53 protein-coding genes, 2 tRNA genes and 1 pseudogene (1 of these 56 cut by a window edge) are annotated in these 57,671 nt (G+C 43.0%); 39 read left to right on the top strand and 17 right to left on the bottom strand.

Annotated elements, in window-relative coordinates; translation table 11 throughout:
- Nucleotides 1-144: 144 nt before the first annotated feature.
- The 8 genes from AC3E9V_RS14660 to AC3E9V_RS14625 form a co-directional block, all read right to left on the bottom strand.
- Nucleotides 145-939 carry a queuosine precursor transporter gene (locus tag AC3E9V_RS14660; RefSeq protein ID WP_488748878.1) on the bottom strand — a complete coding sequence of 265 codons (795 nt, stop codon included), beginning with the start codon at nucleotides 937-939 and terminating at the stop codon, nucleotides 145-147.
- 6 nt (nucleotides 940-945) lie between these two features.
- Entirely contained in the window at nucleotides 946-1,860 is a 915-nt protein-coding gene (locus tag AC3E9V_RS14655) for a ribonuclease Z (protein ID WP_488748877.1), read from the bottom strand.
- Nucleotides 1,861-1,870: 10 nt separating this feature from the next.
- Complete coding sequence (locus AC3E9V_RS14650; RefSeq protein WP_488748876.1) at nucleotides 1,871-2,248, bottom strand: STAS domain-containing protein; 378 nt, start codon at nucleotides 2,246-2,248, stop codon at nucleotides 1,871-1,873.
- Between the two features lie 44 nt (nucleotides 2,249-2,292).
- A complete protein-coding gene (locus AC3E9V_RS14645; protein WP_488748875.1) occupies nucleotides 2,293-3,237 on the bottom strand; it encodes a phosphoribosylaminoimidazolesuccinocarboxamide synthase in 945 nt (314 codons plus the stop codon).
- A gap of 139 nt (nucleotides 3,238-3,376) precedes the next feature.
- Entirely contained in the window at nucleotides 3,377-4,699 is a 1,323-nt protein-coding gene (locus AC3E9V_RS14640) for a toxin-antitoxin system YwqK family antitoxin (RefSeq protein WP_488748874.1), read from the bottom strand.
- A 128-nt stretch (nucleotides 4,700-4,827) separates the two neighbouring features.
- Nucleotides 4,828-6,006, bottom strand: coding sequence for an acetyl-CoA C-acyltransferase (locus AC3E9V_RS14635; protein ID WP_488748873.1), 1,179 nt, complete (start codon nucleotides 6,004-6,006; stop codon nucleotides 4,828-4,830).
- Between the two features lie 111 nt (nucleotides 6,007-6,117).
- Nucleotides 6,118-6,957: a hypothetical protein gene (locus AC3E9V_RS14630; RefSeq protein WP_488748872.1), complete on the bottom strand. Its 840-nt coding sequence runs from the start codon at nucleotides 6,955-6,957 to the stop codon at nucleotides 6,118-6,120.
- A gap of 151 nt (nucleotides 6,958-7,108) precedes the next feature.
- On the bottom strand, nucleotides 7,109-8,107 hold the full coding sequence (locus AC3E9V_RS14625) for a vWA domain-containing protein (protein WP_488748871.1): 999 nt from the start codon (nucleotides 8,105-8,107) through the stop codon (nucleotides 7,109-7,111).
- 175 nt (nucleotides 8,108-8,282) lie between these two features.
- Here AC3E9V_RS14625 and AC3E9V_RS14620 point away from each other — a divergent pair.
- Together AC3E9V_RS14620 and AC3E9V_RS14615 are read left to right on the top strand one after the other, a co-directional pair.
- Nucleotides 8,283-8,369 (top strand) — tRNA-Ser (locus AC3E9V_RS14620).
- Between the two features lie 379 nt (nucleotides 8,370-8,748).
- Nucleotides 8,749-8,822 (top strand) — tRNA-Arg (locus tag AC3E9V_RS14615).
- Nucleotides 8,823-9,522: 700 nt separating this feature from the next.
- Here the strand turns inward: AC3E9V_RS14615 and AC3E9V_RS14610 are convergent.
- The 4 genes from AC3E9V_RS14610 to AC3E9V_RS14595 form a co-directional block, all read right to left on the bottom strand.
- A complete protein-coding gene (locus AC3E9V_RS14610) occupies nucleotides 9,523-9,777 on the bottom strand; it encodes a hypothetical protein (RefSeq protein WP_488748870.1) in 255 nt (84 codons plus the stop codon).
- Between the two features lie 145 nt (nucleotides 9,778-9,922).
- On the bottom strand, nucleotides 9,923-10,069 hold the full coding sequence (locus AC3E9V_RS14605) for a lmo0937 family membrane protein (protein WP_488748869.1): 147 nt from the start codon (nucleotides 10,067-10,069) through the stop codon (nucleotides 9,923-9,925).
- A gap of 179 nt (nucleotides 10,070-10,248) precedes the next feature.
- Nucleotides 10,249-17,481 carry an Ig-like domain-containing protein gene (locus AC3E9V_RS14600; protein ID WP_488748868.1) on the bottom strand — a complete coding sequence of 2,411 codons (7,233 nt, stop codon included), beginning with the start codon at nucleotides 17,479-17,481 and terminating at the stop codon, nucleotides 10,249-10,251.
- A gap of 220 nt (nucleotides 17,482-17,701) precedes the next feature.
- The gene (locus AC3E9V_RS14595; RefSeq protein WP_488748867.1) at nucleotides 17,702-18,520 is read right to left on the bottom strand and encodes a ThuA domain-containing protein; all 819 of its coding nucleotides are present in this window, start codon (nucleotides 18,518-18,520) and stop codon (nucleotides 17,702-17,704) included.
- Between the two features lie 453 nt (nucleotides 18,521-18,973).
- Between AC3E9V_RS14595 and AC3E9V_RS14590 the strand changes: the two genes are divergently transcribed.
- The 14 genes from AC3E9V_RS14590 to AC3E9V_RS14525 all read left to right on the top strand — a co-directional run bounded on the left by AC3E9V_RS14590 (nucleotide 18,974) and on the right by AC3E9V_RS14525 (nucleotide 32,164).
- Nucleotides 18,974-19,636 (top strand): NUDIX hydrolase, encoded by a 663-nt coding sequence (locus tag AC3E9V_RS14590; RefSeq protein ID WP_488748866.1) that lies wholly within the window; start codon nucleotides 18,974-18,976, stop codon nucleotides 19,634-19,636.
- A gap of 90 nt (nucleotides 19,637-19,726) precedes the next feature.
- Nucleotides 19,727-20,950 carry a DUF4861 domain-containing protein gene (locus tag AC3E9V_RS14585; protein WP_488748865.1) on the top strand — a complete coding sequence of 408 codons (1,224 nt, stop codon included), beginning with the start codon at nucleotides 19,727-19,729 and terminating at the stop codon, nucleotides 20,948-20,950.
- A gap of 1 nt (nucleotide 20,951) precedes the next feature.
- Entirely contained in the window at nucleotides 20,952-21,788 is an 837-nt protein-coding gene (gene kduI / locus AC3E9V_RS14580; RefSeq protein ID WP_488748864.1) for a 5-dehydro-4-deoxy-D-glucuronate isomerase, read from the top strand.
- Entirely contained in the window at nucleotides 21,788-22,177 is a 390-nt protein-coding gene (locus tag AC3E9V_RS14575; protein WP_488748863.1) for a VOC family protein, read from the top strand. The genes kduI and AC3E9V_RS14575 overlap by 1 nt, the downstream gene beginning before the upstream one ends.
- A 10-nt stretch (nucleotides 22,178-22,187) precedes the next feature.
- Entirely contained in the window at nucleotides 22,188-22,952 is a 765-nt protein-coding gene (locus AC3E9V_RS14570; protein WP_488748862.1) for an SDR family NAD(P)-dependent oxidoreductase, read from the top strand.
- 117 nt (nucleotides 22,953-23,069) lie between these two features.
- Entirely contained in the window at nucleotides 23,070-23,915 is an 846-nt protein-coding gene (locus AC3E9V_RS14565; RefSeq protein ID WP_488748861.1) for an SDR family oxidoreductase, read from the top strand.
- A 21-nt stretch (nucleotides 23,916-23,936) separates the two neighbouring features.
- Nucleotides 23,937-25,121, top strand: coding sequence for a mannonate dehydratase (gene uxuA / locus AC3E9V_RS14560; RefSeq protein WP_488748860.1), 1,185 nt, complete (start codon nucleotides 23,937-23,939; stop codon nucleotides 25,119-25,121).
- A gap of 42 nt (nucleotides 25,122-25,163) precedes the next feature.
- Nucleotides 25,164-26,564, top strand: a complete 1,401-nt coding sequence (uxaC, locus tag AC3E9V_RS14555; RefSeq protein ID WP_488748859.1) for a glucuronate isomerase — start codon at nucleotides 25,164-25,166, stop codon at nucleotides 26,562-26,564.
- A gap of 25 nt (nucleotides 26,565-26,589) precedes the next feature.
- Nucleotides 26,590-27,630 carry a PfkB family carbohydrate kinase gene (locus tag AC3E9V_RS14550; RefSeq protein WP_488748858.1) on the top strand — a complete coding sequence of 347 codons (1,041 nt, stop codon included), beginning with the start codon at nucleotides 26,590-26,592 and terminating at the stop codon, nucleotides 27,628-27,630.
- A gap of 121 nt (nucleotides 27,631-27,751) precedes the next feature.
- A complete protein-coding gene (locus AC3E9V_RS14545; RefSeq protein ID WP_488748857.1) occupies nucleotides 27,752-28,762 on the top strand; it encodes a sugar kinase in 1,011 nt (336 codons plus the stop codon).
- Between the two features lie 4 nt (nucleotides 28,763-28,766).
- A complete protein-coding gene (locus AC3E9V_RS14540) occupies nucleotides 28,767-29,441 on the top strand; it encodes a bifunctional 4-hydroxy-2-oxoglutarate aldolase/2-dehydro-3-deoxy-phosphogluconate aldolase (RefSeq protein ID WP_488748856.1) in 675 nt (224 codons plus the stop codon).
- Nucleotides 29,438-30,424, top strand: coding sequence for a TRAP transporter substrate-binding protein (locus AC3E9V_RS14535; RefSeq protein WP_488748855.1), 987 nt, complete (start codon nucleotides 29,438-29,440; stop codon nucleotides 30,422-30,424). Before AC3E9V_RS14540 ends, AC3E9V_RS14535 begins: the two co-directional genes overlap by 4 nt.
- The gene (locus AC3E9V_RS14530) at nucleotides 30,414-30,869 is read left to right on the top strand and encodes a TRAP transporter small permease (RefSeq protein WP_488748854.1); all 456 of its coding nucleotides are present in this window, start codon (nucleotides 30,414-30,416) and stop codon (nucleotides 30,867-30,869) included. The genes AC3E9V_RS14535 and AC3E9V_RS14530 overlap by 11 nt, the downstream gene beginning before the upstream one ends.
- A complete protein-coding gene (locus AC3E9V_RS14525; protein WP_488748853.1) occupies nucleotides 30,869-32,164 on the top strand; it encodes a TRAP transporter large permease in 1,296 nt (431 codons plus the stop codon). Before AC3E9V_RS14530 ends, AC3E9V_RS14525 begins: the two co-directional genes overlap by 1 nt.
- A 297-nt stretch (nucleotides 32,165-32,461) precedes the next feature.
- Here AC3E9V_RS14525 and AC3E9V_RS14520 read toward each other — a convergent pair whose 3' ends face one another.
- Nucleotides 32,462-32,779: a hypothetical protein gene (locus AC3E9V_RS14520; RefSeq protein ID WP_488748852.1), complete on the bottom strand. Its 318-nt coding sequence runs from the start codon at nucleotides 32,777-32,779 to the stop codon at nucleotides 32,462-32,464.
- A 245-nt stretch (nucleotides 32,780-33,024) separates the two neighbouring features.
- Here AC3E9V_RS14520 and AC3E9V_RS14515 point away from each other — a divergent pair, with 245 nt between their 5' ends.
- The 6 genes and pseudogenes from AC3E9V_RS14515 to AC3E9V_RS14490 all read left to right on the top strand — a co-directional run bounded on the left by AC3E9V_RS14515 (nucleotide 33,025) and on the right by AC3E9V_RS14490 (nucleotide 37,214).
- On the top strand, nucleotides 33,025-33,915 hold the full coding sequence (locus AC3E9V_RS14515; protein ID WP_488748851.1) for a sterol desaturase family protein: 891 nt from the start codon (nucleotides 33,025-33,027) through the stop codon (nucleotides 33,913-33,915).
- 22 nt (nucleotides 33,916-33,937) lie between these two features.
- The gene (locus tag AC3E9V_RS14510; RefSeq protein WP_488748850.1) at nucleotides 33,938-34,336 is read left to right on the top strand and encodes a rhodanese-like domain-containing protein; all 399 of its coding nucleotides are present in this window, start codon (nucleotides 33,938-33,940) and stop codon (nucleotides 34,334-34,336) included.
- Nucleotides 34,337-34,487: 151 nt separating this feature from the next.
- The gene (locus tag AC3E9V_RS14505; protein WP_488748849.1) at nucleotides 34,488-34,736 is read left to right on the top strand and encodes a hypothetical protein; all 249 of its coding nucleotides are present in this window, start codon (nucleotides 34,488-34,490) and stop codon (nucleotides 34,734-34,736) included.
- Between the two features lie 134 nt (nucleotides 34,737-34,870).
- Entirely contained in the window at nucleotides 34,871-35,905 is a 1,035-nt protein-coding gene (locus AC3E9V_RS14500; RefSeq protein ID WP_488748848.1) for a GntR family transcriptional regulator, read from the top strand.
- Between the two features lie 122 nt (nucleotides 35,906-36,027).
- A pseudogene (locus AC3E9V_RS14495) lies at nucleotides 36,028-36,180 on the top strand (SDR family oxidoreductase); the annotation flags it as partial.
- A gap of 11 nt (nucleotides 36,181-36,191) precedes the next feature.
- The gene (locus tag AC3E9V_RS14490) at nucleotides 36,192-37,214 is read left to right on the top strand and encodes a zinc-binding alcohol dehydrogenase family protein (RefSeq protein WP_488748847.1); all 1,023 of its coding nucleotides are present in this window, start codon (nucleotides 36,192-36,194) and stop codon (nucleotides 37,212-37,214) included.
- 35 nt (nucleotides 37,215-37,249) lie between these two features.
- On the opposite strand, the gene AC3E9V_RS14485 is transcribed toward AC3E9V_RS14490, so the two are convergent.
- Nucleotides 37,250-37,672 carry a hypothetical protein gene (locus AC3E9V_RS14485; RefSeq protein WP_488748846.1) on the bottom strand — a complete coding sequence of 141 codons (423 nt, stop codon included), beginning with the start codon at nucleotides 37,670-37,672 and terminating at the stop codon, nucleotides 37,250-37,252.
- A 90-nt stretch (nucleotides 37,673-37,762) separates the two neighbouring features.
- Between AC3E9V_RS14485 and xerA the strand changes: the two genes are divergently transcribed.
- The 9 genes from xerA (at nucleotide 37,763) to AC3E9V_RS14440 (ending at nucleotide 47,392) form a co-directional block, all read left to right on the top strand.
- Nucleotides 37,763-38,626, top strand: coding sequence for a site-specific tyrosine recombinase/integron integrase (xerA, locus tag AC3E9V_RS14480; RefSeq protein WP_488748845.1), 864 nt, complete (start codon nucleotides 37,763-37,765; stop codon nucleotides 38,624-38,626).
- A 731-nt stretch (nucleotides 38,627-39,357) separates the two neighbouring features.
- On the top strand, nucleotides 39,358-39,888 hold the full coding sequence (locus AC3E9V_RS14475; protein ID WP_488748844.1) for a L,D-transpeptidase family protein: 531 nt from the start codon (nucleotides 39,358-39,360) through the stop codon (nucleotides 39,886-39,888).
- A 270-nt stretch (nucleotides 39,889-40,158) separates the two neighbouring features.
- Complete coding sequence (locus AC3E9V_RS14470; protein ID WP_488748843.1) at nucleotides 40,159-40,794, top strand: hypothetical protein; 636 nt, start codon at nucleotides 40,159-40,161, stop codon at nucleotides 40,792-40,794.
- A 945-nt stretch (nucleotides 40,795-41,739) separates the two neighbouring features.
- Nucleotides 41,740-42,474 (top strand): HNH endonuclease, encoded by a 735-nt coding sequence (locus AC3E9V_RS14465; protein WP_488748842.1) that lies wholly within the window; start codon nucleotides 41,740-41,742, stop codon nucleotides 42,472-42,474.
- Between the two features lie 173 nt (nucleotides 42,475-42,647).
- A complete protein-coding gene (locus AC3E9V_RS14460; protein WP_488748841.1) occupies nucleotides 42,648-43,862 on the top strand; it encodes an alpha/beta hydrolase-fold protein in 1,215 nt (404 codons plus the stop codon).
- Between the two features lie 259 nt (nucleotides 43,863-44,121).
- Complete coding sequence (locus AC3E9V_RS14455; protein ID WP_488748840.1) at nucleotides 44,122-44,892, top strand: hypothetical protein; 771 nt, start codon at nucleotides 44,122-44,124, stop codon at nucleotides 44,890-44,892.
- A 147-nt stretch (nucleotides 44,893-45,039) separates the two neighbouring features.
- The gene (locus tag AC3E9V_RS14450) at nucleotides 45,040-45,552 is read left to right on the top strand and encodes a hypothetical protein (protein WP_488748839.1); all 513 of its coding nucleotides are present in this window, start codon (nucleotides 45,040-45,042) and stop codon (nucleotides 45,550-45,552) included.
- A gap of 265 nt (nucleotides 45,553-45,817) precedes the next feature.
- Nucleotides 45,818-46,579: a DUF2971 domain-containing protein gene (locus AC3E9V_RS14445; RefSeq protein ID WP_488748838.1), complete on the top strand. Its 762-nt coding sequence runs from the start codon at nucleotides 45,818-45,820 to the stop codon at nucleotides 46,577-46,579.
- A 12-nt stretch (nucleotides 46,580-46,591) separates the two neighbouring features.
- The gene (locus AC3E9V_RS14440) at nucleotides 46,592-47,392 is read left to right on the top strand and encodes a tetratricopeptide repeat protein (protein WP_488748837.1); all 801 of its coding nucleotides are present in this window, start codon (nucleotides 46,592-46,594) and stop codon (nucleotides 47,390-47,392) included.
- Between the two features lie 126 nt (nucleotides 47,393-47,518).
- Here the strand turns inward: AC3E9V_RS14440 and ltrA are convergent, their stop codons facing one another.
- Both ltrA and AC3E9V_RS14430 read right to left on the bottom strand, forming a co-directional pair.
- Nucleotides 47,519-48,799 carry a group II intron reverse transcriptase/maturase gene (gene ltrA / locus AC3E9V_RS14435; RefSeq protein WP_488748836.1) on the bottom strand — a complete coding sequence of 427 codons (1,281 nt, stop codon included), beginning with the start codon at nucleotides 48,797-48,799 and terminating at the stop codon, nucleotides 47,519-47,521.
- A gap of 93 nt (nucleotides 48,800-48,892) precedes the next feature.
- The gene (locus AC3E9V_RS14430; protein WP_488748835.1) at nucleotides 48,893-49,045 is read right to left on the bottom strand and encodes a hypothetical protein; all 153 of its coding nucleotides are present in this window, start codon (nucleotides 49,043-49,045) and stop codon (nucleotides 48,893-48,895) included.
- A 416-nt stretch (nucleotides 49,046-49,461) separates the two neighbouring features.
- Here AC3E9V_RS14430 and AC3E9V_RS14425 point away from each other — a divergent pair, with 416 nt between their 5' ends.
- From AC3E9V_RS14425 to AC3E9V_RS14390, 8 genes are all read left to right on the top strand, one after another.
- Entirely contained in the window at nucleotides 49,462-49,971 is a 510-nt protein-coding gene (locus tag AC3E9V_RS14425; RefSeq protein WP_488748834.1) for a hypothetical protein, read from the top strand.
- Nucleotides 49,972-50,445: 474 nt separating this feature from the next.
- Nucleotides 50,446-51,114, top strand: a complete 669-nt coding sequence (locus AC3E9V_RS14420; protein ID WP_488748833.1) for a hypothetical protein — start codon at nucleotides 50,446-50,448, stop codon at nucleotides 51,112-51,114.
- A 142-nt stretch (nucleotides 51,115-51,256) separates the two neighbouring features.
- The gene (locus AC3E9V_RS14415; RefSeq protein ID WP_488748832.1) at nucleotides 51,257-51,757 is read left to right on the top strand and encodes a hypothetical protein; all 501 of its coding nucleotides are present in this window, start codon (nucleotides 51,257-51,259) and stop codon (nucleotides 51,755-51,757) included.
- Nucleotides 51,758-52,019: 262 nt separating this feature from the next.
- Nucleotides 52,020-52,826: a hypothetical protein gene (locus AC3E9V_RS14410; protein WP_488748831.1), complete on the top strand. Its 807-nt coding sequence runs from the start codon at nucleotides 52,020-52,022 to the stop codon at nucleotides 52,824-52,826.
- 366 nt (nucleotides 52,827-53,192) lie between these two features.
- On the top strand, nucleotides 53,193-53,795 hold the full coding sequence (locus tag AC3E9V_RS14405; RefSeq protein WP_488748830.1) for a hypothetical protein: 603 nt from the start codon (nucleotides 53,193-53,195) through the stop codon (nucleotides 53,793-53,795).
- Nucleotides 53,796-54,058: 263 nt separating this feature from the next.
- A complete protein-coding gene (locus AC3E9V_RS14400) occupies nucleotides 54,059-54,529 on the top strand; it encodes a hypothetical protein (RefSeq protein ID WP_488748829.1) in 471 nt (156 codons plus the stop codon).
- A 379-nt stretch (nucleotides 54,530-54,908) separates the two neighbouring features.
- Nucleotides 54,909-55,247, top strand: a complete 339-nt coding sequence (locus AC3E9V_RS14395; RefSeq protein ID WP_488748828.1) for a hypothetical protein — start codon at nucleotides 54,909-54,911, stop codon at nucleotides 55,245-55,247.
- 290 nt (nucleotides 55,248-55,537) lie between these two features.
- Nucleotides 55,538-56,269, top strand: coding sequence for a hypothetical protein (locus AC3E9V_RS14390; RefSeq protein ID WP_488748827.1), 732 nt, complete (start codon nucleotides 55,538-55,540; stop codon nucleotides 56,267-56,269).
- Between the two features lie 114 nt (nucleotides 56,270-56,383).
- Here AC3E9V_RS14390 and AC3E9V_RS14385 read toward each other — a convergent pair whose 3' ends face one another.
- Nucleotides 56,384-57,671: the 3' portion of a PKD domain-containing protein gene (locus AC3E9V_RS14385; RefSeq protein WP_488748826.1), read on the bottom strand. Its footprint extends 1,031 nt past the window's final position; 1,288 of the gene's 2,319 nt are visible here — the last part of the coding sequence; its start codon lies off the right edge, out of view; the stop codon is at nucleotides 56,384-56,386.

Below are 57,671 nucleotides of genomic sequence, written 5' to 3'. Positions count from 1 at the left end.
ATCCCGAAGGGATGAAATAACTATAGCTCTTGACATAAGAGGTAAAACAACCCCGAAGGGGTGAAACAAGCTGGAACAACAGGCAGTGGCAGTAAACAGACAGACAGTAAGGAGTAAGGCAGTAAGCAGTAGTAGTGGTCAAAGTTAAAAGAAGCCTTTGCTGCTGGCTGCAGCTTCCTCTTGCATTTCTTCAGATAGTTCTTGGCCTAAGTATCGGTCAATCAGGTAATGAGCTAAATAAATGAGTGGGGTGAGGACAATAGCTATTACAAATTTATAGGTGTAGTTGATCACCCCAACCGAGAGTACCTGCGGAATACTCCAGCGAGATCCTGACGGAGCAAGGACATAAAAAGCGATCACCAGGACTACAAAACTGTCGATGAACTGCGAGATCAGCGTAGATCCTGTTGCTCTCAACCAGATCATTTTGCTGCCGGTAAGCTTCCTCAGCTTTTGGAAAACAAAAACGTCGAGCAGCTGGCCAATTAAAAATGCTATGAGCGAACCTACGATGATACCCAGGCCCTGTGTGAATATTTTTTTAAATGCGTAGTTGATGTTAAACGGGTTACCCTCAGGATCTGTGTTGTTTACATTGAGCCAAAAATCAGCAGGAGGGAGCAAAGTTACCAGGTAAATCACCAGGAATGCATAAGCGATACAAACCACGGCGAGGTAGCTGATCCTGCGAACACCTTTCTTACCAAAATACTCATTGATGACATCCGTAGTAACAAACACAATGGGCCATATTACCACCCCTGCAGTCAGGTTGAAATCCAGAACATGTCCACCAAATAGTGGGATATTGGCAGGCGACAGGCCAAGGGTTGCCTCCCCTGAAAAGATCTTGACCCCAATCATCTCTGCGAGGATTGCATTGGTAAGAAAAATGCTGGCCAGAATGATGAATAGGGTCTGTCTTTTATTCTTCAAGGCAATTTATTTTACGATAAACTTTTTTCCTTCTTCAGCCAGATCAGTGTTTGGGAAAACAGCTCTTGCTTCTTTAAGCATCGGACGCAGGTCTCTATACCGTGTAGAAAAGTGACCGAGCAACAGCCTGCCCGCTTCGGCGTTTTTTGCCAGCTCTCCAGCCTGTGCCGCTGTAGTATGGTAGGTATTGGCTGCCCGCTCTTTCATATCTTCCATAAAGGTAGACTCATGGTAGATCATATCTACATTCATGACCTTTTTATAAAGCTCAGGAATATATTTGGTGTCGGAGCAATACGCGTAGCTAAATGGTTTTTTTGGCGGAAACGTCACAGCTTCATTTTTGTAGCGGATGCTTCCATCTTCATGAAATAAGTCCTCACCGTCTCTCAGTTTGTTTATCAGGTTTGGGGGTAACTGCTCTTTCAACTCATTTTTATTAATGCCGCGTTTTTTAGGTTTCTCTCTAAACAGGAACCCGGAGCAATCTATGCGGTGATCGAGGGGTAAGGTTTTTACTGAAAGGAGCTCATCCTCATAGATCACCTCTTCGGTATTTGGGGTCCATTCAGTAAACTTTATGTCATAGGACAGGCGGGTGGTGGAATATTTTAACTGAATGGTTATTATCTCGGAAAGACCGGGCGGCCCGTAAATATGGAGATCGCTTTTCCTTCCGTAAAGGTGTAATGTGGAAATCAGGCCCATAAGTCCGTAATAATGATCTCCGTGCAGGTGTGAGATCAAAATATAGTTAATCCGGGAGAGCTTGATCTTATATTTCTTGATAAGAAGCTGCGTACCTTCCCCACAATCAATCAGAAAATACTTGTTTTGTACCCGTAATAACTGGGATGTGTGATGTCGATTGTGGGCGAAGGCTGCTGAGTTTGAACCTAATATTTGTACCTCTAATGCCAAGTGTCAGATATTACTCCTCGTCACCTTCTCTTAATCCCTTCTCAATTTCATTGAGCAGGGCGGCATCTACTGCTTCTTCTACAGTAGGCAGGATATCTATGACTTTATCCAGCTGACTGATATTTATAAGTTTCATTACGTGCTCTTGCACTTTGCACATGATAAATGATCCGGATTCACTGAATAATCTGTTTCCTACCAGAAGTGAGCTTAGTCCTGAAGAGTCTGAGTATTTGACTTCTTCCATATTGAGGATGACATTTTGTACTCCTTCGGCCTGAAGCGTTACAAATTCTGATTTCACTTCAGGTGCAATAGAAGAATCCAGCTTCTCTTCGTCTATCTTTAAGATGGTGTATTGGTCTTGTCTGTCTATTGAAAATTTCATAGTTCTGTTTATTTGAATTGGGGTGATCCAGGGAGCTGGATCTGTCATAATCTACTTAGCGTCTTCTCTATATTCTTCTTGATCCTGTTCAGAATGTTTTCATCTGAATCTCTGATAAATCGCTGGCCTGTGATCTTCTCAAAGAGTTCAATGTATCGTTCAGAAACGGAATTTACAAACTCCTGAGGCATTTCGGGCATTTGTTGGCCTTCTTTCCCCTGGAAACCATTACTGATTAGCCACTGCCGGACAAATTCCTTTGATAGCTGCTTTTGTGATTCACCCTTTTGCTGACGATCTTCATAACCTTCAGCGTAGAAATACCGGCTGGAGTCGGGTGTATGAACCTCGTCTATCAGCAGGATCTGTCCGTCACTTTTTCCAAATTCATATTTCGTATCCACCAGGATAAGGCCCTGCTCTTTGGCGAGCTTAGTACCTCGTTCAAAGAGCTTGTAAGTATACTCTTCCAGCTTCTCGTATTCCTCTTTAGGCACAATGCCCTGAGATAAGATCTCTTCTTTGGAAATATCCTCATCATGGCCTTCGTGGGCTTTTGTTGTAGGAGTGATGATCGGCTCAGGTAAGGGGTCATTTTCATTTAACCCTTCAGGCAATGAAATACCACACAGGGTTCTTTTGCCATCCCGATACTCTCTCCATGCATGACCCGCCAGGTAACCTCTGATGACCATTTCCACTCCAAAAGCTTCACACTTTTTACCCACAGTTACATTAGGGTCAGGGACGGAAATCACCCAGTTGGGGACAATGTCCCTGGTTTTTTTTAAAAAGGTAGCTGCAATCTGATTTAGTACCTGACCTTTAAAAGGAATAGGCTTGGGAAGTATCACATCAAAGGCTGAGATGCGATCAGTTGCAACCATGACAAGCTTATTGCCAAAGGAATAAACATCCCTGACCTTGCCAGTGTACTTATCAGTTTGGCCTGGAAACTGGAAGTCGGTGAATTTGATGCCTTGTGACATGGTGGGCAAAGATAATGATCTATGCGGAATAATTACCCCACCAAATATTACAGTGTTGTATCAGGTTTATTTCAGTTATGGGATGGGATGGCACTAGTTAAAACCTGCTTATCTACCAACCCTGATTATCAGCTTGTTACTATTGATTTTCTGTGAGGTTTTGTTCCTCTGCTATTTCTCCAAACTGATAAAGAATTCGCCTTTGCGGATTTCCCTTTTTATCATAGTAGAACCACTCTCCGTTTCTTTTATTCCTCACATAATTGCCTTCGTATTCCTTTTCTCCGTTTTTGTAATATTTGGTGAAGAGGCCATGCAGCCGGTCTATTTTCCAGTTTTCCAGGGTGAGGAGCGAACCATCATTGTAGTAGGTTTTTGCTTCACCCTGTTTATTTCCGTAAGCGTAATTGGTTTCGCTGGCAACCCGACCATTTTCATAAACAGTCCTGAGTCCATGGAGTTTGCCATTTTGATAGGTTTCGACTAGCTCTGGTTTGCCTTTTTCATTGTTAAAAGTCCATATCCCGTGAGGCAGTTCATTGAGTAATTGTTTTTTAGCCAGTACTTTTCCCTTTTCGGAATAATCTGTGATCCGGGCGTCCATTCCTTTATTGGAATACATGGCCTCCATTTTAACCGAACCATCCGGATAGTATTCCATGTTTTTACCGTTGCGATAGCCATTGGCATATTTGAATGACTTATGCAAAGAACCATCCTCATAGTAGGCAATGTACTCTCCTTCCAACCCTCCATTCTCATAAAAACCTTTAGATTTCAGCTGGCCGCTTTCATAGTAGTATTTGATAAACCCTGTTCGCTGGCCTCTTTCATTCAGCGCTTCCATTTCCAGCTTCCCTGATGGGAAATAGGTCTTGTAAAAACCGTCTAGCAAGCCTGATTTGTATTGAGCTTCCAGCTTCAGGTTCTCGTTTTCATAATACTGCTTAGTGATTCCATTAGGCTTCCCATTCAGATAGATGGTCTCATCTTTTTTGTTTCCGTTCTCATAGTACTCAATCACCAAACCGTCCGGCTTGCCTTTTTTGAAATGCGAAATCCCCTTGACCCGTCCGTTTTCATCGTACAGTTTTAGTTCTCCGGTCAGGGTGTCATTAACGAAAGTTGCCTGCTGAACCAGCTGACCGGAGGGAGTGTAAACCCTGGTTGTTCCTTGCTTTAGGTTGTTTTCGTAGTAGGTTTCCCGTTGCACAGATCCATCCTCATAGTAGTTGATAAACTTCCCTTCCTTTTCTCCATCGTCAAAGGTTCCTTTGACAATAATGTTCCCGTGGAAGCTATAACGAGTATAGGGCCCATCAACACGGGCGCTATCATCTCCAAGGATGATGTATTCTTCTTTTACTCTGGAAGGATCCTCTTCATAGTAAGTTTTAATCTGGGTTTGAGCTATGGAGTAGAAATGCCATAGCAGGCACAATGCAGTAATGGAAAGTCTCATAGCAACACAAATTTGTACACCCTTATATAAATTTCTATTTAATTCCCTGACAATCAAAACCTAAAACCATTAAAATTGGAAAGGCCCTCAATTTTGAGAGCCTTTTGACCGTTTGATTTTCGTCAATTTCAGACTTTTTCTATTACGATGGCAGAAGCTCCGCCACCGCCATTGCAAATGCCTGCTACCCCAATAGTGCCATTGTTTTGTGTTAAAACGGAATTGAGTGTAGCGATGATCCTGGCTCCTGAAGTGCCCAGTGGATGACCCAGTGCTACAGCACCACCATTGACATTAACCTTGTCCGGGTCCAGTTCCAGCTGTTTGTTGTTGGCGATAGCTACAACAGAGAAAGCTTCATTAATCTCATAAAAATCCACATCGGATTTTTCCACGCCCGCATGCTTTAACGCCCGTGGGATCGCAAGGGCAGGGGCTGTGGTAAACCAAATGGGGTCTTGTGCCGCATCCGCAAAACCTCTGATCTTAGCCAGTGGTTTCAGCCCGAGCTCTTCCATTTTCTTTTTGCTCACTACCAGCAAAGCAGAAGCTCCGTCATTGATTGTTGAAGCATTGGCGGCAGTTACCGTACCGTCTTTGTTAAATACAGGTCTGAGACCGGGGATCTTTTCAAAATTTACGTTCTTATACTCCTCATCTTCATCCATGACGATGGGATCTCCCTTTCTTTGAGGGATCTCTACAGGTATGATCTCATCCTTAAATTTCCCTTTTTCGGTAGCCGCGGCTGTTCGCTGATAAGAGTTGATTGCATATTGGTCCTGTTCGGCTCGGGAAATGTTCATTTCTTTCGCGGTGTTGTCTGCACAGCTGCCCATGGGGAATCCATTGTACACCTCCCAAAGGCCATCATGCATGAGTCCATCCAGCATCTGACCATGACCGTATTTGTATCCGAATCGTGCTTTAGGAATGTAGTAAGGAACATTAGACATGCTTTCCATTCCACCGGCTACTACCACATCATTGATGCCCAGCATGATGGACTGTGCTGCGAACATGACCGATTTCATGCCGGAGGCGCAAACTTTATTTACTGTGGTACAAGGGACGTTATGGCCTATGCCAGCTCCGATGGCTGCCTGTCTTGTAGGGGCCTGACCCAGTCCTGCTGAGATTACATTCCCCATAAAGACCTCGTTGACCCGATCAGCCGGCACACCGGATTTTTCGAGAGCTCCTTTTATTGCTTTACTTCCAAGTTCAACAGCCGTAAATCCGGAAAGACTTCCTCCGAAGCTTCCGATAGGGGTGCGGACTGCTGATACAATGTATGCTTCTTCCATGTTTGGTTTGGGTTTTATGATTTGGGTTTAGTGTTTAATATTTAACTACATCTGACATCAAATCGCGACTTTGATATTGGTGTTTAAGTTCTAACCTCCACCTTCCATTAATCACCAATCCGGCTTGCCACTTTCAGGACTTTTAGTCGCTTTTCTTTTCTGTTGCTGGATGTATTGAACTTCATTATTTCGCATAGCCTCCAGGATCATCCTGGCTTTTTCTTCACTGATATTCATTTCTTCCAGCTTTTTCTTGGTACTCATTTGCTGATTTTTCTGCTGTTCTTCATCACTTTGCTCGCCTTCTTTTTGTTGTTCATTTTGTTGCTGATCCTGCTCTTCCTGCTCTCCTTTTTCGCCATCTTGTTTTTCAGAATCTTTTTGCTCCTGATTCTGTTGATCTTTTTGTTGCTGATCCTGATTTTGTTGATCCTGCTTCTGCTGGTCCTGCTTGTCCTGGTCCTGTTTATTTTGATCCTGCTTTTGGTCTTTATTTTGGTCTTTGTTCTGTTGCTGCTGTTTTTGTTGCTCCTCAAGAAGTTTTTTCACGACTTCATAGTCATAGCGGGCATCTTCATTGGTTGGGTCTGCCTTCAGGGATGATTTGAGGTAAGCAAGAGATTGCTTTAATGTCTGCGGGCTTTTAGCCATTACTCCAAGCTGTTGATAGGCTATGGATTTTAATTTATTGTTTCCGGAGGTAGTTAATTCCTGGTATTTACTTTTTGCATTGGAGGAGTCTTTTAATGCGTAATAGCTATGTGCCAGATTGAGGGCAATTTCATCTTCCGTGACGTTAAGCGAATCATACAGCATGCTGTATTTCTGTGCCGCCAGCTCATAATTGCCACTGTTGTAAGCTTTCTCAGCTTCATTTTTCAGCCTGTTTGTTTTGGCAATTTCAGCGGGATCATTGCTAAAAAGAACCAGTAAAATCAAAAGCTTTTTCATGCGTTCAAAGTTTTTTCAAAATGTTGAAAGCAAAGCTTTTGCAAAAACCTGTAAACCCATGGAACCGCTTCGCTTTCACATAAACTTATTTTAATCATAAAGTGGATGGTATGTTTAAAAAAGTTTATGCTCATTTCATGACAATATCTATTTATAACCGGATCACTTTTATACTTACTAAAAGGTCTACTAACATCAATGCCAATGCGGCCATTAAGAAGTAAAAGTACTTGTTGGCCTTGGCATCTACCTGCTTGGCATCTCTCAGCTCTCCTTCAATTTCATTTATAGAATTTATAAGTCGCTCTACATCATTTCTGCTCTCATTGATTTCGAAGTATTTGCCTCCGGTATCAGAGGCCAGTTTTTTAAGCTGGCTTGGATTAATCTTGCTTACCACCTCTTCACCCTGGTTGTTTTTCTTAAAACCACGTCGGGTCATGATTTTGCTCCCTTCTTCGGTACCAACACCTAAAGTGAAGAGTTTGATCCCGGAGTTTTCTATTTCCTCCGCTACCTGGTCGGTTTCTTCTCCAAAATCCTCACCATCGCTGATCAGAATGATGATTTTAGACTTTTGTCGGGTCACTGAAGTTTCTTCAGCCTGCAGCTTTTTTAATGCCATTTTTAGCGGAGGACCGAAATCCGTACCTGTATTGGGAACCAACTCTGTATTCAACGCCTGGATGAACAGACTTAGTGCATTTTTATCATAGGTGAGTGGACATTGCATGAATGCTTCATTGGAAAACATGATCAGTCCGATCCGGTCTGAGTGAAATGCTTCTACAATATTTTTCAGTTCAAACTTGACTTTTTCCAGGCGTGTAGGCTGAATGTCAAATGCATTCATGGACTGGGACAGGTCCACGCAAATAAACATATCCTTACCTACGGATTTGATTTCACGTGTGGTATCTCCAAATGAAGGGCCAAGTAAAGAAATAATGAGAAGGATAAAATAGGTTGTCCGGATGAGAAATTTGATCAACCACTTGTTGACAGGGACGTTCAACTGGTTTTTGATCCTGTATAACCTGAGGATATAAAGGATATAAAAAAGCGCAAAAACAGCAATCAGCGCAAATTCAAACGTACCTAAACTATGTGCCCATTTCATAAACGGCCCAAAAATACATAAGGGTGTCATACCACCCAATTCATTGTTAGATCATTTAACGTTTTTTTACATAAGAGGGTGAGTATGAGGGTGGAGTGAACTTGTGGATATTTTTCACTGTTTGAGATTAGAATTTTTATATAGGAATACTATATTTGCAGTCCTTTTCGGGGATGCCCGGGAAGGTTTGTTCAGAAACACACACGGAGAGGTGGGTGAGTGGCTGAAACCACATGTTTGCTAAACATGCGTGCGCGAAAGCGTACCGGGGGTTCGAATCCCCCTCTCTCCGCAAAGCAAAAACCGCGAGAGCGGTAAGGTCGGGGAAAATCGCAATTCAAATTTATTTGAAATTGTGATTGGGGAGACCTTGCCGATACGAAGTATCGGTTTTTTTGATTTGCAGGCTTCCCGCTAAGGGATCAATGCAATTAATCCCCCTCTCTCCGCTCTTACAAACCGTAGCTTTAGCGAAGGTTTGAAACTGCGCCAAGGCTTATTTTGGCAAAGCTCTGGTGCTTTTTTTATTAATAAGTGATGGTCCGCTAGCTCAGCCTACGCGGCCCGACTGGATAGAGCAACTGCCCGGGGCGCGCAGCCCGGGGCGCGTAGCCTTCTAAGCAGTAGGTTCTATTAATATTAAATAAAATGCAAGGATAACCTTGTATGATGGTCCGCTAGCTCAACTGGATAGAGCAACTGCCTTCTAAGCAGTAGGTTCCGTGTTCGAATCCCGGGCGGATCACTAAGAGAGTAAAGCCTGCAACGTTAAGTTGCGGGCTTTCACATTTTTGGCGGAGCCAAACCGCAGGTTTGAGTGAACAGTCAAAAATGTGAAAGAAGCAAATCTTTGATTTGTTGGCTTTGCTTGCAGACGGCTAGTCTCGGAATTAGGATTCATCTAGGATCATGAAATAATCCCGGGCGGATCACGAGGAAAGTAAAGGCCTGCAGTGCAAACTGCGGGCTTTTTTATTAATCATGTTCTGAAAGTTATTTGGTCCGCTAGCTCAGCCTACGCGGCCCGACTGGATAGAGCAACTGCCCGGGGCGCGCAGCCCGGGGCGAGTAGCCTTCTAAGCAGTAGATTCCGTGGCGGTTCGGCGCTGTGATGTGATCGACCAGATCGAATCCCGCGGATCACTTTAATAATCAGGAACTTACGTTTTTCGTGAGTGCCTTTTTTATGTGAAGGTATAGTGAGAGGGTATAGTTGATCAATAAATATTTACAAATTCCCACTGGACAGCTGGCGGAGAGGCCTCCTAAATTCAACCTCAAAATAATCTTTAACCGGAAGGTCTGGAGGTGATGCTGCAAAAATATATGCGGTCGAAATTTCGTGAGTTGATACAGGAATTCTGATTTTCTCATACTCTCAATCATGGAATATTAGTAGCTCAGCTTGCCGGGTTACCCAAGGGTCTGTACATGATGGAAAGGGATTAGGGTAAGGTTTGATTATTCCTGTCTTCACATTCCTCACACGTTAAAGTCTGTTCATACCCAACTATCATGTCAGCTTTTCCTGCTACTAATTGATCACAGGTATAGGTATCGTTAGCATACATAAACAAAGTGTCATTCCTCATTTCATGCGTGTATGTTCTTATTTTGTAGCAGTCCGCAAGTTCTACCTCTAACCCACATGATGTAGACATGACTAATATTAAGGCAATCTGAAATTTTAGGCGTCTCATTTTAAATGGCGTTGATCAATAATTTGAACGGGTTTACTCTCTGGTAAGTTTTTGGTGAGGGTATAGTAGTTTTGGCGGGTTTTGGCAAGAGGTATAGTTGGAATCCGCTAATACAGGGCAGAAAAGGGGTTTATTCGGTAGCCTTCTAAGCCCGCTTGATCACATTGAGTAAAAGGGCAATAATAGCGATAACCAGCAGTATATGAATCAGCTGTCCTGCGCTATAAACAAAGAATCCAAATAACCACCCCAGGACCATAATAATGGCAATTATATAAAGTATGGTTCTCATAATTTTTTTTCACTGATCAATGCAAAAGTCCTTCCATAGCCTAAAGAAAGCTTTATGAGTGGTTAAAAGGGGATTTTGGTTCTCATTACGAGAATGAGTTTTCAATATGAAAAACGGTTGGTTAGGTATAAAAAAGGGCTCCCGGCGGAAGCCCTTTTTCTGTTTAAAAAATTTCAGCATTACATTTTCAGGATTTTCATCTGCGTCAGGATTGCTCCGTTCGCTTTAGTGATCCTGAGGTAATATAATCCTTTGGTCAAGCCCCTCATATCGATCTGACCGGTTTTAGTGCCTTGCTCAATCGATACATTTTGCTGGAAGACTGCTTCGCCTTTAAGGTTATACAATGTGGTTTCAAGGTTATCTCCATATCCATTGAGTGAGAATTTCGCGAAATCCTCTACCGGGTTGGGATAAGCCAACACTTCCACATCTGCTTCATTAGCCACATTGTTGAGCTCGTCAGTCATACCTGCTACCATAGCAGCTTGAGTAGAGTCCCCAATGTTGTTGATCACTACGATCCCATCCAGGTCATACCCATCGGCGTTTCCACCTCGGAAGTCCGCTGGGTTGCTGGTGTCAGTGATCCTGATGAAGTTGGCTGTTGTTAATCCACCAGCTGCCAGGTCTACTTCTCCATCACGGCAGATCTCACTGGCTATTACCGACCAGCTTACACCGTCAGCCGAAGCTTCTACCATGGCTTTTTCCGGATAGGTAAAGCACCCCTGGTCAGCGTCTCTGAACGAAGTTTCTACGATCAGCAGATCACTTCCCTCATGATCCATCACTTCGCATTCCAGCTGGATCTCAATAGATCCTCCGAAACCGAGGGCTACAAAGTTGTATGAATCGTTTTCCTGAGGCTCGCCCAGAGCTTTTTGCGGGTTAGACCTGCTGGCAGGTAGTGAGCGTCCGTTCTTACGGTTTCCTGGTTGGTAATCTGCCACAGATCCACCGTAGCATAGGTCCGGACTATTATCGATGACCTCAAAGTTCACCGTGAGTCCGATACCTGCTTCACCATTTCCACCTGATGAAGAGTAAGGAGTGGCTGTTACCGTATTTATCCCTTTCGGCAATTCAACACCATTGTAGGATGTACCTCCATTTTGATCACCTGCCAGGGCATACGGAAGAATGTTCTCGGTTTGATATCCGGAAACTTCATTGAAATCAAAGACCACACTTCCTACATCCACAGCCGTATCAACATTTGCGACAATGCTGAAGCTGTTTGTTGCGTAGTTGTCAATGTTGATGAAATCGCCTTCTTCCAAAGGTCCGATCTCCTCATTGAGCTCGGCATTTATTAATGTAAAGCTCAGCACTTCGGGCAGACTGATCACTTCCAGCTCTACCGGAATAGATAGTTCCGGATTAACCGGATCGTTACTACCTACTGTAATATCTCCGGTGTAAGTATTTCCTCCCTCAAGTCCTTCTGAGAAGAATGTAACCGGAACCTCATCTGTTTCTCCTGGCGCCACAGAGCCGCTTACCGGAGGTGTAAATGAGATCGCTAATTCTTCAGTCAGGTATTCCGTATTGAAAATGACCTGCAATCCGGATAAGCCCAACGGCCCTTCCAGACCCACAGTAGAGCTTGTGCGAATACTTGAGTCTACATTCTCGTACTGCATTTTTATACCTCCATCAGGGTATAAAATTACCTGGAAGCTTACCGGATCAGGGATCGGCAAGAAAGGAGGGAAGCCAAAACCCGGCACACTGTCATACTGAACGATGAAGTACTCGGATGTTCCGTAATAGTATACTCCACCACCGTTTTGTGGTTCCAGATCATCCCAAAGCGGAGCAATGAAAAGGTTTGGGTTGTCCGGACTAGGTATCTGATCATTTACATAGTTGATACCTGCCAGGGGAGCGAATGTCAGGAATCCATTTGCACCGATGGTTACACTATCTTCAGTGTTTCCAAAGAATGGGAAATCAAATGGTAAGGCAACTGTCTCATCTCCATCTCCACCTACATTGGCCAACTGACCCATGGAAGTGATATCTATGTAATCATAGGCCGGACCTCCACTGTTATTATCCACCCAGGTATATCCGAACGTGCCCGGTCCGCCACTGGCGTTGAGAAATTCAGGGCCCTCACGACTATCCAGCTCTTCTTTGCTGCGGATCCTGGCAAACTCCAATCGCTCATACTGGTCAGTAGTTTGGTTGGCTTCACCGGCTTTAGCAAAGTACGGAGGGGATAGTGAGTACGTAAGTGGAGAACCACCAGTATTGGTGATACTTACCGTCTCAGTAGTTGAGTCACCTTCATAAACAGCTGTCATGATAGAATCCGGTGAAAGATTAATAACCGGAGGATCTACCCCAACACCTGACAGGTAAACTGATTTGATCTCATTACCAAAAGCGTCATTGCTGGTGATCACCACCTCATCCGAAATAAAACCAACAGAAGTAGGGGTAAATTCTACTCCTACGATAAGTGTTTGGTCTGGCTGCAGTGAAACAGGAGCGATGGTGTCCAGGTCAAAGTCAGCATTTGTGTTACTCAAACCTGAGATTTCCAGCGTTTTTGTTCCCACATTAGCCAGCTGAAATGAAGCTTCACTGCTCAACCCAACAAATAGTGAATCAAACATTACCGTATCTGGGGTCACCTCAAGCTCAGGGTAACCAATTACGGTCAGCTCAAATAACGCTGTGCTGGAAGAATCCACCGGAGCATTACTCGATACGGTCAGTTCATCATAATAAACACCATCATTAAGCTCCGTTGCATCCAGAGTAACATCCAGTGTTCTGGATTCGCCTGCCGGTACTACACCGGATAACGGACTTGCATCACTGATAAATGGTGTAAGCGAAATGGATGGTTTAATGAAACGAACAGCAAGCCCATCTTTTATGTAAGAAGTGTTGAATGCAACCTGGGCTCCATCAGTACCATCTCCATTTTCGATACCAACTGTTGCGGTATTGATGAAAGGTGCCGTTTCCACATCTTCATAGAACACGTCCACATTTCCATCATCATAAAGTACGATCTGGAAAGTAACTGTCTCAGTATCTGATCCAAAAAAAAGAGAAGCATCCGTCCACTGAATGATGAACCGATCACCAAAATCCTGATAATGGACCGAACCACTGAAGTTTTGCGGCTCCAGGTCTTCCCATAGCCCGGCTATGAGGTTATTTACATCATCTTCTGTAGGAATTTGAGTGTTTACCCAGGGACTGAATGTCTGCGGTTCCTCAAAGGCCACAAATCCATTGGCATTCACAAAAAGGCTGGTGTATGTCTCCCCATAGAACTCAAATGGGAAAGTCATAGGAAGCTCAATAGTACCATCTCCACCTAGTGTAGTGGTGATCTGTGATCCGGATGCAGTGATATCCGTAAAGTTATAAATAGGTCCACCCGCTTCATCACTGTCTATCCAGGTATATCCAAACCCATTATCCGTACCCACACTGTATAAAACAGGCGATCCTACACGGGTATCAGAGTAGCCTTTTTCCTGTGACACACTAAAATCCGTAAACTCGATCCTTTCCGTATCATTAAGCTGCACATTTGGATCAGCCAAAATGCTGGCAGCGGTCAGGTCAGGGAAAGAAAAGATCAAAGGAGAGTTTCCTGCATTCTCCAGAGATATTTCTGCCACAGTTGTGGTTCCCGCATCGGTTGAATCAGAAATTTCACTTGGATTAAATGCCGCCAAGGGGGGCTCCGTTCCCACTCCGTTTACCACCACGATCAGCTCACTTGCATTGGAAGCGTCACTTTCTATGGTGATGATGCCATTGATGCTTCCAAGTGAAGACGGAGCAAATGTAACGTTGATCTTCTGACTTTCTCCAGCTTCCAGGATAGTGGATGAAATATCCACTGAGAAATCAGGATTATCGGATGCGATGCTGGACACATTCAAGATAGCCAGGCCATCATTCGTAATGGTGAATGACCGCTCTTTTTCAGCACCTAAAAAGACGGAGTTAAACAGCAGGTATTCGTCAGATAACACGATTTCAGAAAGCTGTCCGCTGACATCAAACTGTGTGTTAACAATGGTAGATGGATTTACAGGGTCATTACTGGAAATCACGATATCCGTATCATATAGGCCATTAGCCAGTGATCCCCCATCAAAGGTCACAGCTACGTCTATAGATTCTCCCGGATTTACCGAGCCTGTTGATGGTTCCAAAGCAATGTAAGGATCTTCAACTCCGCCTGTCAGGGCTCTTGTGTAAAACACAAAACCTGAAGCACTGTAAGTGGCTCCACCATCACTGCTAAAGAAATACGTGTCAGGTCGCTGAGTAGCGTCCGTATCCACACCTTGCGGGAATTCAATTCCATCAGGGTACTTATGAACGACCCAGAAAGATTCACCTGCTGTGAAAGATAACGACTCGCTTAACACTTCAGCGATAACTATTCCTTCCTCACTGGCCTGCTCGATCGTTTGTGTGAGGAGTAGATCCCCATCATTAGGTGTTGTTCCTCCTTTGTAGATCTCAAGAATGACCACCGGATCCGTTAAAGCTTCCGTACGGAATCCATTTCTAACGGCAGTGAGTGTAAAATCACTCTCAACATCAAAATTCATTGCTGTCGTGTAAGCTGCTGTTTGTAGCCCTGAGAAATCGTTAGGGAATGCTATGCCAGAATCGTAGTAAATACTGTCAGAGAAAGTGGAGCTGCTCACCTGACCTGATTCTGCCTTTTTAAGTCCCAGACGTTTTGGTGCTCCAGCAAGCTTTTCTGTCACGTCCTCATTATTGCCTACGCCATACAGAGCCATATCCAGTGATTCATAGGCAATAGATGATGTTACTGATGAAGGCGTAAAGTCTATTGCATCCAATGCAGCACTGAACTCCAATACACTTTCACCTGAATTCGAAATGGTAAAGGTGTCCGATTTAACCGGAGGGTCATCTACCTGCACATTTACCGAAGCAAACAATGAATCCGGATCCACACTGATAGTAGGAGGCTGAACCACAGTAAGCTCAGCAGGAACCTCCACAGGACTATTTACTGTGTCGTTGCTGAAAATACTCAATGCAGATTCGTAGAAACCAGGATCAAGTGTTCTGGCATCAAATTTCACGTCTACAGTCGTTGAAGATCCAAATGGAACAGTCCCTGAGTTCGGTGTAACTGAAAGAAAAAATGCATCAGGATCTCCGTCAGTGATCTCAAAGTTGTCTATATCCATAGTAGAACCTGTTGTTTCCATAAGCGATAAGAATACCACCTGTTCGATTTCAGGTGCATATCCTGTTCCTGAGAAAACGAGCTCATCATCGAAATAGATGTAGAAAAATGAGTCGTCCTTATCCACGACGATTTTCAGATCAAAATATCCCGAAGGAATGCTGGCATCTACCGGCACAAATCCCTCCGGATTTACCAGCGCATCTATCGTACCATCAGGATTGAATCGCAATCGGGTGTTTACGGACTCAGCGGTAGGAGACTGGGGTATCACTTCCCATGTTACTCCTGATCCCTGAATGTTTATCCGGGCTGACATGACCATAAATACTTCATCCCCGGGTGTTACCGAAGGAGAGATCGCCAGTATATTGCCCGATCTCGTGCTACCCAGACCGTCTGAAATTCCACGAAAGTGTTGCGAACCATCATCAGGATTATCAGCGGAGATGACCCAGTTGTCTTCGTATTGGGATATCCAACCAAGCTGGCCATCAATATCCCCGGTTGTGAAACTCTCAAAATCAGTAGCATAAAGACTCGTTACCACACGGTTATAGGTTCCGGAAGCTGGCTTTACCAAAGCTGAACCTTTTAACGCTTCAGAAGAAGCCGGGTAGCTTTCCTTGACGACCGACCTGGCTGCCAGCACCTCATCCGTTTGTGTAACCAGACTGCTAAAGCTTCCCAGACTGTCATTTACAGAAATGTTGAAGTTAAGGTCAGCATCTCCGGTATTACTGATGGTAAGGCTTTGGGTAGATACCTGAAGTTGTTCCAGCGTTTCTACCAAAGAGTCAGGAGATACCTCGATGGTCGGAGCTTCCGTGCCATCGAGAACTCTTACTTCCACAGGAATGGCAATTAAACTCTCAATTTCCTCGGTTTCAATAAAAACCGTGTCAACATAAATACCCTTAGCTATTCCGGTGGCATTGATTTCCAGGGTCAGACTGTCTGTTTCTCCTGAAGGAATGCTTAGCGAATCAGGGATTATAGCGCTCAGGGTGGTAGCTCCACTACTGATAGAAGCATAACCGGTGATGAGCGTGTCGGAGATATTTGATAAACTAATGATCCTGAAAAGAGTATCATTCACAAATAGCTCTTCACTCAGGGATGACGGACTTGCCACCAGAGGTGGAGCTTCTGCATCATTGATCACCCAGCCCATGTCCTTGAACAAGCCCCGGGTAATATCTCCAATGTCAAAATTGGCTTCTGCAGATCCTACCTGTGGAGTCATGAGTGAGTTAGGATCTCCGGCGGGAAAAGCTACTTCATCCCAGTGAGCTAAACTGGATCCACCAGCCCACGTGCTGGGAGCATACAATTCCGGGCGATCTCCACCCAGAGCAGCTTTGGCAAAAGTACCATCCATGAAAATATCACCTCCGGTAAAAGCATCTCCGAGCTCCGTAGATGGATCCGGGAATTCAATAAGGTAGTCCCCATCCCCATCAACAATAAATAGACCGTAAACGGAGGGGTTTCCATTGGACCTCAAGGTACCTGTTCCACCGCTGTATCCTCGAACGGTTGTGAAACCAAGTCCATGACCTGCTTCGTGTAGTGCCACTGTAACGAAATCATAAAGCCCGGCAGGAGTATTCCCATCCAGTCCGAAGTACCATGGAATACCGGTACCCAGGTTTACTACCAGATCATAGTCTTCTTCCGGAAAGAGTACTTCTCCTGCAAGTGCATTTGCCAATGCAGCAGGGTAGAGGACATCCTCTTCCGGAGCTCCGGGGAAGTTGATCACGTTATAAGTAGGTCCCGCGGAAGCCAGAACTCCCGGTCCCAGATCAGCAAAATCTACGTAGACCTTGATCGGTACGGGAGATACGATCTGGTTAGCCCATATGTCCAGGGCATATTGAAATGCTGCCTGTGCATCAGGCTCGGCCAGAGCTCCTGGCCCGAAGGTGATGTCAAATTCAGCAGTGGCTGTACTCTGAACACGTAGTTTGTGTGCTTCAAAGTCTTCTTCCGGGATGTTAACCCTGGTAAACATGTCCTCATTTTTCGCAGGACAAATAATCGGTGCTGCCGGTACCTTTTCGGTTTGAGCCTGCAGGGACTGCAGGTTGGTGAACAAAAAGGCGGCAATCAACATGAATAAAATAGCTGGAGAATTCCAATGCTTCTTCTTAAAAGCATAGGAACCCCGCTTACTCAGTGATTGGTTTTCCATAATATTGGTTTTTAATATGACAAATAACTATTAATCTTAATGTAAATATTTGTCGATAAAAATGCAATATTCATGGGGTAAAATACGTTATTGGTCGAAGGGTAGATAACGGTGTTTTAAAAGTAAAAACCCTCTGAAATCAGCTTAATGGCCAATTTCAGAGGGTTCGTTCCGGAGCTTAAAAAAATTACGAAAAAATAGCGCTACCTAATGATGCAAGTCAGGCACGGCGGTATACGGGACTTAGCCATTTTTCTGCTGGCTCATACTTGCTGGCGCTTGCCCATCTTATGCCTCGCTTTATAATGCTGATCGCTTCAGGTACTTCGGTTACGTGGTTTAGGTTGTGACCTAATGAAGTGTAAAAGATCCTTCCCTTTCCATACATTTTTTTCCAGGCAATCGGCATGACACAACCGTCGATCCAGGAGTCGTGATCTCCTTTAAAAGTGGTGGTGGCAAGTACTTTTACATTGGGATCGATATGCATAAAGTATTGTTCGCTGGTCATGTTAAAGTCATCCAGTCCGGCCGTGACTTCATCTTCATGATCTGTGATCTGAACAGAATAATCGATGACACCGCCCGGATGTGCTACCCATTGGCCACCGGTCATATATTGATATTCCACATTTGATCTAAAGGCATCACACATGCCTCCGTGCCATCCGGCCATACCTGCTCCATTTTTTACAGCTTTGAGGAGGCCTGCTTCCTGCTCCTTGCTGATAGAGGACATGGTGTATATCTGTATGATCAGGTCAACTGAACTCATCAAGGTCTCATCAGTATAGGGATTAAGGTTGTCAAAAACCTTCACACTAGCTCCTTCGGATTCCATCCAGGGCACCATATAGTCTCTGAACTTCAAGGGCTCATGGCCTTCCCAGCCACCATGGGTGAAGAGGACCTGTTTTCCTTTAAGGTCAGGTAATGGAGCCAGCCTGGCATTAGAGGTTTTGGCTAGCAAAGATTTAGAAAGTAGTCCTCCTGCAGTGGCTAAAAGTGCTTTGTTTAAAAATGATCTTCTGGTACTCATGCGCTCTTACATTTTTATAATTAATTCCCACCAAAATAATAAGAACCTGTTAAATACACTATTCCATTGAATCCGAAGATCTGATGGCTTTGTTTTACAGTCTTGTATTTACACGTACTGAAAATCCTTTGAAGACCCTGACAGAGGCACTGTTCCGGATGGTGATTCTGTTTTTTGAGAAGTCATTCAGGAAATTTGATGCGCTGGCGCCGGAGAATATATTTCCCCAACTCTTTCTAAACCGGATATTAAGGGAAAGTGACTGGCTTGCAAAACTGACTTTCAAGTTCTTAAAAAACAAGTGATACCCATGGAGCTGTTAAGTAAACAGGGATATTGTTTGATTGATTAGGGAAAAAAGCCGATTTATTTTTTAGATTAGCCGGAAAAAACCGGGTTGGTCGATGAATTTCTATCTTTAGTCAATCAACAATAATTCAACTACAATGCATTTTGGATAGTATAAATACAACTGTAAAACCATCGTCTTACGAGTGTACCATTACGGTGGATTGTTCCATTTTTGGTTTTCAGGACAATGAACTGAAGCTACTGCTGGTGAAGCGATCCATTGAGCCCTTTAAAGATTACTGGATGTTACCAGGAGGTATCATGGGAGAGGGGCTCACACTTGATGAGTCTGTAAATAATGTCCTATTTAATTTGACGGGTATTCATGGCATCCATCAGGAGCAGGTACGGTGTTATAGTGGCGTAGACCGGCATCCGGTAAAACGTGTGGTTACCGTGTGCTTTTATGCATTGATAAAGCCGGAAAACCATCCGGTCATTGCGAAAAACTATGTGTCAGAGGTTAAATGGTTTTCATTGAATGAGTTACCGCAAAAGCTTGGTTTTGACCATGACAGGCTGGTCAAAGATTCTTTAGCCAAGCTCAGACATAACCTCAGCCAAAACCTCATCTTTGGGGAACTCCTTCCTGAGAAGTTTACTTTGAAGGAGCTGCAGGACCTATATGAAAGTATTCTGAACGAATCTCTGGACCGTCGAAATTTCCGCAAAAAAATACTCCAGATGGACCTTCTTATCAATACCGGAGAAAAAAAGGTAGGAGTAAAGGGTGGTCCTGAGCTTTACAGGATAAAAAACATCTAGACTTTGATAATTCTGAAATATTAAAAATTCAACATGCTTTTTACTAAGAATATTTGCGTTTCTTTTAATCTGTGTATAAATTACACAGAAATGAAAACAACACTATCTAAATACCTGACCACAGCCACCCTACCTGTGCTGATTTTTAGCTGTTCAACAGAAAAAAGCTGTATAACATTGGTTAACCCAACTGATGAATTGCTGGTGAAATCTTTAACCATCTCAAGGGATGAATTGCCTCTGGGAGAAGCTCCGTACCTTATGCTTAGCAATGATAACGGAGAGGTGCCGGTGCAGTTTGATGATTTGGATGGGGATGGATCATGGGATGAACTGGCTTTTCAGTATGCACTTAAAGGAAATGAAGAAGTCAGTATTTCGTTAACACCATCTGATGAGCTGCCAGCTTTTGAGCAAAAAGCAAATGCCTACCTGGGATACAGTCCTGAAAGAAATAATGATTTTCAGTCAGTGACCAGCAATGAAAGACCAGCTGACCACGTAGCGCAAAGTACACCTTATCTATATCAATACGAGGGACCGGGCTGGGAAAACAAACTGGTAGCCTTCAGGAGCTATTTTGATAGCCGAAACGGAAAAGACATTTTCGGGAAAACCAAACCAGCCCTGAAGCTGGAAACGATTGGTTTAGGTAATAATTATCACGAGTTGCAAGACTGGGGTCTCGACGTACTAAAGGTAGGGAGCTCTTTAGGAGCAGGGGCTCTTGGCCTGCTTAAAAATGACTCGGTCTATCGATTAGGAGAAACTGAGTCAGCCTTATTTGAGATTGTGTCAGATGGACCGGTACGGGCTGTAGCCAGGCTTACCTACACCGGATGGGCTGTAGCAGGAACTTCATACAAACTACAGGAAACCATCACAATATGGGCATCTACCCGGTACTATGAAAGTGAAGTGGTATTGAGCGGAGGGGATGTAGCAGCGAAAGATACACTGGTTACCGGTATTGTTAACCTTAAGGAAATGGAAAAGTATGAAGTCAGCCAGGATGATTTTCAGGCTATTTATACCCATGGTAAGCAGAGTGAAAACAACGACGTTCTGGGCATGGCATTGCTTATCCCTAACGCAAACACGGCTGGTTTTGCTGAAGCTCCCAAAGAGGGGCCGGGAGTTACAAATACCTATTTGGCTTACCTGATTCCTGAAGATGGAGTTTACCGCTTCAACTTTTTGGCGGGATGGGAAGGAGAAAACCCTGCTTTTGCGGATCAGGGAGCATTTGAAAATGAGATTAAGGAAACCATTAAAAACATAAATCAAGTAGTAGAACTTAAGATCGAGAAGTGATATGTCAGAAATACGATTTGCAACAAGTCCGAATGAACTAAAAACCTTTGATACGGAGAAGCTGAGAGATCAGTACATGCTGGAAAATGTATTGAAGGAAGGTGAGATTACGGCTGTTTATTCCATGCATGACCGCATGATGACCCTGGGAGCTGTGCCGACCAAGAGTACTTTAGAGCTACCGGTGTATGAGGATTTGACTAAAGCCACATTTTTCCTGGAGCGCAGAGAACTCGGAATTATCAATATCGGAGGAGCGGGTAAAGTTACCGTAGATGGAGAAGCTTTTGAGCTGGCCAACAAAGAATGCCTCTACGTTGGCAGGGGAAAAAAGAAAGTGACTTTTGAAAGCAGTAATGCGCAGGATCCGGCTGAGTTTTATATGAATTCATGCCCTGCCCACAGGGAGTACCCCACAGTAAAGGCGGGACTTTCTGATGCCAATGAGGTCAATCTGGGTTCTAAAGAAAACTGTAATGAGCGAACCATCTACCAGTTTATTCATGAAGATGGAATCAAAAGCTGTCAGCTTGTGATGGGTTTTACCACCCTTGCTCCCGGAAGCATCTGGAATACTTTTCCACCACATACCCACCTGAGGAGGATGGAAGTTTACTTCTACTTTGACCTTCCGGAAAATCAGTTGGTGATGCACTTCATGGGGCAACCTCAGGAAACACGCCATCTGGCCATGCAAAATAAGCAGGGAGTCATTTCACCTGAGTGGTCCATCCATTCAGGAGCCGGTACTTCCAATTACTCATTTATCTGGGCCATGGCTGGTGAAAATCAGTCTTTCACGGATATGGATGGAGAAGAATTAAAAGATATTCGTTGATGAGGTTCGAGCATTTTGCATTGAATGTAGAAGCGCCTGTGAAAATGGCAGAATGGTATTGTGAGCATTTGGGGCTCCACCTGGTTTATGAGAATAATGAGCCTCCATTTATGCGTTTTTTGGCTGACTCCAATGATCAGGTGGTTATGGAGTTTTACCAAAATCCTGTTGCTCCGATCATGGATCATTCCAAAAATCATCATTTGGTATTTCACGTGGCATTTGAATCAGCCGATGCAGAATCCGATAAGCAGCGACTTTTGGCCGCAGGAGCCTCATTCGTGGAGGAAAAAGGGCCTAAGGATGGGACACACTTGGTTATGCTGCGAGATCCCTGGGGCCTGGCATTGCAGATTTGTCAAAGAAAACTTAAACTGAATAAGAAATAACTCATTGTATATGGTATTAGATACATTTCAACTCAATGGTAAAGTAGCACTTGTAACTGGCTGTAAACGAGGAATTGGTAAAGCCATAGCTGAAGGTCTGGCGGAAGCTGGAGCGGATATAATTGGTGTATCGGCCTCTTTGGAAGAAGGAAGCGATGTGGAAAAAGCTGTGAATGAAAGAGGACGGTCGTTCAAAGCCTATCAATGTGACTTTTCCGATCGAAAATCACTTTACGGTTTTATTGAAAAAGTAAAGTCAGAAAATCCGGTCATTGATATCCTGGTCAATAATGCAGGAACCATTTTGCGAAAGCCGGCAGCTGAGCATCCGGATGAGTACTGGGACAAAGTCATTGAGGTGAATCTCAATGCACAGTTTATCCTGTCCCGTGAGTTGGGTAAGGAAATGATCAGGCGTAAAAGTGGGAAGATCATCTTCACAGCATCGTTGCTGACTTTTCAGGGTGGTATTACTGTTCCGGGCTATGCAGCCAGCAAAGGAGCCATAGGCCAGCTGACGATGGCACTTTCCAATGAATGGGCCTCGCAGGGTGTCAATGTAAACGCTATAGCACCGGGATACATTGCCACTGACAATACTAAAGCCCTTCAGGAAGATGAAGAAAGAAGCTCAGCGATCCTGAGCCGGATACCCCAGAGCAGATGGGGTGAGCCCGAAGATTTCAAAGGGCCTGCAGTCTTTTTGGCCAGCAGCGCTTCCAATTATATGAATGGATCCATCGTCACGGTAGATGGCGGATGGATGGGAAGATAATTTCTGACAAAAAAGAAAAACCGAAGGAAAGCCCGAGTAATGTGCGTAAATACTTCTTCATACTATTACTAAAAAGTACAGCATCAGGCTCCTTCGGTTATTTCAAACAAGATATTTATGATACCAAAATTTCAAGAACTGGCAGGCAAGACCGTAGTAATAACAGGAGGCGGAGGTGTTTTATGCTCCACCATGGCTGAAGCACTTGCTGAGCAGGGCGCCAGTGTAGCTATTCTGGACCTTAGAAAGGAAAATGCTGAAAAGGTAGCCCAATCTATCCAGGCCAGGGGAAATCGGGCCCTTGGGGTTGAGGCAAATGTTCTGGATAAAAAAAGCCTTCAGGCAGCCCATAAGTTGGTTAATGAAACGTATGGGCCTTGTGATATTCTGATAAATGGCGCAGGTGGAAATCACCCAAAAGGTACCACCGGGAAACCGCATCTTGAGGAAGCTGATATTGATAAAGATGGCCTTATCACATTTTTTGATCTTGATCCGGAGGGTATCCAGTTTGTCTTCAATCTTAACTTTATAGGTACGCTATTGCCTACCCAGGTTTTTTCTAAAGATATGATCGGACGGGAAGGTACATCAGTGATCAATGTATCTTCCATGAATGCTTTCAGGCCACTGACTAAAATACCTGCTTACAGCGGGGCGAAAGCTGCGGTGAGTAATTTCACTCAATGGTTAGCAGTCCATTTTTCAAAGGTCAATGTTCGGGTAAATGCTTTAGCTCCCGGATTTTTTCTTACCGACCAAAACCGGGCATTGCTTACATCCGAGGATGGAAACCTGACAGATAGGGGGAAAACGATTATTGATCATACGCCAATGGGACGCTTTGGTGAGCCGAATGATCTTCTGGGCACGCTTATGTGGCTTTGCAGTGACAGTTCCAGGTTTGTCACAGGTGTGGTAGTTCCCATTGACGGAGGATTTAGTGCATTTAGCGGTGTGTAAAAATTTAAAACCATTATTTCTATGAAACTGGAAGAAACCTGGCGGTGGTACGGTCCCAATGATCCTGTGAAACTCTCACATATAAAGATGGCCGGAGCAACCGGAGTAGTTACCGCATTGCACCATGTCCCAAATGGTACGGTATGGACGGAGGAAGAAATTTTAAAACGAAAAGCTGAAGTGGAAACGGTCGGTTTAACGTGGTCTGTGGTAGAAAGTATTCCGGTTCATGAAGACATCAAAAAGCGTACTGGCAGGTATCAGGAATATATCGAAAATTACAAGAAAAGTATTTTAAACCTGGGCAAGTGCGGTATCGATACGGTCTGTTATAATTTTATGCCAGTGCTGGATTGGACCCGAACGGATCTGGCTTATGAAATGCCGGACGGTAGCAGGGCTCTCAGGTTTGATGCTGCCCAGTTTGCTGCGTTTGAGCTGTTTTTATTGAAAAGACCCGGTTCGGAGGAGCATTATACCGAAGCACAAAAGGACCGGGCAAAGGAGGCCTTTGACCAAATGTCAGAAGCGGAAAAAGATCAGCTTGTAAATAATATTATCGCCGGATTGCCAGGCGCTGAAGAAGGTTATACTTTAGAGAAGTTTCAGTCAGTATTGGATACCTACGAAAAAATATCCGATATTGAGCTTCGAAATAATTTATATGCATTTCTGGAAGCCATCATACCAGCAGCAGAAGAAGCAGGAGTAAATATGGCTATTCATCCGGACGATCCTCCATATCCGATTTTAGGACTACCCCGGGTAGTAAGTACAGAGGCAGATGCGAAGCAGCTTTTAGATGCTGTAGATAGTTTACGCAATGGGTTGTGTTACTGCACTGGATCGTATGGAGTACGGGCGGATAACGATCTGCCAGGGATAATTGATCGATTGGGTTCCAGGATACATTTTATCCATTTGAGAAGCACAAGGCGTGACGAAGTGGGGAATTTTCATGAAGCGGATCATCTGGATGGGGATGTAGATATGTATGCTGTGATGAAGGCGTTGGTGCTGGAGCAAAACCGAAGAATAAGTGAAGGACGAAAAGATGTGCGTATGCCAATGAGACCGGATCACGGACATCAGATGCTGGATGATCTGGAAAAAAAGACCAATCCTGGTTATTCGGGAATTGGCCGGTTAAGAGGACTTGCTGAATTGCGGGGGTTGGAATTAGGGATCAGAAGGTCTCTTAAGTGATTTTTTGAAACTTAGGTAAGGTAATAACATAGACGTAAAAAAATGAAAAAGTTCTTAGAGGAAGATTTTCTATTGAGCAATAAAACCGCATCCGTGCTTTATCACGAGTATGCGGCAAAAATGCCCATCATAGACTACCACTGTCATTTGTCTCCGAAAGACATAGCCGAGGATCGGGTATTTAAAACAATCACAGAAGCCTGGCTGGAAGGAGATCACTATAAGTGGAGGGCTATGAGGACGAATGGAGTAGATGAAGTATATGTGACCGGTGGAAAATCTGATCAGGAAAAATTTGAAAAGTGGGCTGAGACGGTTCCACATACAGCCAGAAATCCATTATATCACTGGACTCACCTGGAGCTTAAACGGTATTTTGGTATTGAAACCATTCTCAATAAGAATACTGCAGATAAGGTCTATAAGGAGTCTACTGACAAACTGAATAGCTCCGGTTATTCTTGTCGTGGGTTACTGAAGCAAATGAATGTAAGGGTAGTTTGCTCTACCGATGACCCTGCAGATGACCTTCGGTATCACAAGCAGCTTGCGGATGAAGGTTTTGAGATCAAAGTATTGCCCACCTTTCGCCCGGACAAACTTTATGCAATAGAGGATGTGCAGGGGTATCAGGATTATTTACAAAAGTTGGGAGAGGTCGTAGGCTTCACGGTTGAAACATTTGATCAATTGCTGGAGGCTGCTCAAAAGCGTGTAGACTTCTTTGAAGAAATGGGGTGCAGGCTTTCGGATCACGGTCTTGAGCAGCTTTACGCAGTGGAATATTCAAGAGAAGAGGCTGAAAACACTTTTAAATTATTAATGCAGGGGAAACCTGCGGATGAGCAGCAGACACAGGTGTTTAAAATGACTGTGCTTGTGGAGCTCTGCAAAATGTACCATGCAAAAGGGTGGACCCAGCAGTTTCATCTGGGGGCTATCCGGAATAACAACTCGCGGATGATGCGTCAGCTGGGACCTGATACGGGTTTTGATTCTATAGGGGATTTCTCACAGGTCAGGGCCTTAAGCCAGTTTTTCAATGCTCTGGACAATTCAGATCAGTTGGCTAAGTCAATTCTTTATAACCTGAACCCTGCTGACAATGAGGCCTTTGCTACCATGATCGGAAATTTCAATGATGGCTCCATAGCCGGTAAGATCCAGTATGGATCAGCCTGGTGGTTTTTGGATCAGAAAGATGGCATGGAGAGGCAGATCAATGCCCTTTCTAATATGGGATTGCTCAGCCGGTTTGTAGGAATGCTCACGGACAGCCGAAGCTTCCTCTCATACCCGAGACATGAGTATTTCAGACGTATACTTTGCAACCTGATCGGGACAGACGTTGAGAATGGAGAGCTGCCTGACGATATTGAATGGTTAGGAGGCATGGTAGAAGGCATTTGCTATAAGAATGCAGAACAGTTTTTTAAGTTTTAATACAAGCGATAATTGAAATAGAAAGATGAAAAAAGTAGTAACATTTGGAGAGATCATGCTGAGGTTGGCGCCTCCGGGATTTTTACGCTTTTCCCAGGCTTCATCCTTTGATGTGGTTTATGGCGGAGGAGAGTCCAACGTAGCTGTTTCTTTAGCCAACTATGGCATACCGGTAGATTTTGTCACACGACTTCCGAAAAATGATATTGGTGAGTGTGCGCTGATGGAAATGCGAAAAAGGGGAGTAAATACGCAAAACATCATCTTTGGTGGCGACCGGTTAGGTATTTATTTCCTGGAAACAGGCGCAGTGAGTCGTGGAAGTAAAGTGGTTTATGATCGGGCTCATTCTGCTATGGCCGAGATCAAAGCTGGCATGGTGGACTGGAAAGAAGTTTTTAAAGATGCGCAATGGTTTCATTGGACCGGAATTACACCTGCCATCTCACAAGGCGCTGCAGATGCTTGTCTGGAAGCAGTAAAAGTGGCTAGTGAAATGGGATTGACCATTTCCACGGATCTGAATTACCGGGCCAAGCTCTGGAAATATGATGGAGATCGTGAAGCGATCATGACCGAGCTTACTTCTCAGTGCGACATCATCCTAGGTAATGAAGAAGATGCTGAAATGCACTTTGGCATTAAGCCGGAAGGACTGGATGTGACCAAGCATGGCCATGAAGTAAAGGCGGAAGCTTTCCTGTCTGTGTGTCAGCAGATGATGGAGAAATTCCCTAAAGCAAAAAAAGTAATTACGACACTTCGCGGTTCTATATCAGCTTCTCACAATACGTGGGCCGGAGTATTGTACGATGGAAAGAAAATGTACGATACCCGTCAATATCAGATCACCGATATTGTAGACCGTGTAGGAGGAGGGGACTCATTTATGGGAGGACTGATCTATGGATTGCTTACTTATCCGGGAGATGATCAGAATGCCCTTGATTTTGCTGTGGCAGCATCTTGCCTGAAGCATACCATCAAAGGAGACGCCAACCTTGTCACTGTAAGTGAAGTAGAAAAATTAATGGGCGGTGATGCATCTGGCCGGGTTGCCAGATAGCAGATAAGATTACAAGTCGGCCCGGTTTGAAGTGTATTAGGAAATAATTCATTTTAAGTATTGGTTTAAAAAGAGAAGGGCCGACTTGTTTTAATTTTAATGGATTAGCTGTAAAAAAAGAATGAAGAACGTAATCACCTTTGGAGAAGTCATGATGCGGCTGTCCCCGCCCGGGGTAGCTAAATTCTCCCAGGCCACCACACTGGATCTGGCCTATGGAGGTGGTGAAGCCAATGTAGCCATTTCATTGGCTTATTTGGGAATGAATGCTGCCCATGTCACACGCTTTCCTGACAATCTCGTTGGTCGGTCAGCTACACAATTTTTAAGACATCATTGGCTGGATACTTCCCGGGTGCTCTATGGAGGAGACCTGATGGGAAAATACTTTCTAGAAAAAGGAGCTGTCCATCGGTCCAGTCAGGTAGTATATGAGCGAGAGGGGTCTGCTTTTGCTAAGATCCAGCCGGAAATGGTAGATTGGAAAGCCATCTTTAAAGATGCGGACTGGTTTCACTGGACCGGGATTACTCCCGCCGTTTCTGCCGGAGCTGCTGCATGTTGTGCTGAAGCAATCAAAGTGGCTAATGAAATGGGAGTTATGGTTTCGGCAGATGTCCATTCCCGGAAGAACCTTTGGAACTACGGCAAAACACAGCAGGAAATCATGCCTGATCTTGTAGCAGGCTGTGATATTGTGATTGCCAGTGTCAGGGATATGGATGAGATTTTCGGTATCAGGGCAGAAGGAGAGAAGCATGAGCAGTTCATTTCGGCTGCCAGAGGGTTGATGAAGAAAAATCCACGCATCAAAAAGGTATTTGATAAAGACCGGGAGATGGTCAGCGCTTCGCATAACCGGATCCAGGGTAAAATGTGGAACGGTCAGGAGTTTTTCAAAACCTCCAAACTCAATGTGACACACATTGTAGATCGTGTGGGTACCGGTGACGCTTATGCAGCTGGTATCATCTACGGACTCATGAATTATGATGACGATTACCAGGCGCTGAAATTTGCTACGGCAACTTGTGCACTCAAGCATACTGTAGAGGGAGATGCCAATATGGTATCAGTCGAAAATGTAAAAGAATTAATGGAAGGAAATACATCAGGAAAGATTATACGATAAGATTATGGCAAGATTTTCAAGAATAGAGGTGGCAATTAAAATGAAAGAGACGGGCATAGTGCCTGTTTTTTACCACAAAGATCTGGAGGTATGTAAAAAGGTATTGAAAGCATGCTACAGTGGGGGAGTCAGGGTTTTTGAGTTTACAAACCGTGGGGACTATGCGCATGAAGTGTTTACAGAGCTCAATAAGTTTGCAGAGAAGGAAACCCCGGACATGATCCTGGGGGTTGGCTCCATTGTAGACGCAGGTACCACTTCACTCTACCTCCAATTGGGAGCAAATTTTATCGTTTCTCCTATATTAAACCCCGACATGGCCAAAGTCTGTAACCGCCGAAAAGTAGGCTGGTCACCAGGCTGTGGTTCTGTAACCGAAATATCTTATGCTGAAGAGCTCGGGTCAGAAGTGGTCAAGATCTTTCCAGGTTCCCAGGTAGGAGGGCCGGCGTTTGTCAAAGGTGTCAAAGGACCTTTCCCATGGACCAGCATCATGCCGACCGGCGGAGTGGAGCCTACTGAAGAAAACCTGACTAAATGGTTTGAGGCAGGCGTGCACTGCGTAGGTATGGGGTCACAGTTGATCACGAAAGATATTCTTAAGAATAATGATTTTGCTACCTTGGAAGAGAAAGTAAAAAAAGCAATTGCTTTAGTACAAGAAATCCGATCAAATTGATACGATATACACCCTACATATTACTGATTTTAGCAGGACTCGTTTTTGGTTGTGTGACCAAAAGTGAGGTGAAAGAGTTAAAACTGGCTCATGGGCTGGATGTGAATCATCCTGTCCATGCCGGAATGGTATACATGGCTGAGAGGCTGGAAGAAAAGTCCGGTGGAAAGATGACTATGAAGATCTATCCTTCCGGACAGCTGGGAAGTGAGCGAGAGCTATTGGAGCTGTTGCAGATCGGCAGTCTTACCATGACCAAGGTCTCTAGCGGAGTGCTTGAAAATTTCGTTCCTGACTTTAAAGTATTGGGGTTGCCTTATTTATTCAGGGATAAGGACCATTTGTTTGATGTGCTTGGCGGGCAGATTGGTGAGGAGCTTCTCTCTAAAGGTGAGGAATATCGCTTCAGAGGGCTTTGCTTTTATGATGCTGGCTACCGGAGTTTTTATACTAAGGACCGTCCCATTAATAAACCGGCTGACCTCAAAGGACTGAAGATCCGTGTGATGAAAAGTGTGACCGCTGTAAATATGGTCAGCCAGCTTGGTGGTTCGCCGACACCTGTCTCCTGGGGTGAGCTTTATACGGCGCTCCAGCAGGGTGTGGTGGATGGTGCGGAAAATAACCCGCCCAGTTTTTATTCCAGTAGGCATTATGAAGTATGTAAATATTATACACTTGATGAGCATACAGCTTTGCCTGATGTCCTGTTAGTAAGCCTGGAGTGGTGGAACAATATGACTGAGCAGGAGCAAAACTGGCTGAAAGAAGCAGCTAAGGAGTCGGTTCCCTATCAAAAAAAGGTGTGGGAGGAGTCAGAAAAAGAATCTCTGGAGGCAGTAAAAGCAGCCGGAGTAGAGATTATCCGGCCGGATAAAAGTTTGTTTTCCAGCCAGGTAGCTTCACTGTATGAATCTTATAAAGACGATCCTGAAAAATACAATTTGATCCAACGCATAAAAGAAGAAGGAAGTGAAAAATAGTATTGATCGAATATTATCAAGCGCCCTTGTTATCCTGATGGCTGTAATGGTAGTCAACGTCCTGTGGCAGGTAGCCTCCAGGTATTTACTGGGCGCTCCCAGTCTGTTTACAGATGAGCTTGCCAATTTTCTACTCATTTGGGTAGGATTGCTGGGCGCCGCCTATGCAGCCGGGCAAAAAAGTCACCTCGCCATTGATATTTTGCCTAATAAACTGACGGGTACCAAAAAGCGAATGCTCAACATAGTGATCAGTATTCTGACAATCGTTTTTGCGCTGACAATCATGGTAATAGGCGGTAGTCGCCTGGTCTATATTACCCTTAGTCTGAATCAGCTTTCGGCCACTCTGCAGGTTCCTCTGGGCTATGTATACCTCGCACTTCCGATCAGTGGCTTTCTGATCATTTTTTATGCATTTCACGACCTGAAAACTCAAGAATAATGGCATTAACAGAAATATTGATACTGGTACTGAGCTTTGTATGTTTATTGGCAATTGGTGTTCCTATTGCCTACAGTATTGGTTTGTCATCCTTATTTACCCTGATTGTTTCCATGCCATCCCTTACGGCGTTTACCACGCTTGCTCAGCGAATGGCCACTGGTTTGGATAGTTTTGCCTTGCTTGCTATTCCGTTTTTTATTTTATCCGGTCAGCTGATGAACAGTGGGGGCATTGCCCGGCGACTGGTGGATTTTGCCAAATCACTTGTTGGGGGGCTGCCTGGCGGTTTGGCTTTTGTCAACATTGTAGCCTGTATGCTTTTTGGCGCCATTTCCGGGTCTGCAGCTGCAGCTGCATCAGCTATTGGTGGTTTCATGGGACCGAGGATGGAAAAAGAAGGTTATGACAGGTCATATAGTGCAGCGGTAAACATTACCAGTTCAACGACCGGACTGATCATACCACCCAGCAATATTCTTATTGTTTATTCACTTGCCAGTGGAGGAGTATCCATTGCAGCCCTTTTCATAGCCGGTTATGTTCCTGGAATTTTGCTTGGTTTGGGCTTGATGATAGTCTCAGGAGTGATTGCTTACCGCAGAAAATATAAGAAAGGCGGATGGGAGTCTATTGGTCAGGTATTTAAAAAGTTTTGGGCTGCCTTTCCAAGTTTACTATTGCTGATCATTGTGATCGGAGGGATTGTAGCCGGGATATTTACTGCCACAGAAGCTTCTGCTATTGCGGTGCTGTATACACTGATCCTTGCCTTTGTCTATAAGGAGGTCACGGTAAAAGAGCTTCCCTCCATTCTGCTGAAAACAGTCTTAACCACAGCTATTGTGATGCTGCTGATCGGTACCTCTATGGGTATGTCCTGGGTGATGTCTTATGAAAATATACCTCAGGAGGTCAGCCGGAGCCTGATCACCCTAACGGATAACCCCATCATTATTTTGCTCATCATCAACCTTATCCTGCTTTTTGTAGGGGTGTTTATGGACATGACACCAGCGGTTTTGATCTTTACACCGATCTTCCTTCCTGTGGTGACAAACCTGGGCATGGATCCGGTTCATTTTGGGATTGTGATGGTGCTTAACCTTTGTATTGGCTTGTGTACTCCGCCGGTAGGGTCGGTGCTCTTTATAGGATGCAGTGTAGCCAATATTACGATTCAGAAAGTACTTAGACCACTCATCCCTATGTTTTTGGTGATGATCGCGGTATTGCTGATCGTCACTTACGTGCCTGAGCTCAGCCTTTGGTTGCCGAGGGTATTTGGTTTTTAACCCGGATTATTCACTAGAAAATGAATAAACTGACGCTGCGGTCAGCTGAACATTGATGAAAAATGCTCCAAAAAGCATTTTTGTCAGGCGATGAGCTAAAGGTCACGCCCTGACTGAAACGTCATGGGGTTAACCGCTGCGGACTCTTACGCTAAAGCTCCTTGCTTCGCCGAAGCTTCGCGAAGGCACAGTCAGCGTCAGTGGACCGTCCAGACATCCTGACGTTATCGGAAATACAAAAAGCCGACTTTTGACAGTCGGCTTTTTCGGTGTATGAACAACGGTACTAACAGGGCTCTACTTGATCACCTCACCGTTTTCATTAAAATTCACAGTTGCTGTTTGACCTCCCTGACCCGTAAATTCTATGGAATAGTACGTGGTGCCGTCAGCTTTTGAAACTTTATAGGCTTTGCTGACAGTCCAGTTTGCATACTTGTCCTCATTCAGGGACTCCTGCACTGCATCCGGGAGATCCTCTTTCTTTATCTCCTTTTTGGGCTCGCCCTGCTGAATAGAGAGGTTCGAATCAGGATTAGACATTATAGGTAACGCGGTTACTGTACCAGCTCCTAAGAACATCATCATAACTGCATAAACAAATAGCTTTTTCATGGCATTTTAAATTTTTATGTTCAACATGCCATACACCGGACCAACGCTATGCCAGAAAATTACTGAATATCTCAAATAACTGATAATCAGTGAATTACAAATTTAGGGGTGGTCAAGAAACATGGTATATTTATGATATCATTCTCAAATTGAAGTCATTTTGCTTCAAAGTGAGAAAGTTCGTAACATTTGTTACATCCATAAAGTGAGTGAGCTCGTATTTTTGTATGGTTTTAAAGCGTATCATGGAATCAGTTCTTAAGGTCATAAGAGATAGCTACCAAGGTTATGCCAATTACCTCTGGAGTGAAATCACTCACCCCGGATGGCACAATTACTTTTACTGGTTAATAGGAATCTCAGCTTTTTTCTTTTTGCTGGAGATTATCAAGCCGTGGCGAACGGCCCAGGCAAAATTCAGAAAAGATTTCTGGTTGGACTTCTTTTATATGTTCTTCAACTTTTTCCTGTTTTCGTTGATCATATACAATGCCGCTTCCAATGTAATCGTACACTTTTTCAATAATCTTTTGGCCTCCGTTGGAATCACGAATCTGGTAGCTTTTGAGGTGATGACCTGGCCCATGTGGACCCATCTACTGATCGGGTTTATAGTGAGGGATTTTGTACAGTGGTGGACGCACAGGTTGCTTCATAGAAGTCCCGCGTTATGGGAGTTTCATAAGGTGCATCACTCCGTGGAGCAGATGGGTTTTGCCGCTCACTTACGTTATCACTGGATGGAAAATGTGGTTTACCGTAGTATTGAATATATCCCTTTAGCGTTGATAGGTATTGGTTTGAGAGACTTTTTCATTATCCACATATTTACATTGGCTGTTGGGCATTTTAATCACAGTAATATCAGGGTAAACCTGAGGTTTTTAAAATATATCTTTAACAATCCTCAAATGCACATATGGCATCATGCGTATGATATTCCGAAGGAAAAACAATATGGGGTGAATTTCGGGATTACGCTAAGTCTCTGGGACTATCTGTTTAAAACAAATTATGTACCTTATGAGGGTAGAGACATTAAGCTTGGTTTTCCCGGTGTGGAGAAATTCCCCAAAGATTTCATTGGTCAAAACACGCATGGTTTTGGGCGGAAAATCAAACAAACGAAAAACTGAAATTGCATAAGAATAATAACTCATGACGCATCCATACAGAAGTATAATCAGTATTTTATTGCTGGGGGGGACCCTGCTTTCCTGTGGGACGGTTGCTGCCCAGGAAGTAAAGAAAATAGACAATGAACAGCTTGTAAAGCTGCTGGAGGAAGAAGAAGTACAGCTTGTAGATGTGAGAACACCTACGGAGGTGGAGAGGGGAAGAATTGAAGGAGCGGTTCACATCGACTACCTGCAGGGTGATTTTTCAGAAAAGATGAGAAGACTCGATAAGACCAGGCCGGTTATCGTGTATTGTGCAGTAGGGGGCCGCAGTGCTAATGCAGCTGCTAAACTCAAAAACATGGGGTTTGATAAGATCTATGATCTGACCGGAGGTGTAAAACAATGGGTAGCAGAGGGGAGGCCATTAGTAAAATGAAATGAGCATGATGCCGGGACGCGTAGTCTCAACCCAAAACATTGAGAAAGACCGGGCCGCGCAGGCCAACCGGGTATGCCTGGCTGGTCGCAATCAAGTTTGGGCATCAAACTGCTTATGCGGCCCAACTTGTTTCAGCAACCTTGAACACATGAAAATCAGCAACGACCAACGAGAAGTAACGATCAAAAGGAGCAATCACAGAATTGTTCAGGCATTGTTGTTGTCACTGACCCTGGGGTTAGCCCCGTTCGTCCCCGAACCGCACATACTTGGCAAGCTCAGATGGGTGGCCGGAGGAGCGGTAGGGATGCAGGCTATGGACTGGTTTGATCTGGTTATGCATGGCGCTCCATGGGTTTTTCTGATTGTTACCATAAGCCAGCGGGTTTTTAAATAGGTCCCGGTTTTGTCCGCAATTTTATCCGGAGAAAAAGATTCAAAGCTCCTGAAATACGCGGAGCCCTCCATCCTGTACCATACCGAGTAGGTTTGATTAGATTTGTGTCTGAAGGATGAAGTACAGAAGTTATTATGGAGGAATTCATTACCCTGGAGATCAGTGATGATTCCAGCATTCCCAAATACAAGCAGATTTTTAATAGTATCATCAATAAGATTGAGACCGGACATATTAAGTATGGTCAAAAGCTCCCGTCTATTAACCGATTGAGCTTTGACTACTATCTGGCACGAGATACTGTTGAAAAAGCATATGTTGCTTTAAAGGATAAAGGAGTCATTGAGGCTGTCAAAGGGAAAGGATATTATGTGATTAATTCAGCGCCAGACTCTCAGATAAAGGTACTGGTGTTGTTCAATAAGCTTAGTATCTACAAGCGTGAGATCTTTAATGAGATGGCTGCCCTGATGGGGGACCGTGTGCATATGGATTTTTTCATATATCACTGTGACTTCCAGCATTTCAAAAAACTAATAGAGGAGCATCTGGAAGGTTACAGCTACTACGTGATCATGCCGCACTTTAAGGATTTTGACCTTTATGAGTTTAAATCACTCATGAAAAAAATTCAGAAAGAGAAGATCATCATTCTGGATAATCAATTAGAAGGGTTTGATAACTACTTCAGCTGTATTTACCAGGATTTTAAAATGGACCTGTATGATGCTTTGGTGGAAGCAACGGAAAGTCTGAAAAACTACAGCAAGCTGATCCTGGTATTTCCACAAAATGACAACTATCCTTATCCCAAAGAGATCATTCTGGGATTTAGGCGATACTGCGGTTTCAATAACCTTAGTCATGAGATCATCAATAAAATTTCAGCAGATTATGAAGTCAGGCCAGGCGCTGCTTATGTAGTCATCGATGAGCATGATCTGGTAACGCTGATAAAGTTGCAGCGAGCAGCTGGCCTTGAGCTGCAGAAAGATATTGGCATACTATCTTATAATGATACGGCCCTCAAAGAAGTCCTGGCAAATGGTATTTCTGTCATCACGACCAACCTTAAAAGCATGGGTGAGCTGGCAGCCAAGTCGATTTTAGAAAACGAGCCAATTGATGTCAAGAATGAATTCATGTTTATCAGCCGTAATTCGTTGTAAAGCCTAAAATCATTTCAGGATGGAGCAGGACGCAGTTTCTCCGAATGATAGGGAGCTTTGTTCATTTGCAAATAAAAGCAAAAGAGGGTGCTGTTTAAATGGACCTGGGTCTCAAAAATAAAATAGTAATCAAGATCCCGCTCGGGAACCGTATGACTACACCCGAAGAGATCGGCAACACGGCGATGTTTCTGATCTCAAACTTATCTTCACACACTACCGGGCAGCATGTTTTTGTGGATGGAGGTTATGTGCACCTTGACCGGGCGCTTTAGAACAAGTATTTATGAAACGATTGATTTTGAACGAGCCGGGTGACCTAAACCTGGTTGATGTGGAGTTTGATGAGGTGCTGGAAGCACATGAAGTACTGCTGAGGGTTCGCAGGATAGGTGTTTGTGGTACGGACATTCACGCCTTTGGTGGCAATCAGCCCTTCTTTTCCTATCCTCGTGTGCTTGGTCATGAGCTGGGGCTGGAGGTAACCAAAACCGGATACGGTGTGACCAAGGTGAAAGCCGGGGACAAATGTTCACTCGAACCTTATTTCAACACCAAAGAAGCCCAGGCTGTACGGCTGGGCAAGCCAAACTGTGGAGAACACATCTCCGTATTCGGAGTGCATGAAGATGGGGGAATGCAGGAGTTTGTGAAAGTCAATGAAAAGTATCTGCATACCTCGGAAAAGCTAAGCTTTGAGCAGTTGGCTTTGGTGGAAACCCTGGCGATCGGTTACCATGCGGTAAAGCGGGCAGAGACAAAGAGCTCGGATAAGGTGCTTGTAATTGGAGCCGGGCCAATAGGGCTGGCTACCATGCAGTTTACCAAAGTGCTTGGCGCAAACACGGTGGTGATGGACATTAACCAGCAGCGCCTGGACTTTACCGTAGATAAAATGGGTGTGGATGGCACGATCAATGTCTCCGGTGAAGATCCCATCGAGCGGCTGAAAGCACTCTTTGACGGAGAGCTGCCAACCATCGTATTTGATGCTACCGGCAATCCCAAATCCATGATGAAGGCTTTTGAGTATCCATCGCATGGCGGAAAGCTGGTTTTTATCGGCTTATTTCAGGGAGATGTTACGTTTCACGATCCGTTATTCCATAAGAAAGAGCTCACCCTTTATGCCAGCAGAAATGCTATGAGCTCAGATTTTGATGAGATCATCTCACTGATCGAGCAAGGGAAGGTAGACACCATGCCCTGGATCACCCACACTGCTGACTTTAGCGAAGTGCCGGATGTGTTTGAGAGCTGGACCAGGCCAGAGACCGGGGTGATTAAGGCCATGATCAGGGTGAGTTGATGGTTAAAGCTCATTGTGGAGACGAACGAACTGACTTATATCTGATTAACATATCGCCAGGGATCAAATTTTTTCATAAATTCCTGCTGCTGGACGATCACGACTTTTTGGATCATCCGCTGCTCTGAGACGGATTTTTCTATAATAGGCATGTAGGCAAAGTCATAGCACAAAAAGTAGATTTTGCCGGGTTTGCCGTACAGCGAACTGAAATGTCGAAAGGAAAAACCCATCTCATTGAGCACTTCTTTTCTTACAGTAGCCTTGCCGGTAGGGCATAAGGACTTAAGAATGGTTCGGTTTCGACGTAGCTGTGAGTTGACTTGTTGTATACCTTGTTCGTGAGGCTTTTTATGGCGGTTGTTGTAAGTGGCCCGGCACTGATCGCTGCAAAACTTCTTATCGAGCCGTCCCTGAAGTGTATCGCCACAGTTGAGACATTTTTGCGTACTGAGCATATGTGTTTTTTATTCGGATATATCCGTTTATAATCGGAAATATACGGATAAAAAAATGATTAAGAACAAAGGATCGGTGAAATTTAATCCATGCAAAAAGAAGCCCACTCATACAGGGAAGCACTTGCGGCTATGGTATGCAAGCTGGAGGCAAGAAGGTACAGCGAATCTACGGTGAACTCTTACAGGTATATGTTCAGGGAGTTTCTCAAATACCTTTATCCCAAGCCATTGCATCAGGTCATGCTGGAGGACATCCAGCAGTATCATCATCACCTGGTGGTGAAGAAGAACGTATCCAGGTCTTATCAGAATCAAAGCATCAACGCGGTGAAGTTTTATTTAGAGCAGGTGGTGGGCTTAGACCGATCAACCTATGAGTTGGAGCGTCCTAAAAAACAGAAAAAGCTTCCTGTGGTCCTTTCTCAGGAGGAAATTCAGCGGTTGTTCAGGCAGGTAAAAAACAGGAAGCATTTGACTATCCTCATGTGCATCTATAGTTGTGGTTTACGTATTTCTGAAGTGCTCGCACTAAAAATAGGTGATATAGACAGTACAAGGATGGAAGTGCGCATCAGGGGGGCTAAAGGTGAAAAGGATCGCATTACCATGCTATCTCCAATATTGCTTAAAATGCTGAGGGAATACTTCAGGGAGTATCAGCCCAAGCAATATCTATTTGAAGGTCAGTATGGAGGAGCCTACTCTGCCTCCAGCATCAGGAAGTTTTTGGAGAGGGCAGTAGCGAAAGCCCGGATCAAAAAGCATGTGGTAGTACATACACTACGCCATAGCTTCGGTACGCATTTATTAGAGAATGGCACCAATCTGCGTTATATACAGGAGCTGATGGGGCATGGCAGCCCCAAGACCACGGAGCTATATACCCATGTTGCGCAAAATGATCTACATAAAGTCAGAAGTCCATTAGATAAATTAAATTTAGGGGGTTAGCTTTGATAGTGTGTAAGTGTAATAGGCTTATACATTTGTTATGCAAAATACTTTCTATCCGCAGACAGAATTTAGAACTTAAAATTTTACCGCTTATGAAGGCTAATTCTTTCCATTTCACCCGAACATTTTTAGTAACCCTGATATTCTGCTTAATCGGGATAACTGGATATTCACAATCTCATAAATACTATTTGGAGAACGGAATCATAACCGCGACCCAACTAGGATCTGGAAAGTATGAACTCAAGGTTGACACAAAGACTGGTGAACGCAAACTTCAATTTCAATACAAAGAAATGGAGAACGACATGTACGTTTACGACCTAATAAAAGTGGATAACGAGGTTTTATCTGAATATCAGCGATCCATTAGCTACTTAAAAACCAGAACGAAATTCTCAGAACTTTGCAACGGAACTGGTGACAAATTACTGATTAAAGTGCTTGGAGAAGCCGAAATTATAACGCTGAACTAAACACCCGAACAGGAGAAACTTTGCATAACAGTCGCTAGCACGAATGCGCCAAACTGCCTCTTTGCTGGCTTCAGTGCGAACATTACCATGAATCAGCCGCTGGGAGAGGTCGGTGCTTTCTATTTACTTCAGTTCGCAGGATTTTTCATCTTTCTGAACGCAGTGGTTATTTGATACTTTGGAAGCACCGGCAGATTCACTAGATTAGTGCTTTCTGCCAAGCTCGGGGCGCACTCCTGCTAGCTTGGCGTTATGGCTCATCAAGGACAGAGCAAAGTGAAACTAACTCGAAAATTCATCATTTTTCTCCTGCCGATTGGACTGCTAATTGGATTCTATCTCTGGCCTGAACAAAAACTTCCGAATGGACTTACCGCTGATAAACTTGTGGTGAACAAATCCGAACGTAGACTAGAGCTATGGGTGAATAACGAACTCATTAAGACCTACAGAGTATCACTTGGAAAGACCCCTGAAGGGCATAAAGAAAACCAAGGAGATAGTCGAACTCCTGAAGGACTTTACTACATCAACGACAAAAACCCGAACAGTCAATTTCATCTGAACTTGGGAATATCATACCCTAATACCCAAGACAAAGTGAACTCTCCTAATCCAGGTGGAGATATCAAAATTCACGGATTGAAGAACGGAACTGGTTGGATTGGGAAATTTCATCAGACAATTGACTGGACGGATGGGTGTATCGCGGTAACGAACTCAGAAATAGAGGAACTTTATGAAGCAGTAGCTATTGGAACACCCGTTCAGATAAACCCATAAACGAGCCATAACATTGTGTATGGGCGCATGTGCTTACGTGCTTCTAGCCTCTTCTGTGCAACTTGACCGTGATATCTGCCGCTGAGAAACGGTAGTGCTTTCTACCATCTTTTGCTCGCAGGAGTTTTTCATCTTTCTGAACGCACTGTCTCTCGGATACTTTGGAAGCACCGGCAGATTCACTATTTTAGTACTATTAGCCACTGGGGCGCACACAGCGCCATACACGGGCGTTAGCAGGTATTCGTTTACCAAAGATGATTTTCACCTATGAAAAACAGTTTTTCATTATTAACCACAAAACTACTCTTCTTTGTACTGCTATTAAGTAGTTTTCAGTTTGCCAAATTATCCACTACCAAGATTCAAGAATCACAGGATACACAGGAAATCAAAAATCTGATTAGGCAAATGCTTGTCTGGATTAATTCACAAAAACACTTTGACATTTTCCCAGCAATAACGGATAGTGGAGATAGTATTTACATTGGAATTGATTTTGATAAACACAATCAAAACGTAAGTAAGCTTCAAAAATCAGACTTTTTTGCTCCAGAATTCATTTTAAACTATAACAAGATTGTCCAAAGAATTGACAAGAAACTAAAGGAAAATTCATTTGAATCAGGTCGTTGGTATGTTGGTTACTATCCTCCATTTTCATTATCAGGAGATGGTAATGAATGGTGTAACTGTCAAGATGTTCCATATGATTCCCCTAATCCATATAATAATGTCGAAATTGAACGAATAGATGGCAACACTTATGCTTGGAAATGGGGTGGAGATTTAGATAACACATATTATAATTGGAATGAACACAGGTATAAGTTCAAAGTTCAAAATGTTGAAGGTAAATGGAAGATTTCCTATTTGCAAGGATTTGACATTTCAAACATTAAATAAACAACCTGCTAACATGTGCTATCGGTTATATGCCAAAGTGCATTCTGGCAAAGTGTAGTGCTACTTGAACGTCAATCTGCCGCTGTGAAATTTGGGAGTCTTCTAGGTAGTTTAGCTCGCAGGGGTTTTCATCTTTCTGAACGCAGTGGTTATCTGATACTTTGGAAGCACCTGCAGATTCACTACTTTAGTGCAAATCATAGCTGGGGGGCATACAACCGATAGCTAATCGTTATGCAAAATACTTTCTATCCGCAGACAGAATTTAGAACTTAAAATTTTACCGCTTATGAAGGCTAATTCTTTCCATTTCACCCGAACATTTTTAGTAACCCTGATATTCTGCTTAATCGGGATAACTGGATATTCACAATCTCATAAATACTATTTGGAGAACGGAATCATAACCGCGACCCAACTAGGATCTGGAAAGTATGAACTCAAGGTTGACACAAAGACTGGTGAACGCAAACTTCAATTTCAATACAAAGAAATGGAGAACGACATGTACGTTTACGACCTAATAAAAGTGGATAACGAGGTTTTATCTGAATATCAGCGATCCATTAGCTACTTAAAAACCAGAACGAAATTCTCAGAACTTTGCAACGGAACTGGTGACAAATTACTGATTAAAGTGCTTGGAGAAGCCGAAATTATAACGCTGAACTAAACACCCGAACAGGAGAAACTTTGCATAACAGTCGCTAGCACGAATGCGCCAAACTGCCTCTTTGCTGGCTTCAGTGCGAACATTACCATGAATCAGCCGCTGGGAGAGGTCGGTGCTTTCTATTTACTTCAGTTCGCAGGATTTTTCATCTTTCTGAACGCAGTGGTTATTTGATACTTTGGAAGCACCGGCAGATTCACTAGATTAGTGCTTTCTGCCAAGCTCGGGGCGCACTCCTGCTAGCTTGGCGTTATGGCCAATAAAAAACGATAGTGGCAACTGAACTGACTTCATTGGAATGGATAGAAATTTTGCAGAACGACAAAATCGTTCGTGAAAAAGACTTGTCAGTATTTCAAACAATGTACGGCTTTCCTAACCAAGCAGCTGCCTCAAGTCAGATCGGACTAATTCTAGGCTCCAGTGCTAAGAAAAAAGCTGGCGGAATCAATCTTCAGATTTGGAGGTTAGCGGAACGAATATCGAAATACTACGACATCAACTTTACCGAACGGTCAAAAAGAAAATATAAGTTCTGGGATTTGTTTTTTAGCGGTTGGGATGATGATAACTTATTTATTTGGCAACTGAGACCTGAGCTAAAACTAGCTCTCGAAGAAACTGGGCTAACTGGTGATGAGCAGTTTGCAGATGAAATTCCAACAGATGACCAACCAACTTTAGATGAAGGGTTTAAACGGACAATAACCGTGAACATCTACGAACGAAATCCAAAAGCTCGCCAAAAGTGCATTGAACACTGGACTTCTATCTGTTCAGTATGTGATTTTGACTTTGGAAAGAAATATGGCGAATTAGGCAAAGGATTCATTCACGTGCATCATTTGATTCCAATCTCAGATGTTGGACGAACCTACCAAGTTGATCCAATTAACGACTTACGACCTGTATGCCCGAACTGCCATGCTATGCTGCACCGAAGAAATCCACCCATAACAATTGACGAACTGAGAGATCAAATAGGCCATAACAAATGCTATGAATGAATGGGGTCTTATCGGTCAGGATACTTTGGTGGGGATTGGAAAGTCCGCCACAAGTTTTAAATTTAAATCAAGGCCGGGCCGCGTAGGCGTGGCTATGTGCGAGACGAGAGGTTAGTGCTTTTTAGTCCCCACTCATCATAGCTGGTCGTTAGTGGCAATTCCCCGAATCGCATATGCATAAGTTCCTGATTATTTCATTTCTACATCTTTCAATCCTTCATTGTAACGGCCAACAACCGAACAAACTCACAATCGGGGTAATTGATAGTATTTATTCGGAAGTTCTAAACGAACAACGTGAAATTTGGATTTCTCTTCCTAACTCATATGAACCTCAGACCAATTCTAAGTATCCAGTTTTATACCTTTTAGATGGTGATGCTTATTTTCATTCGCTTTCTGGGATAGTCAAACAATTGAGTTCATTTGGAACAACTTCGTATCCTGAGTCAGTTTTGGTTGCAATCCCAAATACTAATCGTTACAGAGATTTAATGCCTTTTGATCCCGATGACGAATCTTCGGATTCAACAGGAATTGAGAGATTTACTAAATTTCTTGAAGAGGAACTTATTCCTTTTATTGAAACTAAATACCCCACACTTCAACACAGAACAATAATTGGTCATTCATTAGGAGGCTCTTTTGTTGTGAATACCCTCATCAATCATCAGGAGTTATTCACAAACTACTTGGCAATTGACCCTGGACTCAAGTCTCACGATTATCGCTTCCGTAACTATGCAATTGACAAAATCAGAAATAACAACTTTGAAGGCAAGACCTTATTCGTGACAGTGGCTAACACAATGCCGGAAGGCATGGACACCCTCACAGTTTTACAAGATACGACATGGGTAACTTCAACGATGCGATCAAACTTGAATTTTGTCCAAGCAGTTGAAAGAATCAATAGTAGCGGCTTAGACTTCAAGTGGAAGTATTTTTCAAATGAAAACCATTTGAGTGTACCAACCATTTCAGGATATTATGGACTAAAGTACTTTTTTAGTTGGAACACACTTGATCTTGACAAGATCATCAGAACGAACCCAAATATTTCAGGACAGTCTTTCTTTGATAAGGTGACTAAACATTATCGCTTCGTGACCAAGAAACTAGGTTATGAAACCTTACCCAGTCATGAACAAATGAATGACCTTGGATACTACTACTTACAAAAAGAGGATTTTGACGGTGCAGGTCTCTTCTTTCAATACAACATCGACAATTACTCCACTAACTCAAATTCCTACGATTCGATGGGTGATTTTTTCTTAGCAAAAGAAGAACCTGACAAGGCTGTCGAAATGTTTAAAAAGGCAATTGAAATAGATGGCAACTCTGATTCAACTGAGAAACTTAAAGAACTGAGTAAAAGCCACTAACAGACGATATAGCGAATGGCCAAACTGCCAGCTTGATACTTTTGTGCAATCCGACCGTGAATCTGCCCCTTCTGCTAGTCTGTGTGCTCATGGCTACTTTTTTCTTTCTGGAATTAGACTTTCAGCACGCACTTCTTCGTAGTTACCGTTGTGGCTATTGGGCAGATTCACTACATTAGTGCTTTTTACAGACGGATGTGGCCACTCGCCATATCTGTGCGTTAGCTGGCAGAGCGCCAGATCAAATTTCATCTTCATCATGAACTTTTGGAAAAGACTTTTTGGACACTCAGAGACTAGGCAACAAACGGCTTTGGAAATTGGAGACAGAACTTTGTCTACTAAGTTGAACTCCATCGATAGAAGGCGGCTAAGATCACCCGACCGGAACGAATTTAGGATAACACTTTGGCATGCATCTCAACGCAGCGAAATTTTCGTTTATGCTTCTGGGGATCAAAGTGACAGCACAAAGCCAATAGGAATAATTCCCAGAAACCTGTACAGAACCGTTTTACCTTTCATTGACAGAGAAGATGAATTTGTATCTTATCAAGGGACATTTGATCGTAGCAGCGAACTGTTAAACTTAGAACTTAGGGTTACGACAAAAGAGGCCGTTGCACAGGAACGAATAGCAAACGAAAAAGAGGCTGAACAACATGATGAACGGCTCCAAGGAGAACATCGAAAGAGACTTGAAAAAAACTACAAACTTCAGAAGGAACTTGAACAATCGGTCAACTTGGGAAGTAGCGAAATCCTGAAGGGTCGTAGAAAGATCGATAACTTGACTCTCGGGTTTCATGACAAGGAAAAATATCTAGATCGTCATTTTACAGAAGCTCGAGTTCTTGAAGATGGGAAATTCATCTGCAACATCAGCTTAGACCACCGAATTATTAGAACATTTTACTCCGATCATCCTTTGAAAGTGAAATCTGCCTCAATCGAACGCGATCGCTCATTTGGATTCACAACAACATTTCTAAAGCTGACAATTGGATTGGAGGAAGATTCCGCCAGCTAACAATATGTATTAGGCATGTGCTTGCGTGCTTTCTTCAATCTGCATCCGGACTCGACCGTGAGTCAGCCGCCGAGGAAATACAGAGCTTTTTGGACACTTCAGATAGCGGGATTTTTTCACTTCAGAACGCGCTGCATACTACAAACTTTGGAAGCACCGGCAGACTTCACTATTTTGCAGGTATTAGCCAAGTGTGAGCACACGCCTCATACATGGGCGTTATGCAAAATACTTTCTATCCGCAGACAGAATTTAGAACTTAAAATTTTACCGCTTATGAAGGCTAATTCTTTCCATTTCACCCGAACATTTTTAGTAACCCTGATATTCTGCTTAATCGGGATAACTGGATATTCACAATCTCATAAATACTATTTGGAGAACGGAATCATAACCGCGACCCAACTAGGATCTGGAAAGTATGAACTCAAGGTTGACACAAAGACTGGTGAACGCAAACTTCAATTTCAATACAAAGAAATGGAGAACGACATGTACGTTTACGACCTAATAAAAGTGGATAACGAGGTTTTATCTGAATATCAGCGATCCATTAGCTACTTAAAAACCAGAACGAAATTCTCAGAACTTTGCAACGGAACTGGTGACAAATTACTGATTAAAGTGCTTGGAGAAGCCGAAATTATAACGCTGAACTAAACACCCGAACAGGAGAAACTTTGCATAACAGTCGCTAGCACGAATGCGCCAAACTGCCTCTTTGCTGGCTTCAGTGCGAACATTACCATGAATCAGCCGCTGGGAGAGGTCGGTGCTTTCTATTTACTTCAGTTCGCAGGATTTTTCATCTTTCTGAACGCAGTGGTTATTTGATACTTTGGAAGCACCGGCAGATTCACTAGATTAGTGCTTTCTGCCAAGCTCGGGGCGCACTCCTGCTAGCTTGGCGTTGTAGCACATTGGTATGGACGCAGACATAAAGTATCACGATTCATTTTCAGAAGCCATCCGTAATAGAGGATACAATGTTCCTATCTATCGCTACATCCCTTTAAATAGGCTACATGAACTGTTAATGGACAAGAAGCTTGTGATCAGTCAAACAATGAATTGGGATGACACTTATGAGAACTTTCTTGCAAAAAGTAGATATAAAATTGGACTAACTCCAATATCATATCATGAATTTCTTCCAGCCTTCTATGGACAATGCTGGACATTAAAAAGAGAAACTGATGCGATGTGGCGGATTTATTCCCATGATAAAACCGGAGTAAGGATAAAGAGCAGAATAAAAAAAGTACTTGAAGCCAGTTTAGGGGAAGTCAACCATAAACCATTTTCTACTCGAACAAGGATTATCGGCCCTGTTTCATATTTTGGTAAGAAAAGGATTGGCGATTGGATTAAAGAAAGGAACAATGGGTTAATAAATGCATCGACACTCTTAGAATCGCTTTTTATCAAGCGTAAGGAATTTAGTCATGAGAAAGAAATAAGATTGATCATTCACAAAAATGCTGATAGAGAAAAATCTAAAGCGAAATTCCTTAAACTCGAAATTAAGCCGAATGAAATGATTGAAGAAATCACCTTTGACCCAAGGACAAATAAGTCAGAATTTGAAGCCTCAGAAAAACTAATAAGAGAGGTTGGTTTTGTGAATACAGTTAATAGATCAAGACTTTACGAATTTGAACCAGCAGAAATCCGGCTAAATTTTTAAAAGTGTTTAATAATGAGAGTAATTACTTTAATAATCGTCCTATTAAAATCTTATTTGATTTCAGCTCAACAATATACGGAATGGTTTACGGAGAGATATGCAGATTCTAACTTTGTTGTTGAAGAAATTGGCGGGAAAAGATATACTGAACCAGGGATGGCTGAGCTAAAATCTATTTATTCCAACTTGAGCAATGATTCTTTAATGAGTATTCTCTCAAAAAATCATAGTGAGCTTTCAATTTTAGATTATCTGGCTGGTTTTGGCCACCCTAGAGATTCTTTGCAATACCACTACATTTATCTTAAATCAATCCTTTCTTTCCATGAGTTAAAGGATAGATACAATACAAATTCTGACACATATTTTCACTTCGCTTTTGCCCTAAATGGTGCCCATTTATATGATGATGCGATATACAATTTTACAAGAGCAATTGATTTATATGATTCATTATCTGATCCTGAGATAGACAAGTATTATATTTTCTTTTCCAGAGCCGAGACCAAACTAAATAAAGAGGATTACTATGGCGCCATCAGAGATGCAACGTTTGCAATAGAAAATGCCGAACCCTTCTATAAACACTATTTCATTAGAGGAAAAGCATACATTTTTTTGAGGGAATTTGAAAAGGCAGTTGACGATTTTACTGAATCCATTAATCTGTATAACCGTAACACTGAAAGCTATTATTGGCGGGGGCTGGCTTACTTTGAAATAGGTAATAAAGAGAAGGCCTGTATGGATTTTAGTATCATGGGGGACTTTGGGTATGACAACAATGAACTATTAGATTATTATTGTAAGTAGTGGAGCTACTATTTCAATGAAGTGCGGATAAAATGAAACGTGCTACAATCGAGTAGACGGCCGTGAGCCATAAGCTCACGGTGCGCCTCTCACACCACCGTACGTACGGGTCTCGTATACGGCGGTTCACTGAATTTCGGGTTGCATCTTATGGTAATAGGAAAGCATCGATTCGTACCCTTTGCGTCTGAGTCGGGGTAAGGTAATAGTCGTGCCAAGAATAGGGCTTTGGGCTACCGCCCAGCCTCCCATGCGAGTACGACTATAGGCATATGCTCTGTCTTTACCCAGTCCCAGACGGATCAGGTTCTTACGTTTCCGCTCAGGTTTCTTCCAGTCATGCCAGATACAATACCGAAGGCGGTTCCTTAGCCACTCATCCAGTGCTTTGAGCTTGGCATGAATGTTCGTCAAGCGAAAATTGTTCACCCAACCTCTCCACACTTCGGCCAGCTTCTGTAACCGCTCATCGAAACTCATTGGTCTGGTCTTTCTGGTCAGATCCTTGAGCTTGCGCTTGAAGGATTGCCATGCACTCTTCTTTACTACAAGTTGGTATTGTCCCCTCGATCCCTTCGTGTATACCGGAACAAATCCATGTCCCAGCAACTCGAAGTTCACCGGTCTGCGTATCCCGCTTTTCTCCCTGTTGATCGGCAGCCTCAACTTATCCCGAAGGAAAATGTAGATGGCATTACCAATCTTCCTGGCTTCTGCTTTTGATCCAGCATAGATGCTGAAATCATCTGCATAGCGGACATACCGCAATTCCCTTTCGACCAGATATTTATCCAATTCATCCAGCAGGATGTTGGATAATATCGGACTGATCGGTGAACCTTGCGGCATACCTTTCCGACGTTTGTGGAGCCTTCCATTAATTGAAATGGGCGCTCTCAGCCACTTTCGGATCAACCGCAGGGTCGTCGGGCATTTTACCTTCTTGTGGATCAGTTGTAACAACACCATGTGGTCTACTTCATCAAAGAATCCTTTCAGGTCTATATCCACAATATCCTGATAGCCATCATTGATGTACTTCAGTGCCTGTGACACTGCCTGTTGGGTATTCTTCTCAGGCCGGAAGCCATAGCTATGGTCTTCAAAATTCAATTCGAATTTTGGGGCAAGTATTTGGCTTACCGCCTGCTGTAGCCATCGGTCCGTTACGGTTGGAATCCCCAGTAATCGGGTCTTTCCATTACCTTTGGGTATCTCTACACCAAGTATAGCAGCAGGTACATAAGTGTGGTTAAGAACAGAGGTCATGATACTGTCCCGGTTGACTTCCAGATACGTTGGAAGCTCCGCAACTGACATCCAATCTATCCCTGCCGAACCCTTATTCCGCAACACCTGCCGGCTAGCTTTGTAGAGGTTCTTTCGCTTAAGTACTTCTGCTATCATAAAACTTACTTCCTTGTCTGCCTAAGGATAGGCTATCTGCCAGTCGGCGGATTCCTACCCGAATTTGGACACAATTCAATGTTCGGCCCTTCCTCAACTTGTGAGTCCTCCATCTGTCTCTGATGGCTCGTGGCTGATGAGTACTATGACCTCTGCTGACTTCTCAGTCTGTAGCTCGTACAGTCCGAGACCTCCCCAGGTAAGGACATATTCCTTCCCCCAATATCCACTGGATCTACATGCCAAGTTCCTGATGGTTTCCCACCCTTTGGACGTCAGTATGATGTGTTACCTCATCCGACTTGACATGCCTCTGTATCCAGTCGCCCGGCGACCCGGTCCTGTTCGTTGGAACCAGGGTTTGCAGTCTCGCTTCCTTCACTCCATGTCTCACGACAAACGAGCTTGCGACTTGCTAATGCTTCGGGACACGACTCCCGCACATAAGGGACTTGGCCTTCTGCCGCACCCTCTGGAATAATTTGGTATCTTTAGATACCAGATGCCCATGCTGGGCACACACATTCGCTATCAGTCATGGGGGTTCATCGATTGCTGAGAGATTGAAGGTATTGGAAAGTTCAGTGCAATATTTAACTTTAGAATATAAAAATCCCCACGCCTGATAGCGTGGCGTTACCTGTCATTCCTTCAAAACGCATATGAATCACTATAAGATAGCATTTCTCCTAATCCTTGTCATTGCTTCAAGCTGTTCTAAGAAATTAACATCTTCTACATCTCAACAAGAAGAACTTAAACCTCTAATCCGTGTTGATGGTGAGGTCATAAGTCAGGAAATGCTCGAATCTATTAACAAGGATGATATTGATAAGATTGACGTTTATAAAGGGGAATCAGCTATTACCAAATTTGGGAAAGAAGCCAAGGATGGTGCTATTGACATTTACACTAAGTCTTATAAGGAACAGAAGAAAAAGGAACTCTACAATAAGCTACAGGACTATTTAAAAAGTGCAACCGGAAGTGAAGAAGATTTTCTATTCGTTTTAGACGGAATCCTTATTGATGAAACCAATATTGATCAGCTTCTCGAACTTGAATACGCTGAAATTGAAATAGTCGAACAGATAACAGTTGCGGCCGCAAATGCTATTTATGGAGATAAAGCAAAACCGAATACAATACTCGTAACAACAGTGAGAGATTAATGCAGCATAATGAAGTATCTGGTAAATTCCCTATTGGTCATGTTCGTTTTGTTTTCAAGTCTCCTAACGATATATTATGTATTCCTAATTTCAGAGAAGATCAGACGACCTCAATTCAAGAACCTGAACGAGGAACAATTTGTGTGGTACGGCATCTTCATTCTAACTCTTCTAACCATTGACTTCTTCATTATTCGAAGATGGATGAGAATGGCCAAAAAAATCGACAGGTAACAAGCGATATGGCGAATGACCAAACTACCTACCTGACACTTCAGTGCGACTCGACCGTGAATCTGCCCATTCTGCCACCCTTGTGCTTATAGCTACTTTCTTCTTTCTGGACTTTGACTTGCAGAACGCGGTTCTTCGTGGACACTGTTGTAGTGGTTGGGCAGATTCATTACTTTAGTGCTGTTTACAAAGGGTATGGCCACTCGCCATATCTGGACGTTACCTTCAATTATCTTCTATATGAGACATATCCTTTTAGTATTTGTATCAGCGATTCTAGTTTCTTGTGGAACTGAAACGAAGAACGAACAAAACTCTAGTACCGAATATGCTACAGAGAAATCTGCGTATGTCGTTAACCCTGAACTGGTTGACTTGCTGTTCATATTAGAAAATCACAACGAACAAGAATACCCTTTTAAGGAAGTTGAGACCCAAACAGTTGACCTGAACAATGATGGGAAAAATGATAAAATCACTTTGTTCATTATTGAGAATTGGGGAGATCCGGGGAACTTTCAAAAAATCAAGATTGAACTATCAGGTGATGAATCTTATGAATTTTCAAACTACGGTGGTTGGGTAACGTTCAATGAAAATTATTCAATTTCTGAGAAGATAGCAGCAAAAAACCAACTTGAGTCTGAGAACATCCTTCTTCTTAACGCAACACCAAATTCAAAGCTGATTTTACTCTTTGGATGGGTTTATGCTAACGATCCAGGTCTTGTAACCATTATTGATCCAACCAATAGAGCAATTCTTTTCAACAGAAATTGGGATTTGCAGCAAATAACAGATACCAACTCGGATAACTTCCTTGAACTGCATGGAACGTCTGTATTTGACGGAACTTCCGAACTTATTGATTTCGGTAACTCAAACATTCAACTGCTGAGCGAAAAATAAAAAGAAGGTAACAGGCGATATGGCCAAACTGCCTATCTGATATTTCAGTGCAATCCGCCCGTGAACCTGCCCATTCTGCTGATATTTATGCTTCTAGGCACTTTCTTCTTTCTGGATTTAGTCTTTCAAAACGCAGGGCATTGTGGATACTGTTGCGGGGGTTGGGCAGTTTCACTACTTTAGTACTGTTTACAAAGGGTGTGGCCACTCGCCATATCTGATCGTTACCTCCATAATCGCCATGAACGAACTAATTCTCAACTTCAAAATCATTGGCAAAATTCTTATCGGATTTTTCCTCGGACTTTTGGCATTAACAACAATTATTGGAACGATCGGTTTTTTCGTTTTTCCTGAAGACGAAATCCTAACCAAAAATATCAACGACACTTACTATTATACCGAACAAACAAGCGGGTGGGCAACAACTTCTACTGTTCATGAGATTAAAGTCTACGAACGACGAGACAACTGGTGGGATCGAGAACTCGCGGATCTTTCAATGTATTATAACAACGAAAAGATTGACGTTGAAACCAAATCGGGTATTCTCAAGGTTTGGGTTAACCGTGAACTCAAGCTAACTCATAAGATTAGCGACGGAACAATAACATTAAATCCAGACCAACACTGGAACAAATAGAACGAGAGGGTAACAGGCGCTAGCACGAATGCGCCAACTGCTATTTTATAGACTTTAGTGCGAACATCGCCATGAATCAGCCGCTGGGCAAGGTCAGTGCTTTCTACTTAGCGCATCTCGCAGGATTTTTTCATCTTTCTCAACGCAGTGCTTTCTACAAACTTTGGAAGCACCGGCAGATTCATTAGTTTTATCGGAACTTGCGAAGCTCGGGGCGCACTCCTGCTAGCTTGGCGTTGGAGTCCATTGTCTCCCAGATCAAATGAAGAACCTTAACCTCTTATTTCTCCTAACCTTTCTTTTCGCCTGTGGAACAACAACTACCAAGCAAGTAGTTGCCGAACCAACTTTAACTGCGAATATTGAATCTGCTAGATCAGATACTGCAACCATATTTGAACCACAAACTTTTAAGCCTGAAATTAAAGCGGACACTATTCCCAAAATACTGCTTGAGAACAGGCAAGCGGGAGGTTACGAACTAACTTTTACAGAGCTGACTCACAAACAAGCCGACTCACTCCAAAATAAGATAACCTCAACCCCTATTCCTCTTTCAGCACCTAACAACATAATCACAAAAACTGACTCCTGTTTTATAATTCAACTGGCGAACACAAAACAAGATACGGTATGCAATTTTGATGACGGTGAGTATCACGAAACTTACATACTTAAAGGAGTTTGGGAAGAGGCTAACCAACTATTAGTGAATTTTGAGAATTGGGAGGAACAGCATGATTATCTTATTAACCTTAACGATGGTAGTCACTACATATTAGGACCTGAATATCGACTTTCTCCCAACCGAAAACTGATGCTTTCATTTGTTGATATGATTAGCTACCCCATCTACCCTAACGAGTTTATTCTATCTGAATTCAACCAAAACGGATTTAACGAGTATTTCAATATTGATTTCGGTGAACACACGGTAACATCCGCCAACTGGTTGACGAACGAAGAACTTCTAATAACTGCTGGACAGATCAACTACGAAACATTCGAACTTGCTAACGAAACAACCTACTTGCTAAAATTGAATAAAACGGACTCCAACAATCGCTGAGCAGGAATGCGCCAAACTGCCTCTTTGCTGGCTTCAGTGCAAACATCACCATGAATCAGCCGCTGGGAAACGGTTGTGCTTTCTATTGAGTTCTGCTCGCAGGATTTTCATCTTTCTGAACGCAGTGGTTATCTGATACTTTGGAAGCACCGGCAGATTCATTAGTTTTATCGGAACTTGCCAAGTTCGGGGCGCACTCCTGCTAGCTTAGCGTTATGATCAATCTTTCTACTGCAATTATGATTCCTCTTATTTTGATTTTAGCAGGTTTGGTAACTTCCACTTGCAGAAGGATAAATATTTAACTAGTATATCAAAATTAATTTTAAAACTATAGAATCTTCACATTGAATAACAAAATCCAAAATGGAAAGCCAATTAATAAAACTTCGAAATTTTAACCTTATTAAAGGAATATCTTTTCTATTAATAGCAGTTATTATATATGCCAATAGCAGAATAGGCTATACTAATTTCACATACTTAATTGGAGGAAGTATTATCCTTTCTAGTATTATTCATCTTGCAGCAGGACTTTCAAATGTAAAGAAATCAGTTGAGAACAATTATCTTTTAATTATAGGCTTAATTGTTATGGTGGGGAGCATCTTTATTTTGGTATTTCTCAGCCAAAAGTATCCTTACTACTCAAATAGGATTATACTTTCATATTGGTTAGTAATTCAAATTGTATTTTTGATATCATACATGAGTTTACTATTTAGGAGAAGCAAAAAGCAATTCAAAATTTTAGTGCTATTCTTCACCATCTTGATTTTCTTAACATTTACAGCTCTTTTTAATGATAAACAATCATTTGCCATGACTTTCGTAATATTCCCTTTTGTTTTTATAGGTATACTAAATATTTATGTTCATTTTATCTTTAGAAAACATAAACAGTGTGAGAGTAGAAATTCAAATATTGAAGATCATAACAAACGTGGCTGTTGCACAACCCCTCAATAGTTGGTAAATACCTAATACTGTTAAGCATTACCTGTCTCTAAGCTTTGTAATCGAGGTTTTCAGATAGGAAAATTTGACCATTTCGGGGGAATTTGAGTTGTGCAACGGGCACAAACACTATCATCCATAAGCTAACAGAGCCATTTGCAAAAGACTGGTGCGATGAGATACTTTTAAAGAAATATGAAAAGTCCAGCTTACGGATGATAGTTGGTCGTTATCAGCAACGGATGCAAACTGAAGAATCAACGAATAGATAAAGTATGAAATTAGACATTGTTAAGATTCAATTAACTGCTCTGCTCTTTCTTCTAATTCCGTTGTATTGTAAATCACAATTTCAATTATCGGTCGGTGGCGGACTAGCATATTCGGATAGTCCAATGCCACATATAATAGTCGAACCCAATTATCAGGTTAAGGACTTCATATTTGGGTTTGCCGGTGGTTACCTCATCTCAGATAACCACAACTTAACTGGTCAACTGTATGTTGACTTGTTTCCTCCATCAAGATTTTCATTTTTAGATAAAAAATGCTTCTTTGGAATGGGAATTGGATCATTTTATCGTGAACCTGAAAATGAAGGAGATAAAGAATTTTTAATCGGATTTTCACCCAGAATCGGTTACAAAGTTTTAAAAAAAGCTAGAGTCATGCTTTCCGTTATTGCCGCTGATTCAGATGTAGGCGAAGTAACGCTAACTAGCTTCCAATTTCTTTACGATTTCTAACCTTGTTGAAAAGTATAAAGCTGATAACACTGGATAGAGACGAATGGCCTTTACTACCTTCGAGCCATCTTCTCTGCAACTAGACCACTAAATCTGCCCCTGGGAAAGAGAGTGGTTATCTGCTGAGTGATATACGCAGGATCAGGAGACTTTCTGAGCGCAGTACGAACTTGACAGTTGTATCTCACGGCAGATTTAGCTACTTTAGATTTTCATAGAACCGGGAGGGCCACTCGCTCTATCCGGGCGTTATATGACAATAAGCGGAACGGAATCAATGAATCTTAGATCAATTTTTTTCTTTCTCTTAATCTTAATCCTTACACAGTGTAACAACAAATCAGAACATTGTGAAACTTATGAATGTAGAAGAAAAAACATGTTTGTGTATCTTCAGAATCCCAATCCAACGGTTGAAGAACCAAACAAACTTATAGTCAGACGTAAAGAATTTTATCTTCCTAAAATGCGGGTTTTTATAGGCTATTACGACTCTGAGTTTGAATTACCTGAAGACGAAGAACCGCAATACTTTGAAGGAAATGATTCTATAGCCTCAATGAACCTAATATTCGAAACAGCCGGAGAAAAAACAGTCAGAGGAATAATTGAAGAATACGTTAAAGTATCTGAAGACAGCATCGAATCCTATCGCTATCCTTTCGAGGTTAATGTCACTGTATCTGCACGAACACAGACCAATCAAATCGGCATCTAACATGATGTGGTGGCCGTATATGCGAACTGAGTACTTAACCAATTCCAGTGTGACTCGACCACTAAACTGCCACTGGGAAATGAGGTGTTTTTTATCCGGTGCAGAGCGCAGGTTTTCTCTTCTTTCTGAACCTGCCTTTGCCGGCAGGCAGGCGCAGTGCCACTTGGATACTTTGGAAGTACCCCTTTGCCGGGCGCGGCAGATTTACTATTTTAGAGCTATTCATTAGCTGTGGGCCAGGCCGCGTAGGCATACGGAATCGATAGCTGATCGATAGCCGCAAAAGAATTATGGAAAAAACTATATCATTGATTATTGCTTTATTTCTATCAATCACCATAAATAAGGCCCAGGCCCAACAAAAGGACTTTTGGGACTTAGAGTCAGTTATGAAAGGAACGATGTTAAAAATTGATCTGCCTCTTTTAAAAAAAGACACGTCATTCATTAAGAATCCTCCCTTCTCAACAACAATTTATACTGGTTTATACGAAGAAGCTCAAGAGCCAATTCTTGAATATGTCAAAACTGACTTAATACAAAGCTTTAGAAATATTAATCCAAAGCAAATTAATGATGCAACTGTAAAAAGGATGTTTGATAAATATTGGAACTATTATTATCAGGAACGTAATGGGGGAATCAGTACCATAGAAAACTTCATTATTTCAGAGCATCATTTGAGATTAATTTACTATAAACATGTAGCGGAAATCAATTTAATCTGTGATAAAGAGACTCCCACTCTCTTTTTAGATAAGGTATTTAATGATGCATTTAAAATTGGGCAAGTGCAAAAGGTTAATATAGGAGTTTTAGTTCAGCAAGGTGAAGCCAAACAAATTTGGTTTAAACAGTTAATATTAGAAGATGACACTTACATAAACCCTCATATAACTTTTGATGAATGGTCGAAATCTGGTTTTAATCTTCAAGATAAAAATGTAAATGTCTCAACAATAGAAGTGCCCAACGAATATGAAATCATAGATGAAGTTGAAATTGATTTCGGTGATCATTAAAACGTAATCTATGGAAACATGACATCTAACAAACCCGGTCTAACTGCTGCCAATTAAAAAAACCGGAGACTTATGCCTCCGGTTTTTTTATGGATTCCGAGTAATTGGCCTTGCTTATCTGACAATCAGTCTGAGCGTTTTACCTGAAAGTAGCTTTAAGTAATAGACCCCTTTTTCAGCATTTCTCAGCCGGACATCTCCTTCATCCTCCAGCTTAAAGAGCTCCGTTCCTGTCCCGTCGTAGACCGTTCCGGAAACCGGAAGGGAGAAGGTAAACCGGCCGTCAGGGGAGGGGTTCGGATACACATTCACCTGATTTTCTTGTAGTTCAGGTGATCCTGTCACGACATTGATACGGTTAATTTCAAGCATGTCTACCGTATGGGAAACGTTGCCTTCCGAAAGGCTGATCAAGTCTGATTCACCACCGGAAGTAGAAGGTTTTTCCACACCTACACTGAAGTCACCGAAAGGGAGGTTATCAAACACATAGCTGCCTTCGGAATCGGTCAGCGTCCAGGCAACTATATTCTTATCATTATCCCGTAAGTATACGGGTATGTTCGCCGTGCCCCCGGCAGACAGTCTGCCTGCGGCATTGCTGTTCACCCGTCCGTAGACACCACCTTCGTATAGCTCCTCATCCGCAAAGGCAATACTTCCGGAAATCCTGCCATTGCCTTTTGGCAGCTCCTGATTGATGGCTATCAGGGTGATATCTACCTCGAAAACAGACTGCTGGACTCGCAGGGAGTAGGCTCCTCTCCAGGCAAAAGCATTTACAAAGTATGTGGGCAGATAATTACGGTACGCCCCCATTGCCGGCAGGGCATACAGCAGGTAATTTCCATCAGCTACTCCTGAGATGGTATAGTCTCCTGACTGAATAACCCCATAATTTACCGCTGACCAGTCTCCGTAAACCTCCTCAAAAAGGATAACAATTCCTTCCTGTACCAGATTATTGTCCGCGTAGACCTTCCCGGAAATGGTATAGCCACTGCTATCTGCAACATCCGTAACATTGATGGTATCGGTAGCAAACACATCACAACCCCCGGTAGTGATGCCGTGAAAGATTACGGGGTAGAGGCCATTTGCCGTATACTGGTGAACCGGGTTGGGGATTGATGAAGTATCCCCATCACCAAAGTCCCAGGTGAGTGTCTCTAAAGGTGCTGATGCTTCATAGGCAAAATTGTATTCCCCCGGCCCATTATCAGGACCTTGTGAAACAAAGATCGACGCTTCCACACCCTCGCATGAGGTGCTGTCTCCAACATCCGTGACATTGACACTATCGGAGGCGAATACCTCACAACCCTCCACGGTTGTCCCCCAAAAGTTGACTAGATAGAGCCCATTAGAAGCATACTGATGAACAGGGGATACGGCCTCCGAG

It is taken from the genome of Marinoscillum sp. HNIBRBA16962, assembly GCF_057801515.1.
This window is presented reverse-complemented; position numbering and strand designations above follow the sequence as displayed.

Bases quoted from the DNA above. Each gene is read 5' to 3' on its own strand.
- AC3E9V_RS14575 (WP_488748863.1), top strand. From the start codon at position 21,788: ATGAGGTTCGAGCATTTTGCATTGAATGTAGAAGCGCCTGTGAAAATG.
- AC3E9V_RS14500 (WP_488748848.1), top strand. From the start codon at position 34,871: ATGGAGGAATTCATTACCCTGGAGATCAGTGATGATTCCAGCATTCCC.
- AC3E9V_RS14645 (WP_488748875.1), bottom strand. From the start codon at position 3,237: ATGTCACAAGGCATCAAATTCACCGACTTCCAGTTTCCAGGCCAAACT.
- AC3E9V_RS14565 (WP_488748861.1), top strand. From the start codon at position 23,070: ATGATACCAAAATTTCAAGAACTGGCAGGCAAGACCGTAGTAATAACA.
- AC3E9V_RS14490 (WP_488748847.1), top strand. From the start codon at position 36,192: ATGAAACGATTGATTTTGAACGAGCCGGGTGACCTAAACCTGGTTGAT.
- AC3E9V_RS14600 (WP_488748868.1), bottom strand. From the start codon at position 17,481: ATGGAAAACCAATCACTGAGTAAGCGGGGTTCCTATGCTTTTAAGAAG.
- AC3E9V_RS14515 (WP_488748851.1), top strand. From the start codon at position 33,025: ATGGAATCAGTTCTTAAGGTCATAAGAGATAGCTACCAAGGTTATGCC.
- AC3E9V_RS14640 (WP_488748874.1), bottom strand. From the start codon at position 4,699: ATGAGACTTTCCATTACTGCATTGTGCCTGCTATGGCATTTCTACTCC.
- AC3E9V_RS14455 (WP_488748840.1), top strand. From the start codon at position 44,122: ATGAACTTTTGGAAAAGACTTTTTGGACACTCAGAGACTAGGCAACAA.
- AC3E9V_RS14540 (WP_488748856.1), top strand. From the start codon at position 28,767: ATGGCAAGATTTTCAAGAATAGAGGTGGCAATTAAAATGAAAGAGACG.
- AC3E9V_RS14595 (WP_488748867.1), bottom strand. From the start codon at position 18,520: ATGAGTACCAGAAGATCATTTTTAAACAAAGCACTTTTAGCCACTGCA.
- AC3E9V_RS14525 (WP_488748853.1), top strand. From the start codon at position 30,869: ATGGCATTAACAGAAATATTGATACTGGTACTGAGCTTTGTATGTTTA.
- AC3E9V_RS14400 (WP_488748829.1), top strand. From the start codon at position 54,059: ATGAAATTAGACATTGTTAAGATTCAATTAACTGCTCTGCTCTTTCTT.
- AC3E9V_RS14510 (WP_488748850.1), top strand. From the start codon at position 33,938: ATGACGCATCCATACAGAAGTATAATCAGTATTTTATTGCTGGGGGGG.
- AC3E9V_RS14405 (WP_488748830.1), top strand. From the start codon at position 53,193: ATGGAAAGCCAATTAATAAAACTTCGAAATTTTAACCTTATTAAAGGA.
- AC3E9V_RS14440 (WP_488748837.1), top strand. From the start codon at position 46,592: ATGAGAGTAATTACTTTAATAATCGTCCTATTAAAATCTTATTTGATT.
- AC3E9V_RS14650 (WP_488748876.1), bottom strand. From the start codon at position 2,248: ATGAAATTTTCAATAGACAGACAAGACCAATACACCATCTTAAAGATA.
- AC3E9V_RS14585 (WP_488748865.1), top strand. From the start codon at position 19,727: ATGAAAACAACACTATCTAAATACCTGACCACAGCCACCCTACCTGTG.
- AC3E9V_RS14610 (WP_488748870.1), bottom strand. From the start codon at position 9,777: ATGAGACGCCTAAAATTTCAGATTGCCTTAATATTAGTCATGTCTACA.
- AC3E9V_RS14485 (WP_488748846.1), bottom strand. From the start codon at position 37,672: ATGCTCAGTACGCAAAAATGTCTCAACTGTGGCGATACACTTCAGGGA.
- AC3E9V_RS14445 (WP_488748838.1), top strand. From the start codon at position 45,818: ATGGACGCAGACATAAAGTATCACGATTCATTTTCAGAAGCCATCCGT.
- uxaC (WP_488748859.1), top strand. From the start codon at position 25,164: ATGAAAAAGTTCTTAGAGGAAGATTTTCTATTGAGCAATAAAACCGCA.
- AC3E9V_RS14605 (WP_488748869.1), bottom strand. From the start codon at position 10,069: ATGAGAACCATACTTTATATAATTGCCATTATTATGGTCCTGGGGTGG.
- AC3E9V_RS14520 (WP_488748852.1), bottom strand. From the start codon at position 32,779: ATGAAAAAGCTATTTGTTTATGCAGTTATGATGATGTTCTTAGGAGCT.
- AC3E9V_RS14470 (WP_488748843.1), top strand. From the start codon at position 40,159: ATGAAAAACAGTTTTTCATTATTAACCACAAAACTACTCTTCTTTGTA.
- AC3E9V_RS14625 (WP_488748871.1), bottom strand. From the start codon at position 8,107: ATGACACCCTTATGTATTTTTGGGCCGTTTATGAAATGGGCACATAGT.
- xerA (WP_488748845.1), top strand. From the start codon at position 37,763: ATGCAAAAAGAAGCCCACTCATACAGGGAAGCACTTGCGGCTATGGTA.
- AC3E9V_RS14635 (WP_488748873.1), bottom strand. From the start codon at position 6,006: ATGGAAGAAGCATACATTGTATCAGCAGTCCGCACCCCTATCGGAAGC.
- AC3E9V_RS14395 (WP_488748828.1), top strand. From the start codon at position 54,909: ATGTTTGTGTATCTTCAGAATCCCAATCCAACGGTTGAAGAACCAAAC.
- AC3E9V_RS14460 (WP_488748841.1), top strand. From the start codon at position 42,648: ATGCATAAGTTCCTGATTATTTCATTTCTACATCTTTCAATCCTTCAT.
- AC3E9V_RS14630 (WP_488748872.1), bottom strand. From the start codon at position 6,957: ATGAAAAAGCTTTTGATTTTACTGGTTCTTTTTAGCAATGATCCCGCT.
- AC3E9V_RS14390 (WP_488748827.1), top strand. From the start codon at position 55,538: ATGGAAAAAACTATATCATTGATTATTGCTTTATTTCTATCAATCACC.
- AC3E9V_RS14570 (WP_488748862.1), top strand. From the start codon at position 22,188: ATGGTATTAGATACATTTCAACTCAATGGTAAAGTAGCACTTGTAACT.
- kduI (WP_488748864.1), top strand. From the start codon at position 20,952: ATGTCAGAAATACGATTTGCAACAAGTCCGAATGAACTAAAAACCTTT.
- uxuA (WP_488748860.1), top strand. From the start codon at position 23,937: ATGAAACTGGAAGAAACCTGGCGGTGGTACGGTCCCAATGATCCTGTG.
- AC3E9V_RS14550 (WP_488748858.1), top strand. From the start codon at position 26,590: ATGAAAAAAGTAGTAACATTTGGAGAGATCATGCTGAGGTTGGCGCCT.
- AC3E9V_RS14545 (WP_488748857.1), top strand. From the start codon at position 27,752: ATGAAGAACGTAATCACCTTTGGAGAAGTCATGATGCGGCTGTCCCCG.
- AC3E9V_RS14505 (WP_488748849.1), top strand. From the start codon at position 34,488: ATGAAAATCAGCAACGACCAACGAGAAGTAACGATCAAAAGGAGCAAT.
- ltrA (WP_488748836.1), bottom strand. From the start codon at position 48,799: ATGATAGCAGAAGTACTTAAGCGAAAGAACCTCTACAAAGCTAGCCGG.
- AC3E9V_RS14425 (WP_488748834.1), top strand. From the start codon at position 49,462: ATGAATCACTATAAGATAGCATTTCTCCTAATCCTTGTCATTGCTTCA.
- AC3E9V_RS14475 (WP_488748844.1), top strand. From the start codon at position 39,358: ATGGCTCATCAAGGACAGAGCAAAGTGAAACTAACTCGAAAATTCATC.
- AC3E9V_RS14420 (WP_488748833.1), top strand. From the start codon at position 50,446: ATGAGACATATCCTTTTAGTATTTGTATCAGCGATTCTAGTTTCTTGT.
- AC3E9V_RS14410 (WP_488748831.1), top strand. From the start codon at position 52,020: ATGAAGAACCTTAACCTCTTATTTCTCCTAACCTTTCTTTTCGCCTGT.